General features: G+C 71.8%; 39 protein-coding genes and 3 pseudogenes (2 of these 42 cut by a window edge). 18 read left to right on the top strand and 24 right to left on the bottom strand.

Features of this window, described 5'->3' with window-relative positions; genetic code table 11:
- The 9 genes from ACZ4UX_RS06770 to ACZ4UX_RS06730 form a co-directional block, all read right to left on the bottom strand.
- Positions 1 to 992, bottom strand: the 5' portion of a protein-coding gene (locus tag ACZ4UX_RS06770) for a preATP grasp domain-containing protein (RefSeq protein WP_465705864.1). Its footprint begins 376 nt before the window's first position; 992 of the gene's 1,368 nt are visible here — the first part of the coding sequence; its start codon is at positions 990 to 992; the stop codon falls past the left edge of the window.
- Positions 989 to 1,948 (bottom strand): 3-oxoacyl-[acyl-carrier-protein] synthase III C-terminal domain-containing protein, encoded by a 960-nt coding sequence (locus ACZ4UX_RS06765; RefSeq protein WP_465705863.1) that lies wholly within the window; start codon positions 1,946 to 1,948, stop codon positions 989 to 991. Before ACZ4UX_RS06765 ends, ACZ4UX_RS06770 begins: the two co-directional genes overlap by 4 nt.
- Before the next feature lie 73 nt (positions 1,949 to 2,021).
- Positions 2,022 to 2,849 (bottom strand): class I SAM-dependent methyltransferase, encoded by an 828-nt coding sequence (locus ACZ4UX_RS06760; protein ID WP_465705862.1) that lies wholly within the window; start codon positions 2,847 to 2,849, stop codon positions 2,022 to 2,024.
- Between the two features lie 12 nt (positions 2,850 to 2,861).
- A complete protein-coding gene (locus ACZ4UX_RS06755; protein WP_329485905.1) occupies positions 2,862 to 3,110 on the bottom strand; it encodes a phosphopantetheine-binding protein in 249 nt (82 codons plus the stop codon).
- A 170-nt stretch (positions 3,111 to 3,280) separates the two neighbouring features.
- Positions 3,281 to 4,141, bottom strand: coding sequence for a class-II aminoacyl-tRNA synthetase family protein (locus tag ACZ4UX_RS06750; protein ID WP_465705861.1), 861 nt, complete (start codon positions 4,139 to 4,141; stop codon positions 3,281 to 3,283).
- On the bottom strand, positions 4,141 to 5,007 hold the full coding sequence (locus ACZ4UX_RS06745; RefSeq protein ID WP_465705860.1) for a diiron oxygenase: 867 nt from the start codon (positions 5,005 to 5,007) through the stop codon (positions 4,141 to 4,143). The genes ACZ4UX_RS06750 and ACZ4UX_RS06745 overlap by 1 nt, the downstream gene beginning before the upstream one ends.
- A gap of 187 nt (positions 5,008 to 5,194) precedes the next feature.
- Complete coding sequence (locus ACZ4UX_RS06740; protein ID WP_329485908.1) at positions 5,195 to 6,193, bottom strand: LuxR C-terminal-related transcriptional regulator; 999 nt, start codon at positions 6,191 to 6,193, stop codon at positions 5,195 to 5,197.
- A complete protein-coding gene (locus ACZ4UX_RS06735) occupies positions 6,190 to 6,957 on the bottom strand; it encodes a thioesterase II family protein (protein ID WP_465705859.1) in 768 nt (255 codons plus the stop codon). Before ACZ4UX_RS06735 ends, ACZ4UX_RS06740 begins: the two co-directional genes overlap by 4 nt.
- 671 nt (positions 6,958 to 7,628) lie before the next feature.
- Positions 7,629 to 8,861: an MFS transporter gene (locus ACZ4UX_RS06730; protein ID WP_465705858.1), complete on the bottom strand. Its 1,233-nt coding sequence runs from the start codon at positions 8,859 to 8,861 to the stop codon at positions 7,629 to 7,631.
- A 322-nt stretch (positions 8,862 to 9,183) separates the two neighbouring features.
- On the opposite strand from ACZ4UX_RS06730, the gene ACZ4UX_RS06725 reads away from it, so the two are divergent.
- Positions 9,184 to 9,531 (top strand): ArsR/SmtB family transcription factor, encoded by a 348-nt coding sequence (locus tag ACZ4UX_RS06725; protein ID WP_465705857.1) that lies wholly within the window; start codon positions 9,184 to 9,186, stop codon positions 9,529 to 9,531.
- 87 nt (positions 9,532 to 9,618) lie between these two features.
- A complete protein-coding gene (locus ACZ4UX_RS06720) occupies positions 9,619 to 10,245 on the top strand; it encodes a pyridoxamine 5'-phosphate oxidase family protein (RefSeq protein WP_465705856.1) in 627 nt (208 codons plus the stop codon).
- 111 nt (positions 10,246 to 10,356) lie between these two features.
- Here the strand turns inward: ACZ4UX_RS06720 and ACZ4UX_RS06715 are convergent.
- Positions 10,357 to 10,437: pseudogene (locus ACZ4UX_RS06715) on the bottom strand (BBE domain-containing protein); the annotation flags it as partial.
- Between the two features lie 375 nt (positions 10,438 to 10,812).
- Between ACZ4UX_RS06715 and ACZ4UX_RS06710 the strand changes: the two are divergent.
- Both ACZ4UX_RS06710 and ACZ4UX_RS06705 read left to right on the top strand, forming a co-directional pair.
- Positions 10,813 to 12,357: a flavin-containing monooxygenase gene (locus ACZ4UX_RS06710; protein WP_465705855.1), complete on the top strand. Its 1,545-nt coding sequence runs from the start codon at positions 10,813 to 10,815 to the stop codon at positions 12,355 to 12,357.
- Between the two features lie 7 nt (positions 12,358 to 12,364).
- A pseudogene (locus ACZ4UX_RS06705) lies at positions 12,365 to 12,562 on the top strand (DUF6891 domain-containing protein); the annotation flags it as partial.
- A gap of 89 nt (positions 12,563 to 12,651) precedes the next feature.
- On the opposite strand, the gene ACZ4UX_RS06700 reads toward ACZ4UX_RS06705, so the two are convergent.
- Positions 12,652 to 13,032, bottom strand: a complete 381-nt coding sequence (locus ACZ4UX_RS06700) for a CBS domain-containing protein (protein WP_465705854.1) — start codon at positions 13,030 to 13,032, stop codon at positions 12,652 to 12,654.
- 596 nt (positions 13,033 to 13,628) lie between these two features.
- Complete coding sequence (locus ACZ4UX_RS06695) at positions 13,629 to 13,832, bottom strand: cold-shock protein (RefSeq protein ID WP_030918248.1); 204 nt, start codon at positions 13,830 to 13,832, stop codon at positions 13,629 to 13,631.
- A gap of 507 nt (positions 13,833 to 14,339) precedes the next feature.
- Between ACZ4UX_RS06695 and ACZ4UX_RS06690 the strand changes: the two genes are divergently transcribed.
- Positions 14,340 to 14,567: a hypothetical protein gene (locus ACZ4UX_RS06690; RefSeq protein ID WP_033824931.1), complete on the top strand. Its 228-nt coding sequence runs from the start codon at positions 14,340 to 14,342 to the stop codon at positions 14,565 to 14,567.
- Positions 14,568 to 14,773: 206 nt separating this feature from the next.
- Positions 14,774 to 15,178, top strand: a complete 405-nt coding sequence (locus ACZ4UX_RS06685) for a hypothetical protein (protein WP_465705853.1) — start codon at positions 14,774 to 14,776, stop codon at positions 15,176 to 15,178.
- Positions 15,179 to 15,783: 605 nt separating this feature from the next.
- On the opposite strand, the gene ACZ4UX_RS06680 is transcribed toward ACZ4UX_RS06685, so the two are convergent.
- Together ACZ4UX_RS06680 and ACZ4UX_RS06675 are read right to left on the bottom strand one after the other, a co-directional pair.
- Positions 15,784 to 16,584 carry a hypothetical protein gene (locus ACZ4UX_RS06680; RefSeq protein ID WP_465705852.1) on the bottom strand — a complete coding sequence of 267 codons (801 nt, stop codon included), beginning with the start codon at positions 16,582 to 16,584 and terminating at the stop codon, positions 15,784 to 15,786.
- An 809-nt stretch (positions 16,585 to 17,393) separates the two neighbouring features.
- The gene (locus tag ACZ4UX_RS06675; RefSeq protein ID WP_406193803.1) at positions 17,394 to 17,597 is read right to left on the bottom strand and encodes a cold-shock protein; all 204 of its coding nucleotides are present in this window, start codon (positions 17,595 to 17,597) and stop codon (positions 17,394 to 17,396) included.
- Between the two features lie 1,205 nt (positions 17,598 to 18,802).
- Here ACZ4UX_RS06675 and ACZ4UX_RS06670 point away from each other — a divergent pair.
- Entirely contained in the window at positions 18,803 to 20,293 is a 1,491-nt protein-coding gene (locus ACZ4UX_RS06670) for an MFS transporter (RefSeq protein WP_465705851.1), read from the top strand.
- A 75-nt stretch (positions 20,294 to 20,368) separates the two neighbouring features.
- The gene (locus tag ACZ4UX_RS06665; protein ID WP_465705850.1) at positions 20,369 to 21,019 is read left to right on the top strand and encodes a TetR/AcrR family transcriptional regulator; all 651 of its coding nucleotides are present in this window, start codon (positions 20,369 to 20,371) and stop codon (positions 21,017 to 21,019) included.
- 114 nt (positions 21,020 to 21,133) lie between these two features.
- Here ACZ4UX_RS06665 and ACZ4UX_RS06660 read toward each other — a convergent pair whose 3' ends face one another.
- The 5 genes from ACZ4UX_RS06660 to ACZ4UX_RS06640 all read right to left on the bottom strand — a co-directional run bounded on the left by ACZ4UX_RS06660 (position 21,134) and on the right by ACZ4UX_RS06640 (position 28,522).
- The gene (locus ACZ4UX_RS06660; RefSeq protein WP_465705849.1) at positions 21,134 to 21,406 is read right to left on the bottom strand and encodes a hypothetical protein; all 273 of its coding nucleotides are present in this window, start codon (positions 21,404 to 21,406) and stop codon (positions 21,134 to 21,136) included.
- A 173-nt stretch (positions 21,407 to 21,579) separates the two neighbouring features.
- Entirely contained in the window at positions 21,580 to 22,122 is a 543-nt protein-coding gene (locus tag ACZ4UX_RS06655) for a MarR family winged helix-turn-helix transcriptional regulator (protein WP_465705848.1), read from the bottom strand.
- Entirely contained in the window at positions 22,119 to 23,420 is a 1,302-nt protein-coding gene (locus ACZ4UX_RS06650; protein ID WP_465705847.1) for an FUSC family protein, read from the bottom strand. Before ACZ4UX_RS06650 ends, ACZ4UX_RS06655 begins: the two co-directional genes overlap by 4 nt.
- A gap of 626 nt (positions 23,421 to 24,046) precedes the next feature.
- Entirely contained in the window at positions 24,047 to 27,457 is a 3,411-nt protein-coding gene (locus tag ACZ4UX_RS06645) for a glycoside hydrolase family 2 protein (protein ID WP_465705977.1), read from the bottom strand.
- A 498-nt stretch (positions 27,458 to 27,955) separates the two neighbouring features.
- Positions 27,956 to 28,522, bottom strand: coding sequence for an ATP-binding cassette domain-containing protein (locus ACZ4UX_RS06640; RefSeq protein WP_465705846.1), 567 nt, complete (start codon positions 28,520 to 28,522; stop codon positions 27,956 to 27,958).
- Between the two features lie 952 nt (positions 28,523 to 29,474).
- On the opposite strand from ACZ4UX_RS06640, the gene ACZ4UX_RS06635 reads away from it, so the two are divergent.
- Positions 29,475 to 31,799 carry a ricin-type beta-trefoil lectin domain protein gene (locus ACZ4UX_RS06635; protein ID WP_465705845.1) on the top strand — a complete coding sequence of 775 codons (2,325 nt, stop codon included), beginning with the start codon at positions 29,475 to 29,477 and terminating at the stop codon, positions 31,797 to 31,799.
- Between the two features lie 64 nt (positions 31,800 to 31,863).
- On the opposite strand, the gene ACZ4UX_RS06630 is transcribed toward ACZ4UX_RS06635, so the two are convergent.
- Together ACZ4UX_RS06630 and ACZ4UX_RS06625 are read right to left on the bottom strand one after the other, a co-directional pair.
- Complete coding sequence (locus ACZ4UX_RS06630) at positions 31,864 to 35,016, bottom strand: ATP-binding protein (protein ID WP_465705844.1); 3,153 nt, start codon at positions 35,014 to 35,016, stop codon at positions 31,864 to 31,866.
- A 316-nt stretch (positions 35,017 to 35,332) separates the two neighbouring features.
- Positions 35,333 to 35,549 (bottom strand): annotated as a pseudogene (locus ACZ4UX_RS06625) (NUDIX hydrolase); the annotation flags it as partial.
- Positions 35,550 to 36,117: 568 nt separating this feature from the next.
- Between ACZ4UX_RS06625 and ACZ4UX_RS06620 the strand changes: the two are divergent.
- The 5 genes from ACZ4UX_RS06620 (at position 36,118) to ACZ4UX_RS06600 (ending at position 45,236) form a co-directional block, all read left to right on the top strand.
- A complete protein-coding gene (locus ACZ4UX_RS06620) occupies positions 36,118 to 36,402 on the top strand; it encodes a DUF5988 family protein (RefSeq protein ID WP_465705843.1) in 285 nt (94 codons plus the stop codon).
- Between the two features lie 28 nt (positions 36,403 to 36,430).
- Positions 36,431 to 41,752 (top strand): type I polyketide synthase, encoded by a 5,322-nt coding sequence (locus ACZ4UX_RS06615; protein ID WP_465705842.1) that lies wholly within the window; start codon positions 36,431 to 36,433, stop codon positions 41,750 to 41,752.
- A gap of 105 nt (positions 41,753 to 41,857) precedes the next feature.
- Positions 41,858 to 42,880, top strand: a complete 1,023-nt coding sequence (locus ACZ4UX_RS06610; RefSeq protein WP_465705841.1) for an SAM-dependent methyltransferase — start codon at positions 41,858 to 41,860, stop codon at positions 42,878 to 42,880.
- 149 nt (positions 42,881 to 43,029) lie between these two features.
- Entirely contained in the window at positions 43,030 to 43,908 is an 879-nt protein-coding gene (locus ACZ4UX_RS06605) for a spirocyclase AveC family protein (protein WP_465705840.1), read from the top strand.
- A gap of 47 nt (positions 43,909 to 43,955) precedes the next feature.
- A complete protein-coding gene (locus ACZ4UX_RS06600) occupies positions 43,956 to 45,236 on the top strand; it encodes an FAD-dependent oxidoreductase (protein WP_465705839.1) in 1,281 nt (426 codons plus the stop codon).
- A 161-nt stretch (positions 45,237 to 45,397) separates the two neighbouring features.
- Here ACZ4UX_RS06600 and ACZ4UX_RS06595 read toward each other — a convergent pair whose 3' ends face one another.
- A complete protein-coding gene (locus ACZ4UX_RS06595) occupies positions 45,398 to 46,987 on the bottom strand; it encodes an FAD-binding oxidoreductase (protein WP_465705838.1) in 1,590 nt (529 codons plus the stop codon).
- Between the two features lie 727 nt (positions 46,988 to 47,714).
- Here ACZ4UX_RS06595 and ACZ4UX_RS06590 point away from each other — a divergent pair.
- A complete protein-coding gene (locus tag ACZ4UX_RS06590) occupies positions 47,715 to 51,596 on the top strand; it encodes a Pls/PosA family non-ribosomal peptide synthetase (protein WP_465705837.1) in 3,882 nt (1,293 codons plus the stop codon).
- A 65-nt stretch (positions 51,597 to 51,661) separates the two neighbouring features.
- Positions 51,662 to 53,041, top strand: a complete 1,380-nt coding sequence (locus ACZ4UX_RS06585) for a M1 family metallopeptidase (RefSeq protein ID WP_465705836.1) — start codon at positions 51,662 to 51,664, stop codon at positions 53,039 to 53,041.
- Positions 53,042 to 53,097: 56 nt separating this feature from the next.
- Here the strand turns inward: ACZ4UX_RS06585 and ACZ4UX_RS06580 are convergent, their stop codons facing one another.
- Positions 53,098 to 54,768 (bottom strand): carbohydrate binding domain-containing protein, encoded by a 1,671-nt coding sequence (locus tag ACZ4UX_RS06580; protein WP_465705835.1) that lies wholly within the window; start codon positions 54,766 to 54,768, stop codon positions 53,098 to 53,100.
- A 555-nt stretch (positions 54,769 to 55,323) separates the two neighbouring features.
- Between ACZ4UX_RS06580 and ACZ4UX_RS06575 the strand changes: the two genes are divergently transcribed.
- Entirely contained in the window at positions 55,324 to 56,703 is a 1,380-nt protein-coding gene (locus ACZ4UX_RS06575; RefSeq protein WP_465705834.1) for a serine hydrolase domain-containing protein, read from the top strand.
- 85 nt (positions 56,704 to 56,788) lie between these two features.
- Here ACZ4UX_RS06575 and ACZ4UX_RS06570 read toward each other — a convergent pair whose 3' ends face one another.
- Positions 56,789 to 57,262 (bottom strand): hypothetical protein, encoded by a 474-nt coding sequence (locus ACZ4UX_RS06570; RefSeq protein ID WP_465705833.1) that lies wholly within the window; start codon positions 57,260 to 57,262, stop codon positions 56,789 to 56,791.
- Between the two features lie 376 nt (positions 57,263 to 57,638).
- On the opposite strand from ACZ4UX_RS06570, the gene ACZ4UX_RS06565 reads away from it, so the two are divergent.
- Positions 57,639 to 57,671, top strand: the start of a protein-coding gene (locus ACZ4UX_RS06565; protein ID WP_465705976.1) for a GNAT family N-acetyltransferase. Its footprint extends 816 nt past the window's final position; the window shows 33 of its 849 coding nt (coding positions 1–33); it begins with the start codon at positions 57,639 to 57,641; its stop codon lies off the right edge, out of view.

Raw genomic sequence — 57,671 nt, 5'->3', positions numbered from 1 at the left:
TGCCCGAGCAGCGCGTCCACGCCGACCACGCCGAAGAAGCCGTCCTCGAAGAGCCGGGCACCCAGCCGCTCGGCGGCGGCGACGAGGCCCTCGTACTGGACGGGAGAGAGCGCGGCGGGCATGACGTGCCCGAGGTGGACGCCGCCGGAGGTCAGGGCCTCCTTCGCGAAGTCGAACCTCACCCGCCCGTCCCGGGCGATGGTGAACTGGTAGTTGAGATCGAACCGCTTGGGCAGGAACCGCTCGACGACGACGTGGATCGCGTCGTCCCCGCTGCTTCGCGCGCGGCGGTCGACCATGCGCAGCAGCCGGTCGGCCTTCTTGCGGCTGTCGAGCACGATCAGGCCCTTGCCGGAGACGCCGTAGGCGTCCTTGACGATCACCGGTCCGCCGTCGCCCAGCGAGTCGTCGAGCGCCCGGTGGAGCTCGCCCACCGTCTCGCAGGTGAAGCCGGGGATCGCCCGCAGGCCGAGCTCCTCGGTCAACCGGCGGCTGTAGATCTTGCTGTTGACCCGCGCCGAGGTCTCCGGACCGGGCACCGCGGGGCGCAGCCCGGTCCGCCGGCAGATCTCCTGCTCCAGGGGGGAGTTGCCCATCGGCATCAGATAGGCGCCGCCGCCCGCGAGCACCCGCAGCCGGTCCAGCAGCTCCGGGGAGTCGAGGACGGCCCCGCTGGTACCGTCCTCGCCGGCCGGGGCCCGGGTGATCAGTTCGGTGGGCGCGCCGAGCCCGGTCTTCTCCGCGTACGCGCGGTAGCCGGGATCGAGCGGGCGGTCGAGCAGCAGGTGGTCGGTCGGCTCGGCGAGCAGGGCGCCGAGTTCCTCCATCCGCTGCACGGTCGCGGCGGTGGTGGTGATCCGCGCCGCCGGGAGCCCGGTGTGGCCGTGCGCCCACTGGTTCTCCACCTCGAAGTTGCAGAGCCAGACGAACCGCGCTTCGCGGTCGCCGGTCAGCGCCTCCTTGAGGTCCGCCGTGTAGGCGGTACCGGTCATCGGGTGCCTCCCTCGCGGTGGGTGATGACCATGGCGCCGAAGGTGGCGCCCAGGCCGACCGAGACCAGGACGTAGTGGCCGCCGTCGACCAGCCGGCCCCGCTCGCGCAGGGTGGTGTAGTTGAGGAACACGTCCGAGGCGAAGCAGTGGCTGTAGAGCGGGATGTTGTCCAGGAAGAAGCGGCCCGGGTCGGCGCCCATCCGCTGGATGGTGTGGCGCCAGGACACCGCGTTGACGTTGTGCGGGATGACCAGGTCGATCTCGTCGAAGCTCAGGCCGGCCCGGCGGACGGACTCCTCGATGACCTCGCCGAGCACGGTGACGTAGTCCTGGCCGAAGGCGCTGATCTCCTGCGGGGTCATCTCCAGGCCCGCCGCGTAGGCGCCGAGGGTGCGGGTCAGGTACGAGCGCACCTCGTCGCCGGGACCGCCGACGGTCAGCAGGCAGGCGGAGGCCGCGTCCGCCATCACCGCGCTGTTCGGGATCAGCTGGACCTTCGGGGAGTACGCCCGCTCCCCCGTGACCATCAGCGCGTACGCGCCCTCGGGCGCTTCGGCCCGCAGCAGCTCGCCGGCCAGGTCGATGGCGCCGAGGCTGCTGACGCACGCCTGCTGGGTGAGGGCGAAGGCCTCGGCGTCGTGCAGCCCCAGCTTCGCCCGGATGACCCGGGCGGCGTCGATGTGCGGCGGGGCGAGCGTCTGCATGGTGTGCGCGTAGATGACGTAGTCGACCCGCCGTCCTTCGGGCAGCGCCGCCAGGGCACGGCGGGCCGCGGGAAGCACCAGGTCGAAGAGGCCGGTGCCGGGATCGAACCGCAGCCGGTCGAGGCCGTAGATCTTCCGGAACACGCCCACCTCGGCGCGGCGCAGCCCCAGGCTCTCGGCGAGGTCGTCGATCCGCACGCTCCGTTCGGGGAGGAACGACTCGATCCGCTCCAGTGTGGTCACGCCACCCATCCGGGAACTCCTCTCATCCGCCCGCTCCTCATCCGCTCGCTCCTCCTCCGCTCCCTCCTCATCCGCCCGCTCCTCAGCGGCCGGCGAACTCGGCGCGGACCAGCCAGCTGCGCGCCACGCCCCGGCGGTCGCGGGGCTGCACCTCGTACGGCCAGCGCCCCTGGCCCGCGCCGGGCTCGCCGGGCTCGCGCAGCTCGCGGACCTTCCAGCCGGTACCGGCCAGGAACTCCTCCGGCTCGTCGGTGCCGAAGAGCCAGGGCGTGCCGTCCTCGCGCAGGCCGGCCAGGAAGGCCCTGGAGAAGGGGCTGCGCAGCAGCGCCCGGCTGGCGAAGTCGACGGCCAGCCGGCTGCCGGGGGCCGAGACCGAGCCGAGCACACCGAGCAGGCGGGAGGCCTGCTCCTCGGTGAGGAAGAACATCAGCCCTTCCGCGACCCAGAGCGTGGGCAGTTCCGGGTCGAAGCCGGCGCGGTGCAGTGCGGGCAGCCACTCCGTGGCGAGGTCGGCCGACACCTCGCGGCGCTCCACCGTGGGCTCGGCCCCGAGCGCGGCCAGCCGGGCACGCTTCTCGTCGATGAGGCCGCCGTGGTCGACCTCGTACACCGTGCTGCCGGGCGGCCAGGCCAGCCGGAACGCCCGGGTGTCCATCCCCGCGGCGACCAGGACCACCTGCCGGATGCCGCTGTCCGCCAGCAGCGCCTCGATGCTGTCGTCCAGGTACTTGGTGCGGATGGCGATGAACGGGATCAGGCCGCCGCCGCCGTACTTGTCGAGGAGTTCGAAGCCGCGCGGGGCCGCGAGATCGCGCGCGAACCTGTCCTGGAACATGGCGTCACCGGGGCGCTCGGACTCGACGGCGCGGGCCGCGGCGGTCCACTGGGCCGTGTACGAGACAGCTTCCATGGGGATGGCCTCCTACGGGAGTCGGGCCGGGGTGAAGAAGGCCTTCTCGATCGACGAGAGGGTCTGGAGGTCCTGCATGTCGATGCTGTCGAAGTCGATCTCGACGCCGCTGGCGCTCTCGATCGTGTAGACCAGCTCCACGAAGGAGAGCGAGTCGACGAGGCGGCTCTCGATGAGGTTCTCGTCGGGCTCGATGGATTCCCGGTCCGGGTGCCTGGCCAGGATCCACTCGCGGACCTGGTCGATTCCTGCCGAAGCCATTGCCACTCCTCGGGTGTTGGGGCGATAGGGCGATAGGGCGATCCGGGCATGCTCGGGCCGTGCCGGATGCGCTCGGGACGTACGGGATCCACGCGGCCCGTGCCGGATCCACTCGGGCCGGTGCGTGATCTACTCGGGCCAGTGCGGGATCTACGCGGAGGCTCCGCGGCTCAGGTGAGCTGCCGGGCCGCGGTCCGCACCGCGTCCAGGGCCTCGACCGCGTCGCCGTGGTGCAGGTCGACCAGGACGGAGAGCCACCGCTCCAGGCCGAACGCCACGCAGCTGGTGAAGACGAACTCGTTCTCCGGCCCGCGGATGTCGCAGCGCTCGCCGAAGAAGTTGCGGTGCGTGTTGACGGAGGAGACGGCCAGGTCGCCGACCTGGAACTCGTACTTGACCGGGCTGAGCTTCTGGAGCAGGGCGCGGGCGCCGTCGGCCCGGAAGAACGGGTCGAAGGCGGGCACCTTCTCCAGCCGCAGGGCCAGCGCGTCGGCGAACGCGGCGATCCGCTCGGCGAAGGACCCGAGGACCTGCTGCGTGTGCTCGTACGAGCCGAGTGCGACGACCTCGCGCATCTGGAAGCTGAGCAGCCGCCGCAGGCCCTCGTACCGCTCCTCGTTGCGGAAGCAGCGGTTGACCAGGGTGATCAGCGCGTCCGCCGCCACGACGGAGTTCTCGTAGTACAGGAAGGCGCTGTAGCAGGTCGCGTGGGGCAGGCCGACCTGTGCGCCGCGCAGTGCGGCGGGCGCGAACCGGCCGTCGACGGGCTTGTTCTCGCCGCTCTCCAGGTCGAGTCCGGCACCGACGAGGGCGAGGTGCGGGAAGTTGACGTAGACGTCGAACTTCTCCAGGTCCGACACCGGGTACAGCGGCGGCGGGAGGATCTCGCGGGCTCCGGCGGAGCGGCCCCAGCCGGCGAACGTCCGGTCGAGTTCGAGGAGCAGGTCGGTCTGGTCCGGGTCGAGGATGACCAGTCCGCCGGCCGGGCCGGTGGTTCGGGGGCCGGTGGTTCGGGGCGCGGTGCCGGCCATCAGATGAGCCCCGTCTTCTCGAGGTACTTGGCGGTCTTGCGGTACACGCTCTGCTCGAACTCGGCGCGCTGCGGGGATTCGAGGAGCTGCCGGCGCAGGCCGTGCGGGTCCTCGATGCCCGCGTCCCGGTACACCTGCGGGCTGTAGAGCGTCTCGAAGCTGTAGGTCATGTAGCGCCGGATGTAGCCGGCGATGTCCCGCATCTCCTCCTCGGTGGAGGTCTGCCGGACGTCGGCGGCCAGCGCGGTGACCAGTTCACGGCCGAAGGCGATGTGCCGCGACTCGTCCTGGTGGTGGATCCGGTTGATCCCGCGGATCGTCTCGTGCAGGCGGTCGTCCAGCGCCATCCGGGAGTTGAAGTGGTCCACCAGCTCCTCGAAGATCAGGATCCGGGCGAAGACCAGCAGGCTCTCCACGTTCGAGCGGGGGATCTCGACGTTCGCACCGGCCGGCTGCCGGTAGATCTTCCTGCCGTAGCGCAGGCAGAACTCGGCGAAGAACCACATGTGCTCGTTCTCCTCACCGATGAAGTGGTGGAAGAAGTCCGAGGGCGTCTCGAAGCCGGTGGTGTGAATCCGCCTGGTGACCTCGATGAGAAGTTCCCGGATTCCGTGCACATTGAGGCTGTAGAAGTTGATGCTCTCGTACCGCGACAGTGCGTGGAGCTCCTTTTCGGTGAGCCGCCGGGCGGCCTCGGTACCGTGGGTGGTGGTGAGTTCGGGGCTCATCCACCACATCTCCTCGGGCAGGCTGTCCGGCCATTCGAAGAGTTTGTAGGGGTTGTAGTAGTCATCGATCGACTTCGTGGTCAGACGGTCGAGTATTTCCAGGAACCGGCCGTCCTGGTCGATCAGTTTGCTGACCATGCTGGCGTTGACCTCCGAGTTTCCCCGGCCGCCTCGTGGTGGCCGGCGGCTCCAATGCCGTGCCGTTTTCCGGCACTCTTCGAAGGTAGGGAAGTCCCGGCGGGCGCCGCAATGACCTGATGTGGTGTGGCCACATACGGCCATATCGAAGCGGCGACGCCCTCCGGGACCGACGGCACCGGGCCGGTCAGCCGGCGGCGCCCCGGACCGGCAGGAGTCCGGCCTGGACGGCGGCCGCGCCCGCCTGGAACCGGCTCTCGGCGTTCAACTCGTCCATGATGGTGGCGAGGTGACGGCGGAAGGTCCGCGAGGACATGCCGATGCGCCGGGCCACCACCTCGTCCTTGAGCCCCGAGGCGAGCAGTTCCAGGATGGCGCAGCGGACCTCGTCCAGGGTCTCGCCGTACCTGACCACGTTCGAGTCGATGTCCGTCCCGGACGCCCAGGCGTGCTCGTAGGAGCGCACCAGCCGGGCGACGATGGCCTGCTCGTAGACGACGGTGACGCCCGCGTCGTCGCCCCCGGGGTCGGCCAGGAAGGCCACCTCGCCACCCACGATGACCAGGCGCTCGAAGGCCTGGGTCGAGGTGCGGACCCGCGCGCTCGCCTCGGCCAGCGTCCGCAGGCTGCCGCGCGAGGCCAGGCTGCTGCGGGCGGTGTGCGGGTACAGGACCTGAATCGGGACCCCGGGCGGCAGCGCCGACAGGCCCAGCACGTGCGAGTCCTGCCCCTGGACCGGGGCGAACGGCTCCATGACGAGGATCTCGGACGGGCGGTCGCGCAGGGCGTCCGCCATCCGCAACCCGGTCTGCTCCCGGTCCAGCCCGCTGAGCACCGGCTCCCTCCGCAGCCGGGTGCGCTGGAGGCTGCTGTAGGTGTCGGCGAACGAGCCCAGCGTGTCCTGGAAGTCCGTCAGTTCACGGCGCTTCTCGCGGATCGCCTGCTCCAGCGGCATGAGCAGTTCCAGTTGGGCGATCTCGGGGCTGCGCGCCACGAAGCGCCCCTGCTCCTGGCAGTACCTGACGAGCTTCAGGCAGCGCAGGGCGGAGAGCGCCTGTTCCGCCCGCTCGGCCGTGATGCCCAGGTCGGTGGCGAGCTCCGGGAGGGTCACCCCCTTGGCCACCAGCAGCCGCTCGTAGACCCGGACCGCCAGCTCCTCGTCGATCGAGCACAGTCCCCGCTTCACGCTCTGTCTCCGTCCGCTCGTCCGGTGGATCCGACACCCAGGTCCGCGGTGATCGTCGCGACCACCGCGGCCAACTGCTGATCGAGGAAGAAGTGGCCACCGGGGAAGGAGGTAAGCCGGAACTCCCCTGTGGTGTGGCCCTTCCAGCCGAGCGCCGCCGCCGGGTCGAGATACGGGTCGGCGTCCGCGAACAGGAAGGTGACCGGACAGGTCACGGTGGTGTCGGGCCGGGCGGTGTAACGGGAGTTGGCACGGTAGTCGTTGCGGATGACGGTCAGGATCGACTCGCGGTACTTCGGGCGCTCCAGCAGCCTCGCCGGGATCCCGCCCAGCTCCCGGAGTTCGTCCAGGACCTCGTCGTCGCCCCGGGGGATGTTCAGGCCGAGGCCGGCGGACGGCGAGCGGCGGCCGGAGACGAACAGCCGCACCGGCGCCCGCCCGGCCGCCTCCAGCCGGCGGGTCACCTCGAAGGCGACGACCGAGCCCATGCTGTGGCCCAGCACGGCCAACGGCAGGTCGTCGAAGCCGAGCAGTTCGGTGCCGATCCGGTCGGCCAGCGCGCCGATGTCGTCGATCCCGCGCTCCCCGGACCCGCCGCGCCGCCCGGGGTACTGGACCGACAGCGCCTCGACGCCGCCGGGAAGGGCGGCCGAGAGCCGGCGGTAGGTGCCCGCCGAGGCCCCGGCGTGCGGGCAACAGACCAGGCGCAGCCCGGCCTCCGGTGCGGGGTCGAATATCTGGATCCATCCCGTGTTATTGGTCAAGCCTTGTTCTTCCATCCCAGTTGTCCCGTCCTATCCGATCACTGGGCAGCGGAGACGCAAATGATTGACGCAGGCGTGGAAGTTCTTCGGTGAGGAGAGTCGGCAGAAGGCAGGTGCGGCGCTTTCCTCGGGCCGTGATCGCCGTCGGGGCGGAGTCGACGGCGGCAACTCGCGTTCTCCATGGTGAGGGCCGCAACACGGTTCGCGGCCACAGCAGTTGCCAGGACGTCAGCTTACCTTGCGCCACTTTCATGTCAACCAATCAGAGTCCGTGTGCGACGTGTTCCCCGTGGGACTGCTGGTGAGGATTGGAAGGCCATGAAGGAACACGCACCATCCTGCCCGGACGCACCCGGGAGGCGCCTCGACCACCTCTTTCGCGACCGCGCGCCCCCGGGATCGCGGTCCGTACCGCAACGAAGCGGTGGCGAAGGCCATTCACCTCTATGACAGAGATATCTCGACGGTGCACATCGCCTATATCCGCGGAACGGCCCCGCGAAAGTCCGCCCCTGCACCACCCGGAGGCCTTCACGGCCTTCTTCGGCGTCAAGCCCGCGTACTTCTTCGGTGACGAGGTCGCAAAGGAGGCCGATTCGACGCCGTGGCTCCGCCGGTCGGCACTGTCGTCAGCGGCGGCAGCGGCGGCCTCCCGCCGCTGCCCGGCGACCTCACTCCGCGGGCGAGGACACCGGCGCGGCAGGGGGCTCGGCGGGCGCCGTACGGCCGTCCGCCCGGCCCGAGATCCAGGCGAGGCCGGCCGCCGACACGGCGAAGGCCGCCGCGACCGGGAGCAGGTGCCCGGCGGAGCCGAAGGCCTTCAGGCCGATCGCCCCGAGGACGCTGGACAGCGAGACCGCCAGGTACAGCACGGCCGCGTTGAGCGAGACGACGAGGGACTCGGAGCCCGCCGGGGCGAGCGCGATGATCCGCTGCTGCTGCGGCGCGGTCAGCGACCAGGAGGCCACCCCGCAGAACGCCACCGACACCAGCGCGGCCGCGAACGAGCCCCGGCCCGCCAGCATCGCCAGGAAGACGGCCGCCAGCCCCAGGGTCGCGGTGATCACCACCTTGCGCGGCCCGTACCGGTCGGCGAGGTGCCCGGCCATCAGGTTCCCGGCGGTGCCGGCCACCCCGAAGACCAGCAGCAGCAGCGACACCCGCCCACCGTATCCCCCGACGGCCGGCGCGAAGACGGAGCTGATGTACGTGTAGGGGAGGTAGACGCCGACGAAGGCCAGCAGGGTGCAGGCGAGCACGCCGGCCACCCGCCGATCGGTGAGCGGGGACAGGCGCCGGCGCAGCCCGGCCGCGGTGCCGAGCCTGATCTCGGGCAGTCGCAACGCGATCACGGCGGCGACCGGGACGGCCAGGGCGGTGACGAACCACATCGTCGCCCGCCAGCCGATCGCGTCGCCGAGGGCGGTGCCCAGCGGAGCGCCGAGGGCGAGCGAGGCGGTCAGGCCCACGGTCACGATGGCGATCGCCCGGCCGCGGTGGCGCTCACCGGCGAGCGCCGCCGCCGTGGCGCCCGCGTTCGGGGTGAACATCGCCGCGCCGGCCGCCGCGATCACCCGCGAGGCCAGCACCAGCCCGTAGCCGGGGGCGACCGCCGTGACCACGTTGCCCACCCCGAACACCAGCAGCGCCGTGACCAGCACGGTACGCCGTGACCAGGTGCCGGTCAGCGCCGCCAGAACCGGGGAGAGCACCGCGTAGGCGAGGGCGAAGACACTGACCAGCTGGCCCGCCGCGGCGACATCGACGTGCAGTGAGCCGGCGATGTCGGGGAGCAGGCCCGCGATGACGAAGGCGTCGGTGCCCACGGCGAAGGTACCGAGGGCCAGGTGCGTCGCGGCGGGTCCCCAGGGGACCGCCGGGGACGCGTCGGCGGGGTCGGTCACGGTGCGACTCCCGGTTCGATGATCGGCGTCTGTTACGACCGGCATCGTAACGGCAGGGGCCTCCCCCACTGGTGCCGACAGCCCGGCCGACCGTCGGGTTCCGGCCAAATGCCCGTCGGAGAAGTTCCGTTGAGGCCTTCGACGGCCGACGACCACGCGGCGACGCCGGTCCCGCGCGACGGCCGAAAGACTTCGGGAAGGTCGATGTCCATCGGACAAGACGACTACTATCGAAGCACGGAGAGCCTCCTGCCGAGCGGCCCGGACGGATGGGTATCGTCGGCACCGGTGCACGGCCGCACCGACGAGCAGGGTGGAGCGGATGAACGCGATCGAGGAGACCTGGCTGCCACAGCCCGACCTGGCGGCGGTGGACATCGGCACCGTGCTCCAGGCGCTGGCCGATCCGGTGCGCCTGCAGATCCTCCGGGCGCTCGACGCCTCCGCCGAGGAGTCGTGCACGTCGCTGGACCTGCCCGTCAAGCGTTCGACCGTCTCGCACCACCTGCGCACCCTGCGCGAGGCCGGTGTCGTGGCGACCAGGCTGGTCGGCAACAGTCGGCTCAGCCGGCTGCGCCGGGACGACCTCGAATCCCGTTTCCCCGGACTCCTGACCTCGATCCTCACGGCCGCCCCGGCGACCGCCCCACCGGCCGACCCGACCGGCTGACCCGGCGGGCCCGGTGATCCGGACCGCCACCGCACCGCCGCGCCATCGCGTCCACCCAACCGCCCCACCGGCGAGAAGGAGCACAGCATGGGCCGCTACGCCCACCTGGCGTACACCGACGAGGTGCGCCTGGTCCAGAGGGAACAGGGAAGCGAGTTGTCGGCCATCCGCCAGCTCGCGCACGGCGACGAGCCCGAGGAGCTGACGGACGCCGAGACCGACTTCATCCAGTCCCGCGACGGGTTCTACCTGGCCAGCGTCAGCGAGACCGGCTGGCCGTACGTCCAGTTCCGCGGCGGCCCGCCCGGCTTCGCCCAGGTCGTCGACGAGCGGACGATCGCCTTCGCCGAGGTGCGCGGCAACCGCCAGTACATCAGCACCGGCAACATCCGCGCGGACGGCCGGGTGGCGCTGTTCTTCATGGACTACGCCCGCCAGGCCCGGCTGAAGCTCTTCGGCCGGGCCTCGGTGCAGGACCTGGAGCAGAATCCGGAGCTCGACCGGCGCCTGCTCGCCACCCGGACCGGGGGCCGGGTGGAACGCCTGATGACCATCCACGTCGAGGGCTTCAACTGGAACTGCCCCCAGCACATCACCCCGCGCTTCTCCGAGGCCGAACTCCGGCCCCACCTGGACCAGTTGCAGGACCGGCTGGCCGCATTGGAGGAGGAGAACCGCCTACTGCGGACGCAACTGGAGCAGCGGGCCGGGTAGACCCCGCCTGAGGGTGCGCGGACCTGAGAACGCCGCCCCTTCTTTACTCCGGCGCCTTTCACCTCCATCTCCTCTGCTGACCGGATGGCCGGCATGGCTCCGTGTGTGCGGTCAGGACGGCAAGGTGGCCGACTGGGCATGGTGGAAGACGTTCTTCCCGTCCCAGGTCTTCTTGGCCCTCTGCAGTCGGCCGTAGTTCTGCTCGTTGTCACGCGGTCGGCGTCTCCGCGCAGCTCAGGGGCGCGATCCATCATCCGGGGTCAGCAAAAGGTCAGCAAGACCCGGGGCCAGCCAGCATGGCAAGCACACGTCTCATCCGCGGCCACCCTCAAGAACCACCTCCTGCCGACCTTCGGCAGCCGCCGCATGGGCACCTTCGACCACAAAGTCGTGGAAGGGTTCCCCACCGGGGGCGGCCGCCGCTTGGAACTGGACCACTGTCTCCAAGCCCTCGTGCCCGGGGCCTTTCCCAGGGCGCACCCATGCGTGAGCGAAAACGTACCTCTGTGCCGTGCCGCTCGTTGGTCCTTCTGTAGCGGTCGCGAGCATGGGACGGGGAGACTGGCGATGGGTGACGTAGCGGCGCTGGACGGTCCACGGGAGGTGGAGACGGTGGTCATCGGCGCCGGCCTGTCGGGAGTGGCTGCCGCCATCACCGTCCTCCGGGCCGGCCTCGACGACGTCGTCGTACTGGAAAGTACCGACCGGCTCGGCGGCACCTGGCGAGACAACACCTACCCCGGATGCGGCTGCGACGTGCCGTCGTTGCTGTACGAGTACTCCTTCGCGCCCGGGCCCTGGACGCGCACCTTCGCCACCCAGCCGGAGATCCTCGCCTACCTCCGGACCACCGCGGCCGGACACGGCATCGACCATCTGATCCGCTACAAAACCGAAGTCAGAGGCGGCCATTGGGACGCCACGAAGGGACGCTGGCTGCTGGAGACCTCGGCGGGGACGTACGCCGCCCGGGCGGTCATCGTCGCTACCGGCTCCTGGAACCGGCCCCGCCACCCCGACCTGCCCGGACTCACGGCCTTTCCCGGTGACGTCTTCCACTCCGCCCGCTGGGACCACGACGTCCAGCTGGCCGGCCGCCGTGTGGCCGTCGTCGGCAACGCCGCCTCCACCGTGCAGTTCCTACCGGACCTTCAACGCCACGCGGCGAGCGTCGACATCTTCCAGAGCACCGCCCCGTGGGTGCTACCCAAACCGGACGTATCCCTGCCCGAAACCGTACGCCGCCTGCTCCAACGCAGCCCCGCTGCCCGGCGCTTCGCGCGCGCCGCGCACCTGGCGGCGCAGGAGACCATCGGCCTGGCCCTACGCCATCCGCACCTGCTGCCGCCGCTCGAAGCCGCAGCGCGCCTGCACCTGCGCCGCTCGGTGCCCGATCCCGACCTGCGCAGGTCCCTCGCCCCTGGCAACCGCCTCGGCGCACGACGCCTGCTCACCTCGGACACCTACTACAAGGCCGTCGCTCGGCCGCACGTGCGCCTGCACCCCACCAGGGCGTCGCACATCGAGGGCGACGAGATCGTCGGCGACGATGGGCGGAGGGCGGCTGCGGACGTCCTCGTCCTGGCCACCGGCTTCCACATCGGTGAACTGGCAATCGCCCCGAAGCTCTATGGCCCGCGCGGCCAGAGCCTGGCGGACACCTGGCGTGCGGGGCGCCATGCCTATCTGGGCACCACCGTCAGCGGCCACCCCAATCTCTTCCTGCTCCTAGGACCGAACCTGCTCAGCGGCACCACCGCCGTGCCCACCGTCCTCGAAGCGCAACTCCGGTATGTGACGGCCGCCCTCACCCATCTGCGCCGCAGCGGACAGGCAGCGATGGACGTGCGCCAGGAAGTCCAGGACGCGCACAACACGGCCCTGCAGGCAGCCCTCACCACGACCGTCTACGCCACCGATCCGACGGGCTACTACTTCACCCCGCCAGGTCTGAACACCTTCTGCTGGCCGTGGTCCACCCGCCGCCTGCGTCGCGCGCTCCATGCCTTCGACCCCTCCGTCTACACCTGGTACCCGCCCGGTCCGGCCGCACTGCCACTCCCGGCCCAGCGCACGACGAAGGTGCCCGCTCCGTATGTCGACCCGAGCTGACACACCAGCGGGCCAGGGCCTGATGCTGCTCTACGGCGGCTTCGACGGCTCGTCCGAGACCACCGCAACCATCGGCCACGAGGTCGTAGCCGCCCTCGAAGCGGTAGACCTCCCCGTCGAGTGGGACCTCCCCGTCGAGTGGGACCTCGCCCCCGCCCGGGCCGTCATCATCACGCCCCTGGCCTGGCGGCGCCGCCCGGTCGGACAGAGAACCTCGTCAGACCTTTCGACAGCACGTCAGAGAGCGGAGGCGAAGCGTCCCCAGGCGGCTGCGGCGACTGCCGGCGGGCGGGTTCAGAGGGTGAGCAAGCCGATGGCGTGGCCGTCGTGGTCGACGACCGGCCACACGGCCAGGCCTCGGGCGCGCATGGCGGCTGCCGCGGTGGCGGCGGACATGTCGGGGGTGGCGAACGGCGCGCGGTCGAGGACGATGTCGCGTACCGGGGTCCGCTCGGTGGTCCGGGAGCGGGCCTGGAACGGGGCGAGGTGCCGCCGGGTCAGGAGGCCGGCGCAGCGGCCGTCGTCGTCGCGGACCAGGAGGTGGTCGGCGCCGGAGCTGTGCAGGATGTGGATCGCCACGTCGAGCATGACGTCGTCGCTGATCTGGAGCTCCGGGTGGGTCATGAGGTCGCGGACCGTGGTGGTCGTGGCGGTGCGGTCCAGGGTGAGGGTCATCGGCGGACTCCTTTGGGGTCGTTTCCGCCGGGGCCGGCGGTGGTCGGGGCACTGACGACGGTGGGACGGCGGACGGGGGTCCGCCGGGGGGCGGGGCCGGACCGTGGGCACGGTCCGGGCCCGCGCTTGATTTCTGGGCGGCGAGGGCGACGCGGCGGGGTGCCCGGCGGCGGCCGGAGGAGCCCTGGCCGACCCGGCCCACGGCGGCCGTGCCGGTGGCGCCGCCGGCGTGGGCGGGGCGGCTGCGGCGGCCACGGCTGGTGGAGGTGCTGCGGCGGGGGCGTTCGGTGACGGGGTCGGCGATCACGGTGGGGATGCCGGTGCGGGGCGCCGACAGGAGATCTCGAGGGAACGGGCCGAAAGTGTGGTGCTCACCGCGGGGCGGGAGCGAAGAGAGACTCGAACCGTGAGCTGTCACGGTAGGGCGCCGATCCGGACGCGGCGCTGGGCGTCTCGCGTGGGGATGGCCGCCGATGGCGGGGCCAGGGGGCCTGAACGGCCGGGGATGCGCGTGTGGCGCAATGCCGAGGGGCCCGCACCGGGCATCAAGTACGCGGTGCGGGCCCCTCGCTACCAGGCGGGTGCCGTGGCAGAAACTACAGCGGACGAATGTTCTCGGCCTGCGGGCCCTTCTGGCCCTGCGTGACGTCGAACTCGACCTTCTGGCCCTCGAGCAGCTCGCGGAAGCCGTTGGCGTTGATGTTCGAGTAGTGGGCGAAGACGTCCGGGCCGCCACCCTCCTGCTCGATGAAGCCGAAGCCCTTTTCCGCGTTGAACCACTTCACAGTGCCATTAGCCATAAAGAAATCTCCTTCAAGGGGCTGTCCGAAGCACGCACCGTGCGTGCTTCGAGTCGCCGCGATGAGCACCCACCCGGGGAAGAGCCGGGAAACAAAAATGCGCCTGCGATACATCAGCAGGCGCACACAAAGTTCATGGGAACCACTACTGCAACTAAGGAGACTCTAGCAGGCCCGGGCCCGCCACGGGCGGACATTCCGCCCCCGGTTCTGCGGCGCCTCGCGCCGGACGCCGCCGACCACGAGGCCGCGGGGCCGTCAACACGCCTGATTGGCGGCCTGGTCGGGCGCCGGCTGCAGCGCCTTCGGAGCCCGCTGCCCGGCTTACCCGGACGGGCGGGTCGCGCAGGCCCTGAGCCGCCCGCCCTGCGACGCCGGCCCCGCACCGCGCCCACCGGCGCGACCGGTGATCATTGCGGGCGGCGTGCGCGAAATTCTTGCCGCAGCCGCGAAATCGAATACGCGGGAAAGGCCCGCTCCCGCGATTTTCGGCGCATACTGCAGGGGATGACGAAATCTGTAGCAGTTCGCCGCGTCCTGCCCACCAGCCCCTTCAAGGCCCGGATCGAGGCGCCGCGCAAGCATTTCGCCGTCGGCGACCGCGTCACCCACGACACGTACGGCCTCGGCCGGGCCGTCGGGGTCGAAGGCGACAGCGACATCGCGGTACTCGTCGACTTCGGATCCCGGCGGGAACGCATCACCCAGCCCTACACCGCGATGTTCAAACTCTGACCCAGGACGCACGCGGCTCCCACCCGGGAACACCGCAGCGCACAGGGTGCGTCCCCTGGACGGCGCGCCGTCCAGGGGACGCACCCTGCCGGGCCGAACGGCACTCACCGATCCGGCCCGGAGCCTCACCCGCAATGGCCGGAAAGACACGTGGCGAGCCGCCCTCGGCAGCCGACAGCGGGCTGGGCAGGCGATAAACTCCGCGCGTGGATGACAAACACCTGTTTGAGTCCGTCTGCGCAGTGCTCTCCCTCCGAGGGTTCGAGCCGGCACCGCACCAGGCCGCCGGGCTCTCCGCCCAGCAGCGTCCAGGCGCCGGACTGGTGCTGACCTGGAGTCCCGGCCAGGACCTGATCGGCCCCACCCTCCAGGCCTGTCCGCATCCCGGCGACGCCGTCGGGCGCACCGAGTTCCGCGGCATCCGCAACGCACTCGTGCTCGCCCTGTCGGAGATCCTCGGCGCCTCGGGCTTCACCGTCACCACCCTCGGAACCGACCTCCTCGTCACCGCCGGCCCACACGATCCAGGTGCTGCCCCGGCCCTCACGACCGCTCCCTTCTGCCCCGCACCGCGGCGCAGCCGACCGGCACGTCAGGGCGCCGCCGCGTAGCCCCCGGCCGCGCGGCCGACGCGAGGCCCGTGGCCACCACGGCCGCCACCCAAGCCCCACTTGGGCCATGGAGGCCGTGTCCTATTCTTTGGGGCGTGTCGAACTCTGACGGCTGCTCGTCGACATCCCCTCCCGCTTGGCCGTCGGGTTGGCCACCGGCGACCACCTGCCGACCGGGCTCGTCGCCGACTCCCTGCCCACCTCCTCCCACCAGCGGCACCCGAAGGGCCCGGTCATCTCGGCTGTAGGTCGGCCGCATCGGACCATGCCCTTGGCGAGCCCTTCTTCGCCGCCTTCAAAAGGGAGCCGGCCGACGACCGGATCGGCTCAGCCGGGCAGCGGCCGGACTGCGATCTTCGAGCGGATCAGGAGCTGGTAGGACGTACGAAGACTGCACAGCAGCCTCGGCGACGGCGGTCGCGCTGAGTGCGTGACCGTCCCCTCCACCCGGTCACCACAACGATGGTGTCCGTCCGAGCGGAACAAGCCCACTCCCCTCCCGGCCCATCAGGCCACCTCCGGCATCCGTCCGCAGCTCGGGGAACCTCACCCGGGAACGCGCGCTGATGTCTGTCGGTGTCCATCTCCGGGGTTGCGGCGACTGCTCAGGGTCTGGCCTCGACGCTCGTCTGTGTCGCGCGCGCGGTCCGGGGCGGTCGGCACAGAACGATCGCGGCGGTGTCGTGGGTCCTGCCTCGAAATGCCCCGGACGCGGTGCCGGTCTCGGCTTCGCGGGTCACGGCGATGATCCGGCCGGGTCCGGAGTCGGACAGCTCGGCCATGAAGCGCGGCCAACTCCAGCCGTACCGCTCCGGAAGACGGGCAGCACCCTCGGACAGGACGGCGAGCCGCTCGATCTGCGACAGCGGGATACTGGCCGTCAACGCCTGGTCGGCGGCCTCGGGTTTCGCACCTGCCACCCAGAACCCGTCGGCGGCAGCGCTGTTGCGGTGACCGCGTACGGCTTCCTCCGTATACGAGTCCAGATAGGCCGCCCGGTCGTCGACGATCACCTCGACCGCTCCGTTGGTCCGGTGCAGCGCCACGGGCGAGTGGCCGAGCACCAGGACGTCCAGGCTGCCGCCGCGCTCACGGACCACCGCGACGGTCGCAGAGGGGCTGTCCGCGTTCGTCATGTCGCAGGTCTGGTCGTGCTTCCCGACCAGCGCGGTCAGGGCGGCACGCAGGATCTCCCGCAGGCAGGCCTGGCCCTGTGTGAGCAGCTGCGCGCAGAGGAGGCCCGCCAACTGTTCGACGTACCAGGTGACATCGTGGGCGCAGCCAGTCGTGGCTCCGGTCTCGGTGGCGCCGTCCAGGACGAAGGCGAACGCCGGCCCGGTGACGACGGCGGCCTCGCTGACGCCGCCCGGCGTCGGGGCGGTCGCGTGCGTGATCTCGAACGGCATTGAACGTCCCTTGGTCGGGCGGATCGGGCTCCGGGAGGCGTGAGCGGCCGAGGTCGCACGGCCGGCCGTGCCGGGCGGGTACTGGCCGGCAGGTTCGGGCGGCCGGTGCCCTGCCGTGCGCGACTGCACGGCGAGAGAGGGAGAGACGCTGGTCCTTGCCTGCCTCAGAGCGGCTGGAGCACCCTGTCCGGCGGCGGCGTCAACGATGCGGTGCTTCTACGGCTCGGTGCCCGGCGGTCGATCGACATGCCGCCCACCACCAGGGCGAGCCGAAGCCGGAAGGCATAGGCGCGGCGGGTGAGCGCATGCGAGGCGCGCTGGGCAAACCCACAGGGTGGGCAGGATGATTGAGGCGGCATCGGCTGCAGGCGCGTCGTGGGGGTGCGGCCGGCGGGGGACCGTCCGGGAGTGCTTGCGGGCAGTGGCCCCGAGACGGCGACTTGGTGCGGGTAGCGGTCGGTAGTGGGAATGCGAAGAACCCTTCTCGGGCGGCACGTCTGGGGGAGTCTCCACGGCGCGGGACGCGGGAGATCGCAGGTGACGGGCCAGGAATGTGACAGACAGGTCGGTGGGAGGACTCGCGCGGCGCGGGAGTCGGCGTCCGGCGCGAGTGCAGTGGCTCGGAGCGCGGCGCCCACCGTGCCGGGGCCGGATGCGGACCGTGGCTGGGCAGACGTGCGCTCGGCGCGTATCCCGTCCGAGCCCGGGCCTGAGTGGCCCGGGGGAATGTGCCCTGGCAAGGGCGAGTGGCCCGCACCGGGCGTGTACGCGGTGCGGGCCACTCGCTGCCGGGCGGGCGCCCGGTGAAACTACAGCGGACGGATGTTCTCGGCCTGCGGGCCCTTCTGGCCCTGCGTGACGTCGAACTCGACCTTCTGGCCCTCGAGCAGCTCGCGGAAGCCGTTGGCGTTGATGTTCGAGTAGTGGGCGAAGACGTCCGGGCCGCCGCCGTCCTGCTCGATGAAGCCGAAGCCCTTTTCCGCGTTGAACCACTTCACGGTGCCATGAGCCATAAAGAAACTGTCTCCTTCAAGGGACTGATCCGGATCCCGCAGCGTGCGCAGATCCGAGTCGCGGCGATGACGGCCCACCCGGGGAAAGACCCGGAAAACGAAAATGCGCCCAGCCGTCACAAACCAGCAGGCGCATACCAACGTTCATGGGACCACAACTGCAACTCGCCAGACTGTACCAGGATCCGCATCCCGATGGCGGGGTGGAAGCCGGGCGTGTGGTGCATCGCGCCCTCGGAGCCGCTGCTCGCGGTGACGGTACGGCAGAAGTCTTGACGGTCGTGCGCCGTCAGGCGATCGCGGTGGGTCTGCGAGCTGAGGGCGGGACAGACTGCTCGGCGGCCGGTGTGCGCAATGATCACAAGTCACCGTGTGGCGCATGAAGAGGTCAAGGAGGGAGAAGCGTCGTACCCAGCCTGCCACTCCCGGCAGGGCGGGCCCCGATGGCACACCCGCAGGTGCGGACAACCCCGCGAAGCTGAAGGCCTCTCGGCCTGCATGAGAGCAACATGCCGGCACGCGCAGGGAAACCCCTCCCAGCCGCTCCCCGGCCCTCCGGCGAAGAAACCCGTCGACCGATCGGGCCCCCCGAGGCCTCCCCGGCAGACCAACGGGTGCCGGCGCCCGTGGCACCCGATCCCACCCCACAGGGATGGTGGAACGCCGCGAGGAGGAACAGCCCCATGGCAGGCGTCGCCAACGCCGTCCGCCGATGACGGGAGGTCCGGCGTCAGGTCGTCCTCCAGGCACGCGCGGACGGCCGCGGCGCGCCGCCCGGCGGCGCCGGGCTGACCAAGTCGCGCGCCGCCGACCAGGGCCATGGGGCAGCCCGGAACGTCCCTGCTGCGGCTCGACACCGTAGACATCGATGCCGAGGGGCTCGGCTTCCATAGCGACCAGCCGTGCCAAGGTGTCGAGGGCGGCCCTCGCGGTGCCGCGCGTGATCACCGCCACCCGGAAGCCGCGTGCGCTCAGCTCCCGTGCCATGGCAGCCCCGGTCCCCTCCCCGTCACGCGTCACCAGAGCCGTTCGCCTCCCTGCGACCGTCATCTCGATCTCCCGACCGTTGAGCCGGAACCATCCGTGCTTCCATCCTATCGGAGCGGAGCGCTCCGTTCCGATAGGATGGAAGCACCACCCAGGCGATCGCCCCGCTCCACGCGGCGGTGACGCCACTCCCCCCCACATGAACGGAGGCGTCGTCGATGGACGACACCAGAACTCGGCACCGCGCCACGGCCGTATCGAGGCCGAACGCGGTGCTTGCCGCGCTGCTCGCCACCGTGGGCGCCTACGCGCTGATGCAGACCATGGTCATTCCCGCGATGTCCGTGCTCGCGGAGCGCCTGCACGCCGACACCGCCATGGCTGGATGGCTGATCACCGCGTTCCTGCTCGGCGGGGCGGTCCTCACCCCGGTGCTGAGCCTGCTCGGCGACAAGTACGGGCACCGACGACTCCTTGTGATCGTCCTGCTCGTCTTCCTCGTGACCACCCTGGCCGCCGCCGCCTCCCCGAACATCGGCTTCCTCATCACGATGCGGGCCGTGCAGGGAGCCTCGATGGCCACGCTCCCCCTCGCCCTGGCGCTGGTCCGCGAGGCGATGCCCAAGGAGCGGATCGCCTCCAGCTTCGGCATCACCGCCGCCATGCTCGGCGGCGGCGCAGGCGTCGGAATGGTCGTCGGCGCGCTGATCATCCAGCACACATCATGGCGCTGGATGTTCGGCGCCGAAGCCGTGTTCATCGCCCTCGCGACGCTCATGGTCATCGCCTGGGTGCCGGAAAGCCCCGAGCGCCACCGCAAGCGGATCGACGTGCCCGGCGCACTGCTCCTTGCCGGGGGCCTCACCGCCCTGCTGCTCGCGATCACCGAAGGCACCAAGTGGGGCTGGGCCTCCGCCGGGGTGCTGTCGCTCTTCGCGGCCGCCGTGGCGCTCTTCGCCGTGCTCGGCGTGGTGTCGGCCCGTCGAACGGACCCCATCCTCGACCTCCGGCACGTTACCCACCTGCCGATGCTCGTCACGAACCTCGCAGCGCTGCTGATCGGCGTGGTTCCGTTCTTCTTCTACGTCCTGGTCCCCGAACTGCTACAACTGCCCACCGGGCTTCCGCCCGTGCTGCGCCCCATGGCCTCCTACGGAGCCGGCCTGAGCATCGTCCAGGCCGCGCTGCTGATGCTGCCGAGCTCGCTCTTCGTCGTCGTGGGCGGACGCACCGCGCACGCGCTGCGGGGACGTCTCGGCACCAGGGCGCCGCTCGCCGCGTGCATGACGCTGATGACGGCCGGAGCCGTGCTCACCGCGCTCTTCCACAGCTCCCCGGCGGAACTCGCGATCTGGTTCTGCCTGGTCGGCCTCGGCGCGGGCTACGGGTACGCGGCGCTCGCCGACCTGGTCGCGGCCCTGGTGCCGCGCCGTGAGATCGCCTCGGGCAACGGCCTGAACACCGTCATCCGGACCGTCGGCAGTGCCATCGGCAGCCAACTCGCCGTCGGCTTCCTGCAGACCTACACCGTGCACGGCACGCCGGTCCCCGCCGAGAAGGCCTTCACCGTGAGCTTCTGGGTCGCCTCCGCGCTCGGAGTCCTCGGTATCCTGCTGGTCGGCGCCCTGCGCATCCGCCCCTACCACCAGGAGCCCATGCCCGAGGCCAGGGTGGTGGCCATAGACCGGGCCGCCGCCGACCAGCATTAAGCGGTCACCCCCGCACCGCGCGGCGGGTCGGCGTCGCCCGCCCGCCGCGCGGCACCGAAGCGAAGGAGCACGAGCATGCGCGCCGCCCGCAGCGGACCGCCCAGCGGACGCCAGAAGGAAGCCGACCGCAACGATGCCCGGGTTCTCGCGGCGGCGCGCGAGGTCTTCACCGAGCTCGGCTGGAACGCTCCCGTCTCGGAGATCGCCCGCCGGGCCGGCGTTGGCATGGGCAGCCTCTACCGCCGCTACCCCGCCAAGGAGGACCTCGCCCAGGCGCTCCGCGTGCAGGGCATGGATGAGCTGACATCCCTGGCCCGCAACGCCATGGCCGCCCACACCGATCCCTGGACCGCACTCGCAGCCTTCCTGCGCGCAGCTCTCTCCGCACCCGACGCGGGTTCGCTCCTCCCCCTCATCGGCGGTCGCCTCCCCTCCACCGATGAGATCGAGGCCGCGTCCAACCGCCTCAAAGCGGCCCTCGACGACCTGGTCGAGGCCGCGCACCGCTCCGGCGCGCTGCGCGAGGACGTCAGCTCCGCAGACCTCCCGCTGCTGCTCAGCCACCTCAGCCCCCGCCTGCCCACAACCGCCGAACGCGCGGTCGAACTGCACCTGCGCTACCTGGACCTCGTCCTGAGTGGCCTTCAGAAATCCTCGACGCCGGACCAGCAGTCCGCCGGCCCGCCCGACTGGACAGAGCTGACCGACCTGTGGAACACCCCGTGACCCGCACGCACCCTCAACTCCACTGAAACCATTTGCCATCGGCCTCCCGCAGTGCGCACAGCCGGTAGCCGCACCCTGACAACGCGCCGCGCCGACACCCGGATGACCTCGCTCTCAGCGGCGCAGGTGTGTCAGGTAGTCGTCGCCGTAGTGTGCGGTGAGGTCGTCGAGGTCGATCATGGGCGGGATGTCGATCACCGGTTGGCGTTCGGCGAGGAAGGCCGCGGCCTCTTGGACGATCCGTGTCTCCTCGGCGCCCGGGACGTTCAGTTCGGCGAGGAAGGCCTCGGTTGCCAGGAAGCGAGTCTCGATCTCCGTCTCGCCGGCGGGGAAGCGGACGAGGTACTCGTGGTCGCCCAGGGGCTCGATCCGGATGTTCGCTGTCATGTGCTGCCTCTCACTTCCTCGGCCTGCCACGGCCCCTGCGTAGGGGGCTTCATTTTGTCGGGGCGGTCGCCCCCAGGCGGGTTCCGGAGCAGCCGGCCGCGTTTCCTGCCGGTCTGTCCTCCGCTGTTCCCGAGGTCTTCGATGCCCGGCGCCCACCGGCTGGCACGCGTTCCTCACCGCGCGGCGTCGAGGCGGCCCTCCAATTGCAGCAGCAGGGTGGCGAGGCCGTCGGCGAGCTCGGCCCGGGTGTCGGGGGCGAGGCCCGACAGCAGTGAGCGTTCGAGCTCCAGCTGGGCGGGCTGGGTGCGGTCGGTGAGCTCGCGTCCCTCCTCGGTGAGGGTGAGGCGGGAGACCCGCCCGTCGCGACTGTCGGCCTGCCGGCTGACCAGTCCCCGCTCCTCCAGGGCGCGCAGGCGCTTGGTGACGGCCGCACCCGAGGCGAAGGTCTCGCGGACGAGTTCGCCGGGGGTCAGCGAGCGGCCCGAGCGGCGCAGTGTGCCCAGCAGGTCGAACTCGGCGCGGGTGAGGCCCTCGGGGCGCAGCCGGGCGTCCGCTGCCTGCTGGAGCAGTGCGGCGCAGCGGTTGATCCGGCCGATCAGTGCCATGGTTTCGACGTCGATGCCGGGGTGGACCGCCTGCCACTGCCGCATGATCCCCGCGACGATGTCCTCACCGGGCTGTGGCGTCGGCTGCTGTGCCTTGTCGGCCGGGTTCATGTGCTGCGCTCCCCACTGTTCAGCAGGGCCAGCATCCGGTGGCCCTCGCGCTCCGTAGTGTGGACCTGCTCGACGGGTACCGGCCGCTGCCACCACTCGCCGGCATGTCCTTCAGCGGATTCTCGCAACTCGTGAAGCGACTCCGCCAACCGCTCCCGCACCCGCCGATGGGCTGCGTCGTCCGCGCCTTCGGCGAGATGCACGCGGGCCAGCTCCTGGGCCGCCGTGCTGTGGTGCAGTGCGGCTGCCAGGCGGTCACCGGCCCTGCGGTTGGTCACGACCAGTGCGCTCAGCACGCCCAGAGCCGCGCCGAGCAGGGTGTCCAGCCAGCGGTCCGTGACGAGGGCGGCGACCGGCCCCGGCGCGTTCAGCGAGACCAGCAGGAGCGCCAGCGGCGTGACGAAGACCTGGGCCGCCCAGTAGTTGCGGGTGATCGTCGCCTCCGCACTGAACATGCAGACGGCCATGACCAGCAGGGCGACCGGGACCGCGGAGCGCGTCAGCGGCACCAGTGCGGTGAAGAGCGCGAGGCCGAGCAGGCTGCCCGCGGTCCGCTGGAGCGCGCGCTGCCACGAGACGCTGGTGTTGGCCCGGTGCACGGCCGCGGCGGTCACCACTGCCCAGTAGGGGTGGCCGACGCCTGCCGCCATCGACGCCAGGCCGGCCAGCGCGCAGCTGAGGCCGACGCGCACGGCCAGCGGCAGCAGGGCCCGGGTGCCGCGCGGTGCGCGGGGCAGGGCCAGTGGGCGGGCCGGGCCGGGCGAGACCACCAGCGCGGGCGCGAGGCAGACCAGCCAGGCCACGGCCCCGCCGGCGAGCACCAGGCCGACGTGCGCCGGGATCTCGTCGAGCCGTTGCGGGACGAAGAGGGCGGAGGCGCTCACGAAGGTGAAGATGACGTTCCCCGGCGGGCCGATCCGGGTGGCGTCGCAGATCAGCTTGTGTACGGCTGCCATGAGCGAGGCCACCAGAACGAGGACAGCGGTGGAGCGCACCATCGACGCGGCGCCCAGCGCGACCGCCATGCTCGCTGCCATCCCGAGCACCACCCACACCATTGCGCGTGCCCGCTGCCGGTAGGGGAGCGCGTGCGTGAAGAGCGCGCACATCGTGCCGGCGGTGACGTAGAGCACGAGTTCGAGCCGTCCGAGCGCGAACAGCAGCCCGTTCGCCAGGAACATCGCCGTGGGGCCGCTGAGCGCGGGTCGGTGCCAGGGGCCGACGGCGGGCCGCAGTCGCAGCGTGCCGCGCAGCGGCAGTGAAGGGATCCGAGAGCGGGAGGGAGAGGTGGGGCTCACGGATAAACCTTAACAGGTATTACACTCGTAAAATACATCTACGGGAACCTACCGGCCGTCACACATGGCAAACGGCCAAGACCTCCTGTCAGAGGTCAGCGGCGGCTTGCCGCGGCGATTCCGGCGCGCTTCTAGGTGTGCAGCAGCACGGAGGTCTCCGCCCGGGTCACGCCGTCGAGGTCAGCGAACGCCTGCGAGGTGTACTCGTCCGCCTCCGCCAGGGAGCGACGGCTGGCGTGGCCGAGGATGTTGCCCGCGCCCGTGGCATCTGGCGCCGCGGGGCGGCGGCGCCCCCGGAGTCGGAGCCGCCACCACCCGTCCGCCAGCCACCCTGGCCCCCGCCGCCCCCACCGGCGCGCTGGGGATCAGGTGTGCCGGCTCCTTCCCGGCGTGCCAGCTGAGGTCGAGGACCGCGTCGCTGTAGTCACTGTCGTCGCCGTTCTCGCCGTTCTCGCCGTTCTCGCCGTTCTCGCCGTTCTCGCCGTTCTCGCCGTTCTCGCCGTTCTCGCCGACGATCACCACGCGGGCTGTCGAACGGCTCGCGCCCTTGGCCACGCACCCGCCGGACCGCGAGGTCACCACCCTGCTTCATAGGACCGCAGAAGGGACGGTCCTCATGAGCGCCTCTATGCCGGTGTGCCGTAGAGGATCACCTCGGCGATGCCGGCGATGGTTTGGGCGCCGCCGCCGCTGACCCCGGTGACGACGATGCGGATCTGGCTCACGTTCGTTGCGGTGAAGACTTCGGGAAGGGTGTACTGGCCGCTTCGGGTCAAGCCGGAGAATCCCGTGTGCCAGGTGGCTCCGTCAGCGGAGGTCTGCAGGTCGAAGGTGTACCAGCTACTGTCCTTGCCCCAGTGGATGCGCACACCGTTGAGGTTGTGGGCGGCGGTCAGCTCCGCGGTCAGCGTCTGGGGAACTACCGGGGAGGAGGCGCTCCACCCGGTGCCGAAGGTGATGTCCCCGTCAAAGGTTTTGGCGGGTTCGAAGCCGGCGGCGTAACTGGACGCGGTGACCGTCTTGATCCGGTCGCGGGCGATCCTCGGGCCGGGATCGACCGGGGGGACGCCGCCGTTGCCACCTGGCGGTACCACGCGGAACTCCCGGATGGACGGCCACCAGTCGCCGGCGGAGAGGATGTTGACGCGTACGAAACGCGCCTTGGTCTGCACCTGGTGGCTGGCGGTGGCGACCATGGCGGCGTTGTCCTCCGCGTTGACGACCGTGGTCCACGTGCTGGCGTCGTCGGAGGTCAGGATCTGGTACCTGTAGCTGGTCCGATCGGTCTCCCAGACGATCTGGAACTGTTCGATGTCGGCCGACGTGCCCAGATCGACCTGCCACCAGGCCGAGGCGGGGCCGTCCCCGACCCACTTGGTGTCCCCTGCGCCGTCCACCGCGTTGGCCGGCCCGTTGCCGGACTGCGAGGTGGAGGCGGTCGCCGGCTTGAACAGGGCCAGGTTCTGGGCGCCCTGGTTCTCCAGCGTGGAGATGTTCTTCCACGCGGGGTGAGTGCCGTCCGTGACGTGAGGACCGGCGTAGGGCGCGGTCTGCACGGTGTACTGGGCGCTCTGCAGTCCGGTCGCGGTCGCGGTGACGGTGACGGGACCGCTGGAGGTACTGGTGGCGATCAAGGCGTAGCCGATGCCGGCCTGGGCCTTCTGGGTCTGCACCGCGATGCGCGGGATGCTGTCGCCCACCAGGGTGCCCGCTCCGGTCACCTCAAGGGTGAGGGAGGCGGAGGAGTCGGCGACCAGCGTGCCGTGGGCGTCGACGACCTTGACGAACACCGGGATCAGGTCCGACCCGTCGGCGACGGGTTGGATGCGTTCGAGCAGCCGGGCGCACCCGCGCAGCACCTCGGCGACCTTGGCCGGCAGCGCCCGACCGCCGGCCTTGCCCGCCCGGTCGATGAGCGATTCCACTCCGCCGGGCTTCATCTGGTCCAGCAGTTGCTGCGCGGCCTCCTTCCCCTGTGCCGAGTTGTCGCCAAGCGCGGAGGCCAGCAGGTCGATCAGCAGGGCCCGTCCACCGGCGTCGTCGGCGACGATCTCCAGGTGGTGGGCGGCGCCGGGGGTGTTGACCAGGTGGGTCGCGGCGAGCCTGCCGCCCAGGTAGCCCTCGGCTTTGAGTTCTCCAGCGGCAAACGACGGCAGAGCGAACGTGTAGTAGGGGCTGCCGCCCTTGGCTGCTACGTGCGGCGCGGTCGTGGCGTTCTCCGTTCGGGTCTTCGTCCCGACGAGGCGGCCGTTCTGGTACAGCCGGACGCTGTCGGTGTTGCTGAAGACCATCACCTGCAGGCTGGAGGAAGCGGTGTAGGAGCTGGCGATGAAGACCATCGGGCCGCCGTGGTTCGGGTCGGTGGCCGGCTGCATGGCCTTGAGCCAGTGGTAGCAGTACTTCGGGTACCGGTCGATGTCGACTGCGCCGGACTTCTGGTAGACGTCATTGGTGCCGTAGTCCTCGAAAACCCACAGGAAGTAGCCGCCGATCCGGCTGTTGGCATCCAGGCCGCCCCAGTCCCAGTAGCCGGTGCCGTCGAGGTAGCGCTGGCGGGTGACGACCTGGTTGACCATCGCGCTTTCGCCGTCCTCCCGGCCGACCCGGCTCGGGCCCTCCCAGTCGCCCCACTCGCGAGTGAGGAACGGTTTGGTCGGCGCGGGATCCGAGCCGTCGGTGTTGACGACCTTGTAGTTGACGCCGTACTCACTGCCCCAGGTGCCGTAGTCCGCCGAGGTGAGCATCTGGTCGCCAGGCATTTCCGCATGCGCGACGGTGTTGGCCTCCTTCGCCCACCATTGCGGGTACCCGGTCTCGTTCAGCGAGATCTCCCACAGGATCACCGAGGGCCGGTTGCGGTCCCGCCGGATCATCGTGGCGATGTCACGGTAGGTGCGGCTGACAAAGGTCTGGTCGCCGTTCCAGTTCTGCCAGCCCGGCTGACAGGTCACAACGAGGAGTCCCAGCTCGTCACAGGCATCGAGGAAGGCCGGGTCATGCGGATAGTGCGCCGCCCGTACGGCGTTGAACCCGCCGAGCTTCAGCCGCAGCGCCTCGCGGTACTTCATCGACGCCGGCGCGGCGTCACCCACGTAGGCGTAGTTCTGGTGGCAGTTGGCGCCGCGGAGGTAGATCCGCTCGCCGTTGAGGTGGAACCCGTCCGCCTTGTACTCGATCCGCCGTATCCCGGTCGGTGTGGTCACCGTGTCGACCCGGCGGTTGTCGACGAAGACCTGACTGACCAGCCTGTACAGACAGGGGGAGTCGGGATGCCACAGGTTCGGCCGCGTCACACTCAGCTCCTGGGCGAACGCGTGACCGCCGTTCCCCGGGACCGACGCGGTGGTGTCGGCCCGCGCGACCGCTGTGCCCTGCGCGTCGTACAGGACCGTGGCCAGTCTGACCTGGGCGGCGGCGGCCGACCTGTTCACCACGTGCGTCTTGACCTGAGCTCTCGCTCTGGTCGCACTCGCCTGCGGGTAGGAGACGAAAACGCCGCCCCCGGCGACCAGATCCTCCTCCAGCGGGTCGGAGATGTGGACCGGGTCCGTCACCCGGAGGGTGACGTTGCGGTAGATACCGCCGTAGGTGAGGAATCCCAGCTGGTCCCGCGGCTTGCCGGGAGGGGTCATCGGGTCGTCGAGGTTCGAGACGCGGACCGCGAGGACGTTGTCGCGGTCGTGGTGGACCTTGTCGGTGATGTCCACGACGAAACCCATGTAGCCGCCGTAGTGCTCGGCGAGCTTCTCCCCGTTCAGGTAGACGACGCTGTCGGTCTGAACACCGTCGAACACCACGCTCAGCCGCCGCCCCCGGTCCTGCGGATCGACCCGGAAGTACCGCCGGTACCAGCCGATTCCCGCGAAGGTGTCGTACGCCGAGGGCCGCTTGCGCTCCAGTCGCATCGTGTGCGGCACCGATACCGCGGCCCACGCCGAGTCGTCGAATCCGGGCTGGTGGGCATCTGGGGCATCTTCACGCCAGAATGCCCAGTTGGTGTTGAGGTTCAGCACTCGGCGCCCGCCCTCGGCGGACATGTCGAGGGCTGACGCGGCAGCACCGGCCGGCGCGGCGCCGGCCCGTCCGGCAGGCACCAACGCGGCGCCCACACCGGCCAAGCCTGCGACAAGCACGCCCCGACGCTTCACACCACCTATGTTCTCGATCACGATTCCGCTCCTCTGATTCGTTGTCCGGCGACGACAGGGGAAAGTCGTCGCCAAAGGTCACACTGATCCGGTCGGCTGAGAGATTCCGGGTGGCTGCCGACCCAGCCGTCAGGACGGTCGCCCGTAAGGGCATAGCCGCTACGGTCCGGCCGAGCCCGTCCCGTGCTGTCCGGGCCGGCCCGGTGGGCAGGGCGGTTCGGCCCGTGCACCGGACGGACGAGTCCGGCCCGCTCGACATCCGCCGCCCCACGGGCTTGCTGGACCGAGCAGGAGCGGCCGGGAAGCCTGCCGGCCACTACAGGCGCACGCACTGCGTCACCTGCCTGCACGCCCGGTACTCGGTCGGTGACAACACCCTCTGGGGCGTCAACCCCCGTCGCAGGGGGGCTGCGAACAGCCTGGCCGCACTCGGCCGACTGCTGATCTCACCCGGAGCCGGCCGATCAGCTCGAAGAGCGCCTCGGCCTCGTGCTCGGAGAGGGAGGAGGTCGGCTCGTCGAAGGCGATCACGCGGGGTGGGCCTGTCGCCGGTGAGGCGCGGAGGATCTCGACCAACTGCCGCTCGGATGCGGTCAGTTGTGAGCCGATCAGGTCCGTCTCGATGACCCGGGCGAAGCCGAGCCGGTCGAGGTCGGCGGTGATCCGGCGACGCAGCTCGGCACGGTCGAGACGGCGCCCCGCCCGGCAGGGCAGGGCACCGGCGTAGACGTTCTCGGCGACCGACACGTGCGGGATGATCTCCGGTTCCTGCGGGATGATGCGGATTCCGGCGCGACGGGCGTCCATCGGCGAGCTCAGGGCGAGCTCGCGGCCGTCGAGCAGGATCCGGCCCCCGGTGGGGCGGTGGTCGCCGGTGAGGATCCGCAGCAGGGTGGACTTGCCGGCGCCGTTCTCGCCCATCAGGGCGGTGACCTGGCCGGGCGGGAAGTGCACGCTGACGTCCCGGCGGCCTGCCAGCTGGAGGCGTCGACCATCTGGGTGGGGCGAAGGCTTCGGCGGGCATCTCCTTGCCGTTCTTCAGGCGGTCGTACATGGTCCGGACGGCGAGCGCGCCGACGTCCCTGCCGTTGATGAAGAGGGCGCCCCGCATGCCGGAGGGCCTGCCGGACTTCCACTCCTTGCAGGCGAGGTAGGCGCCGAGGCCGACGCCGTCGATGTCCGCGGGGCTGACACCGGCGTTCTGCAGCGCTGTGACGCCGCCCTGGACGTTCTCGTCGTTGCAGGGGCAGCAGGACGCGGGTGAGTGCGGACGGACGACATGCGGAGGCTCCTGAGGATGGGCAGGCGAAGCAATCTGACGTAACACAACCGATCAGATATCACTATGTTCAAACGTGATGCATCACAGGTAAACCGGCCGTCCACCTTGCCGTCAAGGGGCTGAAAGCACTTCCCGGCTGGCTGATATGCCTTTGTTATCGCCCCGTCGCTCTGGCGGTTCGGACTACCTACGGCAAGGACTACCTGCTTAATTCGAATGCATTGATTGAGTACTGAGGACCAGGTCGGTGGCCAGGCGCGCATGATCGAGCGGACCTGTGCCCGGTGGCGCCGGGGTGAGCGAAGTCGGCCCGGCCCGAGAGAAACCGGGTGCCCGCAGTGGAACTTGTTTCCCGTCCCATTGACCGCTGAGCGGCGCCGCCTCTAATGTTCGATCCTTGTCGCATCTGTTTATTTCTGGGCTATTGCGATCCCCCTCAGCCCGCCGAGAGCGGCGTGCGGCACGCCGTCGCCGGCACCGTCCGAAAGGCACCCCATGCACAGGTCCCGAGCCCTGCCCGCGCCCGGACGCGCGGTCCGAGCGGTCGCCGTGGCCGCATCGCTCCTGCTGTCCGGCGCACTCGTCACCGGACAGACGGCCACTCCCGCCCACGCAGCCGCCACGGTGAGTACCACCATCACCGTCGACGGCACCAAGACCGGCCGAGTCTTCGACGGCATCGGAGCCGCCAGCGGCGGCGGCGGCAACTCCCGCCTGCTGATCGACTATCCGGAACCGCAGCGCAGCCAACTGCTCGACTACCTCTTCAAGCCCGGCTACGGCGCCTCGCTCCAGTCGCTGAAGATTGAGATCGGCGGTGACACCAACTCCACCGACGGCGCGGAAGCCAGCTACCAGCACACCAAGGGTGCGGTCGACTGCAACCAGGGCTACGAGTGGTGGCTGGCCGAGCAGGCCAAGGCCCGCAACCCGAACATCAAGCTCTACGGCCTCGCCTGGGGTGCCCCCGGCTGGATCGGCGTCAACGACCCCGCCAACCCCGCGCCCGGGCAGCCCTACTTCTGGTCCCAGGACATGATCGACTACATCGGCGGCTGGTTCGGCTGCGCCGCCCGGCACCACCTGGCGATCGACTACATCGGCGGCTGGAACGAGCGCGAGTACGACGCCGCCTGGTACAAGAACCTCAAGAGCGCGTTGCTCGCGGGCGGCCACGGCAGCACCAAGGTGGTCGCCGCGGACAGCTATGACTGGAACCTCGCCACAGCGATGACCAACGACCCCGCGCTGAACAGCGCGATCGACGTCCTCGGCATGCACTACCCGTGCGGCTACCTCGGCCCGATGACCACCTGTCCCAGCCCGCCGGCCGCCCAGGCCCTCGGCAAGCCCATCTGGGCCAGCGAGAGCGGCTCACAGGACTACAACACCGGCGCTGCTGCGGTAGCCCGCGCGATCAACCGCGACTACATCGACGGCCGGATGACCTCCTACCTGAACTGGCCGGTCGTCGCGGCGCTCTACCAGAACCTCTACTTCTCCACCGACGGTCTCTCGCTCGCGGCGCAGCCCTGGTCCGGCAGCTACTCCGTCGGCCGGACCACCTGGGTGACCGCACACACCACCCAGTTCACCCAGCTCGGTTGGAAGTACCTCGACCCGGCGGTCGGCTACCTCGGCGGCAACCGGGCGAACGGCAGCTACGTCACGCTGAAGTCATCCTCAAGCAACGACTACAGCACCGTCATCGAGACCATGGACGCCGCCGCCGCACAGACCGCCACCATCAAGGTCACCGGTGGCATCTCCACCGGCCAGGTCCACGTCTGGTCGACCGACCTGACCACCGCCGACAGCGCCGACGACTTCATCCACCAGCAGGACCTCAAGCCGGTCCGCGGCGCCTACACCCTCACCTTGCAGCCCGGCCACCTCTACACGGTGAGCACCACCACCGGCCAGGGCAAGGGCCGCACCACCCCGCCGCCCCCCGCGCCCCTGGGCCTGCCGTACTCGGACACCTTCGACGTTCCGGCTGCGTCCACTTCGCCGAAGTACTTCTCCGACATGAACGGCGCCTTCCAGACCGCCACTTGTGGTGGCGGCCGCACCGGCACCTGCCTGCACCAGATGGCCCCCACCGCGCCGATCCACTGGACCGACGAGCCGAACAAGGCGCCCTACACCATCGTCGGGGACACCAGCTGGGTCAACTACACGGCCGCCGCCGACGCCCTCTTCGACCAGCCCGGCTCCGTCGAGGTGCTCGGCCGTGTCAGCCAGCAGGGCCGCAACAACAACGGCCTCAACGCCTACCACCTGCGCCTGAGCGACACCGGCGCCTGGGCGATCCTCAAGAGCGACCTGGCCTGGAACTTCACCACCCTGGCCGCCGGCACCGTCACCGCGCCCGGCCTGAAGACCTGGCATCGCCTGGCGCTGACCATGCAGGGCTCGACCCTCACCGCAGCGGTCGACGGGCAGACCGTCGGCAGCGTGAGCGACCACTCCTTCACCTCCGGCATGGCCGGGCTGGCCCTGACCGGTTACCAGACCCAGCAGTTCGACAACCTGGCCCTCACCCCGGGCACCGGCGCCGACTCCTTCACCGGTCCGGTCACTTCCGGCGTGGCCGACAAGTGCCTCGACGCTGCCGGCAACTCCGCTGCCGACGGCACCGCGGCTGTCATCCGCAGCTGCGACGCCGCCGACCCGGCCCAGACCTGGACCTGGGACAACGGACGTCTGCTGCACGGCGGCAAGTGCCTGGACGTGGTCGGCCAGGGCACCACCGGCGGCACCCTCGTCGACCTGTGGACATGCAACGGCGGCACCAACCAGCAGTGGACCCCGCAGGCCGACGGCACGCTGAAGGGCGTCCAGTCCGGTCTCTGCCTCGACGACCCGGCCGCCAGCACCACCGACGGCACCCAAGTGATCGTCTGGACCTGCACCGGCGCGGCGAACCAGCGGTGGACCCTGCCGTAGTTCCGGCCGCTACCGTACCGGGGCCGGCCTCCCCAGCGGAGGCCGGCTCCATTCGGACGGAGTGTCAGCCGCCTTCCGGTCTTCCCGGGTAGACGTCGGCGATCTGCCTACGACTGGTGCCGAGCTTCTTCAGCACCTTGGCGACGTGATTCTCGGCCGTCCGCGGTGACAGGAGCAGCGCTTCGGCGATCCGCTGATTGCCAGCCCCCTCGACCAGCAGTGCGGCGACCTGGTGCTCGCGCGGCGAGAGCCCTCCGCCGTACCCCCGGCGGCCCGGTCCGCGCCGGGTGAGGCCCAGCTCGCGCATGACCCGATCGCAGCGCCCGGCGTCGGCGGTCGCGCCCAGTCCGGTGAAGAGATCGAGTGCCGTTGTGAGCGGTTCGGCCGCCGCTGCCGGGCCGGTCCGAAGCAGAGCGGCAACCTGCCGTTCGAGCGCGCGAGCGGTCTCGTACGGTCGACCGATCGCCTGCCAGCCGCGCGCCGCTGCCGTGAAGTGCGCTGCGGCCGCATCGGGTTCAGCCGCCAGAAGCAGGAGGCCGCGAACGGTCTCCAGGTCGGCGTCGGCCGCCGGCGTGTCGCGTCCGCACAATTCCCGCTCGGCCTCGACGGCCAGCCGCTCGGCAGCCTCGCACCGGCCGCAGGCCAGCGCGGCATCGACCGCGGCCGACAGCAGGTTGGCCGTCCGGGGCCAGGCGGCGGCGTGCCGCGCGGTGCCGACGGCCCGCTCGGCGACCGACCAGGCACGAACGGCGTCACCCCTACCCAGATGGACGGAGCTCAGACCGGCGGCGGCACGCAACTCGATGCCGACCAGCAGCTGGCCCGTGCCCACCTTCATGGCCTCACCGAACAGTTCGCGCGCTACGGTGAGCCGGCCCCTGGCTGCGGCCAGGATTCCGGCCAGCAGGGCCCGTTCCGCGCGCACACTACCGGCGGTGGGATACGCGTCGACCAGCGAATCGAGGCGTTCCTCCAGCCCGTCCCAGCGGCCGGCGAACGCGTCCAACCGCAGCAGGGTGCCACCGGACAGGAACGCGGTGATCGGGATTCCCGCGCGCGCGGCGACCTGACCGGCCTCGGTCGCCAATGCGGCGGCCCGCCGGTCGTGGCCCAGGTAGGCGGCGGTGTCGGCGACGTTCTGGAGGGCCCGCGCCGTGTGCCGGAGCAGCTCGGGATCATCGGTACGGCGCGGCAGCCGATCGGCCGACTCCCATACGGTCGGCTCTCCCTGACAGGCCATCAGAGTGAGGCGAGCGACCTGTACGGCGGCCTTCGTGGCCACGCTTTCGCAGTCGCGGACGACATCCTCGGCGCGCCCGAGCCAGCCGCCGGTGTACGCGGGGCCCGCAGCCTCCTTGAGAGCCAGCGCGACCATCCCCCGGACGGCCCGCTCGGGGCGGTGCGCCGCCAACTCGCCGACCGCCCGCTCGACCTCGTCGAACCCCGCCGGGTCGGCATTCTCGTTCAGCATGCCCAGGCCCAGCCCAAGGCGGATCTCCCCCCGGACCTCGTCCGCCAGCCCGGGGTCCTCGACGAGCCGACGAAGCAACTCGGCATCGGTACGGAACTCCACACTGGCGGCCGCGAGCCCGGCCAAGGCCAGCGCCGCCCGCGAACGGCCCTCGCCGACCAGCTCGGACCGGTCCAGCAGCCGGCGCAGCAGCATCGCGGCCGTGCCCGAGTCACGGACGGCGACCGCATGATCGGCGGCCTCCTGGGCCCGCAGCAACCAGCCGTCCCGGTCGCCGGCGGCGAGGGTGTGGTGGGCGATCTGCACCAGCGGAGCCGGCTCGCGGCTGCGGAGCTGCTCGATCGCGCGGAGGTGCAGCCGGGCCCTGGACGGGCCGGGAATCTGCCGATGGACGACCTGCTGGGCGAGCACGTGCCGGAACCCGTACTCACCCTGGTCCGTCTCGCGCAGAACGGACATCCGGAGCAGCTCGACCAGTGCCTCCGCACCCTGGCCCGCGCCCAACCCGGCAAGTGCTGTCAGAAGCTCCTCGCCGGCCGGGGCGGCGAGCACGGCTGCCGCCTCGGCGACCGCCACGGCGGCGGGCGACAGCAAGCCGAGGCGCTCGGTGACCGCCTCGCTCAGCCCGCGCGGCAGATCCGAGTCCTCCAGACGCTTCATCGTGCGGGCGTGGTCGTGGGATCCGCCGTGCTCGACGAGGGTGATCAGGTCCTCCTCGGCGACCAGTGGCAGGCCGGCACTGCGCCGGAAGAGGGCGCTGCCCAGTCCCGCGGTCACCTGCGGGCCGAGGGCTGCCGCAGCCAACGCCCGCACGTCCGCTTCGGACAGCGGACCGAGCTGGACCACCGAGCCGGCGGTGCCGGGCGGCTGTCGGAACGACACGCCGAGAGGGCTGCCTCCCGGCGGCAGGTCCTCCGCCCGATAGGTGAGAATCAGGCCGAGCCGGGGCGGCAGGTCGCGCGCCAACAGCAGGAGCAGGTCGCGGGTGGCGCCGTCCACCCAGTGCAGGTCCTCGACGACCAGCACGGCCGGCCCGAGCGTCGCGAGGAACGACCTCACTGCCTGCAGCAGCTGGAACCGCTGGCCACCGGCGTCCGGAGGCCGCGGCGGCGGGGGCGGAAGCCGATCGGCCAGGTCCGGCAGCAGCAGCGCCAGTGCGCCGGCGGTCGGCGGGAAGAGGGGGACCCCCTTCAGGTCCGCCTTGCGCAGCGCGTCCACCACGGGGCCGTAGGGGAAGGGCTCGCGCAGTGGCTGGCAGAAGCCGGTCAGCACCTGGTGCCCTTCCGCCCGCAGTTCGGCCGTGGCCTCCCTCAGCAGCCGGGACTTGCCGATGCCGGCCTCGCCCTCGATCAGCAGCACCGTCGGCGGCTGCCGCACCGCGGCCAGCAGTAGTCCGAGCTCACGCTGCCGGCCGACGAACCGGAACCTTCCGTCCCGGGTCGGCCCCTCGTCGGCTCCGTCCCGCATCACTCGATCACCGCCTGCGGTGCCACCCTCGCGGCCCTGGTCGTCGCCGCGCGGCCCGGCCCGATGCGGCCCTCCCGGCGGGAACGCGTGCGTCGCTGACATCGGCGAGCACCCGGGTCGGTCCGATCCACCACGTCCGTACCAAGGGGGTGCTGGTGGTCTCGGTGCTGGAAGCCGGGCCCACGCGCCCCCGAGATGCCCTCCATGCCCGGTGCCGACACCCCTGCGCCCTCCCTGGTCCTTGCTGCCCGGCCGCGGACGAACCGAAGCCTGCTCCACGGACTTGACCCTATCGCCCAGGCCCGACAGGGGGAGGCGTGTGGTCCTTCCGTAATCAATCTGGCCATGGATCCCACTGGGCCGTCGCCGGGGTCACCCTCAGGCCTGTGGCATCCCGGCGACAGCCGATGCGGGACACCGCGGGAAGAGCAGTCCGTGGTCGAGTGACGGGCCGTCTTCGCCAGGCACACTCCGACCCGCTTGATCACTGCCGCGCTCAAGCGCCTCAGCACCGCTGTCCGGCGGGTGTCGCGGGGCTCCGAGATCCCCGTAGCCCGCCTGGGCCGGGTCGAGATCCGGGGCGGCGGTGCGCCAGGAGTGAGACGCTCGGGCCGCCCTGGAGGTAGCCGAGCAGGGCCGTCTGAGTGGTGGACACGAACTCATGCGGGATGGAGTCGGCGGGCACCCACGCTACCTCGGAGTGCTTTCGGCTCCCCGTTGCTGAGGCTGCCTGACCAGGAGTGCGCGGCGAAGACCACGGTCAGGAAGCCGTTGGGGGCCTGGACGCCTCGGGCTCCGTGGATGACGTGCACCAAACGCAGATCATCGGCCGCCCCGACCAGTCCGACGTCAAGCACCGTTGCAGTACGCCGCGGCCGAAGTCACCGCTGGTACCTCCGGCTGCTTACAGGGTTGCGGCACCGGATGGGATTGGTCGATCACGTCTGGGCGGCAACTGATATGCACGTTCGACTTTAGAAAGCAAGGGCGCATAGGAGTATTGGAGGGGCGGCTAGTCGCGTGGTGGGGCGCGCGGAGTGGGCGCGCCCGACCGGCCTTGCGCCGGGCCTCTTGCACAATCCCTGTCCGTGCGGCTGGATGGTCCCCAATCACGCTCCTCGGTGGTGTCTCCATCGGGTCGCCGTTCCGGCCTTCGCGAAATCCCCTGTGCGTCAAGCTTGTTGACTGCAGGGAGTCTCGCCGCCGGTTCTCCGTAGCGGGTTTGGCGCCGCCGTTGCCGGCGGCCTCTGCCCCGGCCTTCCGGCCGTCTCCCGTACGGACCGCTGCCCGATCAGCGTGACCGGTTGCGTCGCGGCTCGCGACGCGGTGGTCGTCCGCGCGGTTCGCGGACGCGCAATTCGAGTGTCGAGTGGTGGTGTCATGTCTGCCCACACCATGTCCGATCCGCCGGAACCGTCCGATCCCTCGGTCCTGTCCGAACCGCCGCCCCTGCCGAATCCGGCAGGAATGGTGGTCCTCCGCGGCGGCCCTCCCGGATCTCCGCCGCTGCACCGGATCCCGGAAGCCCAGCCAGCCCCTTCCCGGGTCGTCATCACCTTCTACGGGCGGCACCAGCACTTCGAGCGCACCCGCAGCACCGAGTCCGTGCACGGCGTGCAGCTACCGGTCTTCCAGTGGACCTACAGCACAGCGGTCGCGGAGTAGCGCGGCCGCGGAACGGAGGGACTGAGTCATGTCGGCATCGAACGCGGAACCGATCGCGGTGATCGGAATGGGCTGCCGGTTTCCCGGCGGAGTCGAGACCCCCGGCGGGCTGTGGCAGCTCGCAGCCGAGGGCCGGGGGACGGCGGGGCCGGTCCCGCCGTCCCGGTGGGACGCCGGACGCCTGGCGGCCCAGCACGATCCGGGGCTCCGGGACCAGGCGGCCCTGGGCTGCTTCCTGGAAGGCGACGTCTGGGCGTGGGAGCCGGAGGCGCTCGCGGTGGCCCCGGCGGAACGCGCCTGGGTGGACCCGCAGTCGCGGGTCATGATGGAGGTCGCCCGGGAGTCGGTGGAGCACGCCGGCATCTCCTTGGACCGGGTACGCGGCTCGCGCACCGGTGTGTACATAGGCACCTATGCGCCGGACAACCTGTTCCGGGCGGCCCGCCCGGTGGAGGACGCGCCCAACAGCCCGTTCCTGTTCGGGAACTTCCCCGCTGGAACGGCCGGTCGGGTCGCCTTCTCGATGGACCTGCGTGGTCCGGTGATGGTGGTCAGCACGCACTGCTCGTCGGGCATGGTCGCGCTGGACACCGCCTGCGGCGCGCTGTCGTTGCGCGAGTGCGACCTCGCCCTGGCCGGTGGGGTGCTGCTGATGCTGTCACCGCTGACCCACTTGATGGAGGCACCGCTGCTGCTTTCTCCGAGCGGAGCCTGTCGGGCCTTCGACGGACGGGCGGACGGGTACGTGCGCGGCGAGGGAGCGGCAGCCGTCGTGTTGAAGCGCCTGGCGGACGCCCGCCGGGACGGCGACCGGGTGCTCGCGGTGATCCGCGCAAGCGCGGTCAACAACGACGGACAGGCCACCCGCCTGACCGCGCCGTCCAGCGAGATGCAGCAGGAGCTGTTCCGGACGGCCGTCGGGCTGGCGGGCGTCGACCCCGGGGAGGTTGGGCTGGTGGAGGCCCATGGACCCGGGACCTCCGTCGGCGACCCGGTCGAGTACTCCTCGATCCAGGCCGTGTACGGTCGCGACGGCCGGGGCCGGTGCGCGTTGGGCTCGGTGAAGACGAACATCGGGCACACCGAGCCGGTGTCCGGACTCGCCGGACTCATCAAGGCGGTGGAGTGCCTGCGGCGCGGCACGATCCCGCCGAACCGGGACTTCACCGGCTGGAATCCCAGCATCGACCGGGAGCAGCGATCCCGGCTCTTCGTGCCGACCGAGCTGACCCGCTGGCCCGTCCCCGGCAGGGGTCGGCTCGCCGCGGTGTGCTCCTACGGGGTCAGCGGCACCAACGGGCACGTCCTGCTGGAGGCCCCGCCCGCTCCCCGCCGGAGACCGGTCGCCACAGCGGCAGCCGAACCCGCCCCGGGCAAACGCCTGTTCCTCCTCTCCGCCGCCTCGCGGCCCGCGCTGCTGGGCTCGGCCCGACGCCTGGCCGACTGGGCCGAGGCGGAGGGCGCGTCGGTGCCGGCCGGTCACATCGCGCACACCTTGGCGCTGCGTCGCCGCCACGCGGAGTTCCGGCTGGGCATCGTCGCCGACGGAGTACGCCAAATGGCGGAACATGCAAGGCAGTTCGCCGACGGATCGGATGCGGCGGGAGTGGTGAGCGGCTCGCCGGTCCTGCCGCCCGGCCACCCCGGACCGGTGTTCGTGTTCACCGGCCAGGGCTCGCAGTACCCGGGCATGTGCCGGGGCCTGCTCACCGGCGAGCCGGCGTTCGCCGCCGCGATCGACGGGCTCGAACCGCTGGTGCGCGCCGAGTCCGGCCTCTCCCTGCGTGAACTCATCCTCCAACCGGAGCAGTTGAAAGGCGTGGACCGGATCCAGCCGGTGCTGTTCGGCGTGCAGGTGGCACTGGCCGCACTCTGGCGCTCCTGGGGCGTGGAACCCGCCGCGGTCATCGGGCAGTCGCTGGGTGAGGTGGCCGCCGCGGTGGTGGCCGGGGCGCTCACCCCGCGGGACGGCGTCAAGGTGATCTGCCGCCGCTCCCGGATCCTGGCCGGCATCGCCCACGGCGCGATGGCCTCCGTCATGCTCGGCACCGCCGACACCCGCGCCGCCATCGAGGCCGCCGGTGCCGACCGGGTCGACATCGGGGTCGTCACCGCTCCGCGCACCACGGTCGTCTCCGGCGACGCCGAGCAGGTCCTCGCCCTGGTGGCCGGGTGGAACGCGTCGGGCATCCTGGCCCGCCTGGTCGACGTGGACGTTGCCTCACACTCCTACCAGGTGGACCCGGTCGTGGACGAGCTGCGAAACGCCCTGGCCGATGTGGCGGGAACCCCGCCCACGACGATGCGCCTCTACTCCACCGTCAGCGACGAGCCGCGCGACCCCGGTCCGCTGGACGCCTCGTACTGGGTGCGCAACCAGCGCGACACCGTCCAGTTCCTGCGCGCGGTGCGCGCCGCGCTCGCCGACGGCTACCGCCTGTTCGTCGAGTGCACCGCCCACCCGCTCGCCACCCGGCCGATCATCGAGGCGTCCACCGAGGCCGGGATCGGCGACGTGGTCGCGGTCGGCTCGCTGCGCCGCCACGCTCCCGACGACGGCGAGGAGTTCCTGACCCACCTGGCCACCGCTCATGCCGCCGGCTACGACGGCATCGACTACGCCACCCGCTACGGCGACGGCCGGCTGGCCGATGTCCCCACCACCTGCTGGAACCGCTCCCGCCACGGCGACACCACCACGCCCTACACCCTGGTCGCCCCCGGGCTCCCTGCGGCCGCACAGCACCCACTGCTCGGCACCCATGTCCACGACCCGGACCAGCCCGGCAGACACCTCTGGCAGGCGCCGATCAGCCCGGCCCGGCTGCCCTGGCTCGGCGACCACCGGGTGGCCGGGACACCGGTCCTGCCCGGGACCGGCTTCGCCGAGATGCTGCTCGCCGCCGGCTGCGAAGTCCTGCGCAGCGACCGGATCGTGATGAAAGGCCTACGGATCGAGACACCACTGGTCCTCGACCCCGAGCCCGAGGTCGTCACCCGGCTCACCGAGCAGGACGGCGTCCTGTCCGGCCAGGTGCTCACCCGTTCTGCCGACGGCGTGGTGGTCCACGCCCGCGCCACCCTCCACCCGACACCCGGCTCCGGAGCCGGAGCCGAGTCCGGAGCCGGACGCGAAGGCGGCCACCCGCACGCACCCGAGGCCGAGGACGGCTCCCCGTCGCTGCCGGCCGGCGGACCCACCGACGAGTGGACGGACCTGACGCCGGACGAGTTGCACCGCCACTTTCGTGAACGTCACCAGGTCTTCCACGGCCCCGCCTTCACGGCCATCGACCGCATCCGGCTGAATCCTGATCACACCCGCGCCGTCGCCGCCCTGCGCACCGCCGACAGCGCCCGGGTCTCCGCCGCCGCGCTGCGGCTCCACCCGGCCCTCGCCGACGAGTTCGTCCAGACCGCGGTCGCCGCTTGGCTGGCCTACTGCGCCACCAGTCCGGGCCCCGTGGTGGTCGCCGGTTTCGAGGCCGTCCACCTGCACGGCCCCACCGGCCACGCCCGGTTCGCCGACGTCACGCTGACGCACGCGGACGACCTCGGCTGCACCGCCTCCGGCACACTCACCGACGCCGACGGCACAGTGGTCGCCACGATCACCGGCCTGCGGCTGGCCAACATCACCCCACGCGAACAGCGCTACGCCGACCGCCTCGCCCATCTCGCCTGGCAGCCCGAGCCCGCGCCACCGCTACCCGCCGCGACCGACCAGCAGTGGCTCGTCCTCTCTCCCGAGCGCGCCCTCTGGGGATCCCGCCTGGCCGCCATGCTCGACGAACGCGCGGGCGGCTGCCGACTGCTCCGGCAGCCCGCGGGCGCCCCGCCGGACCCCGGCGTGCTGGCGCACGCCCTCGACGGGGCCCGCGAGCCGGTCACTGACGTCCTCCTCGTGCTGGATGCCCCGGACACCGACTCCACGCCGGAGGCCGCCCTCCGTGCCGTCCGGCAGGCCCTCGCCGTCCTTCGGTCGCTCGCCGCCCGCACCGCACCGCCACACCTGTGGGTGGCCTGGCGCGGCGACGAACCGCTTGCCTGCGCGGGCCTGCGCGGCCTGCTGCGCGTGGCCGCCTTCGAGCACCCCGAACTGCGCCCCAGCAGTCTGCTGCTCTCGAACGACACCCCGCTGGACCACGTCCTCGCCGATCTGCTGGCCGACGCTCCCGTGGTCGAGGTCCTCTGGCGCCGGCACCACCGCTCCGTCGCGCGGATCCGCACCGGCCCCGACCCCGTCGCGACCACCCGCGCCGAGCGGCAGGTCATCCGCACCGACGGCAGCTACCTGGTCACCGGCGGGCTGGGCGGCCTCGGCCTGCTCACCGCGCGCCGCTTCGCCGAACGCGGTGCCCGCGGGCTGGTCCTGGTCGGACGCTCCGCGCCCAGCGCTGCCACCCGGCGCGCGCTCGACGCCCTGCGCGCGGCCGGTGACACCGTGATCGAGACGCTCAGGGGCGATGCCGCCGATCCGGGAACGATCCACCGGGCTGTTGAACTCGCCTACACGGCAGGCAAGTTGCGTGGAGTGGTGCACGCTGCCGGGGTGGTCGAGGACGCCGTCCTCGCCCGGATCGACGCCGCCCTCCTGGACCGCGTGTGGCGCGGCAAGGCCGAGGGCGCCTGGGCGCTGCACCGCCACCTGCGCGAGGTGGACCTGGACTTCTTCGCCGTCTACTCCTCAGTCGCCGCGCTGCTCGGATCCCCCGGCCAGGGCGCCTACGCGGCCGCCAACGCCTACGTGGACGCCCTCGTCGCCCACCGCCGAGCCCAGGGCCTGCCCGCCACAGGCATCCACTGGGGCGCCTGGTCAGAGGTCGGACGCGGACAGCACCTCGCGCGGCGCGGGTTCGTGATGATCAGTCCCCAGGACGGGATGGACGCGCTCGAACGCATCCTGGCCGAGGGCCACCACCAGGTCGCGTACTCCCCGATCGACCTGGCCCGGTGGACGGCCTCCTACCCCGCCGTACGCTCCTCCGCCCTCCTGGCCGACCTCCTCACCGGGGCGAGTGCCGACGAACCGGACGCCTCGCCCGTCCTCGACGAGCTCCGCTCGGCGGCCACCTCCTCCGGCCGCCACCGCATCCTCACCGACCTCGTCGTCCGCCAGGTCCACGAACTACTCGGCGCCACCGGCCGCCACATCGGCCCGCACACCAGTCTGGTGCTCCTCGGCCTCGACTCGCTGGGCGCAGTCCAGCTTCAACAGCGCCTCACCCGCACCCTGCACACCACGATCGCCCCCGGCGTCATCTGGACCAAGCCCACGGCGGCGTCCCTCGCCGATTGGCTGCTGGACGCCATGGCCCTCGACGACGCCCCGTCGGGCTCGACCACCTGACAGGGCCAACATCGGGGCGCACGGACGAACGCGCCCGGGCGCCCCTGAGGCCCGCCCCCGTCAGCCCGCCCGAATGCCCCACCGAACGACACAGGAAGAGTTCCCATGGCCTCACATCCCGAACGTCCACTGCCGGAGGGCTTCCTGACCCTCGAAGGGCAACAGCGCTTCCTCGACGTCTTCCTACCGGTCCGCAACCAGGTGCTCCGCGAGTTCTACCGCGGGCCCCGTACCGGCAACCGATCCCCTCGGACAGCAGCCCCCGCGTGGCGGGCGGCGATCCGCCTGCTGGGAACACGCACCGACGAGACCGTCCCCGAGCTGTACCGGCTGTACTACAACCGGCTCTTCGCCGCGATCTGGCTGGCGCTGAACTGGGGACCCTACACCCCCGCGATCCGTGAGCTCCCGGACCCGCTCCAGCGCATCCACCTCTCCCAGGTCAACTCCGTGGACACCTGCTGGCAGCCCGCCGTGGTGAGCGTTCCCCCCGGCGGCCTCCTGGTCGAGGTCGGCACCGGACTCAGCGACGGCTGGGCCCGGCTCGCCCTCCTGATGCCGCAGGTCCGGATCCTGTCGATCACCATCGAACGGGACCAGGCGGAGATCGGGCGCCGCATCGCCCGCGAACTCGGTCTCGACGACCGGGTCCGGTTCAGGGTGGGCGACATCTTCTCCCCCGGAACCACTGGGGACCTGGCCGGCGAGGCCGACGCCGTCACCGCCATGGGCGTCATCCCGCACTTCCCCCCGCCCCGCAAGGCGGAAGGCCTCCATGCGATGGCCGCCATGCTCAAGCCCGGCAGCCCGCTCCTGATCTTCGACGCCTACCGGACCCGGCCGTTCTCCCCCTTCATGCGGCGAGCGCTCATCAGCTCCCTCAGCTGGTACCCGAGCGGCGCGGACTTCCGCACCGCCCTCGACGAGGCCGGCCTCCGCCCGCTGCGCTTCGACGTCCACCCGCCGGCGCACTGCCTCCCCTTCGCGGACGACACCCGCGCGACGGCCGCCCTGCGCGAGGAGTTCGGCCCCCTCATCTCCTGGCTCTTCCCGAGGATCGTCAGCGGCTTCATGAAGGGCCTGCTCAAACCGCAGGAGTCGGTCTACCTCTCGGCCGTCCGGAAGTGAGCCGCCGCAGCGTCCCCACCGTCGTGCGCAACCACAGGAGGTGTCCGACCATGGACGGATCCCGATCGGCGGGTGCGGCCGACGGACGCACCCGGGAGTATGCCTCCGCCACCGGACGGCGGCGGTGTGCCCCGGTCACGGCGTGGGCCGTGACCGGGGCCGTGCTCCTGACCGCGGAAGCATGGGTGATGGGCCGTTGGGCCATCGGCAGTGCCCGGTGGATTCCTGCCGGCGCGTACGGGCTCGGCCCCGTCCGCGCCCGGATCCTGGACGCCTATCAGCTCCTCAGCATCGCGGGGGTGGTCGGCAGCACGGCCTGGTCCGCCTGGTACAGCCTGCGGCAACGGGCCCTCGCCGTCGAGACCATGGTGCTCATCGGATTCCTGTCGGCCTTCTGGCTGATGCCGGTCGTCAACTACCACGGCCAGGTGGCCGCCTACAGCAAGCACCTGATCGCGACCGACGACTGGGGCGCCTACCTCCCCGGATGGCACGGGCCCTCACCCGACAACCACCCCCAGCCGCTCTTCGTCGGATGGTTCGCCCTCGCCGAGGCCGTGATGTGGGCCCTCCCCACCCTCTGGGTCCTCGGTCGCGCCGAACGCCGCCGACCCGGGCTGTCCACAGCCCGGCTGACCCTGATCGCCTTCACCACGGCCATGGCCGTCGAAGTGGTGCTGGAACCCGTCATGGTCTTCAGCGGTGCGTACGTCTACGCCCAGGCCGTCCCCCAGCTGACCGTCTTCGCCGGGCACTGGTACCAGGTCCCCGTCTACGCGATGGTCATCGCGGCGACGGTCTACGGCGTCCTGCCCGCGCTGCTCTGCCACCACCACCGGCACCGACCCCGCGGAGCGTATGTCCTCCGCGGGCTGGCAGCACTGCCACCGCGGGCCCGCACCTGGACGGCGCTGCTGGCGGTAGTCGGCGTCACGCAGACCGCCTTCCTCGTACTGGCCGCCGGCTACGCCCTGATACCGGCACTCGCCGGTGCGGACGCGGTCGAGCTCCCCCCGCATCTCCGGTAGCCCCGGACGCCGAGGGTGAGGAGCCGAGGGTGAGGAGAGAAACGCCCATGAGAACCGCCTCAAGACACGCCGTCGTCATCGGGGGAGGCTTCGCCGGCCTCCTCGCCGCCCGGGCGCTCAGCGACACCTTCGCCCGGGTCACGGTGATCGAACGCGACCCGCAGCCACGCCCGGACGGGCACCGGCGGGGCGCACCCCAGACACCCCATCCCCACGGGCTGCTCCAGCGCGGGGCCACCACGATCGAGGCGCTCCTGCCCGGCATCGGCGACGAGCTCCGCGCCCGGGGAGCCGCGCTCTTCGACTTCGGGGAGGGCGCCCGCATCCTCTTCCCCGCCGGCTGGGCCCCCGTCGGGCCCACCGGTGTCGGGCATCTGGCCTGCAGCCGTGCCCTGCTCGAAGGCACGATCCGGGAGCGGGTGACCGGCCTGCCCGCCGTCGACCTGGTCGCCGCGACCGCCAGCGCCGTGCTGTGGACCGGGCACCGGGCAACCGGGGTGAGGGACAGCTCAGGACGAACCTTCCCGGCGGACCTGGTGGTCGACGCGTCCGGGCGCACCACGCGCCTGGCCGGATGGCTCGACCAGGGAGGCTTTCCCTCACCACCCGTCACCCGTGTCCTGGCCGGCCTCTCCTACGTCACCCGCCGGTTCCAGGGCGCCCCCGCCGCCGAGTGGCACATGTCCGCGGAAGCTACCTACGCACCGACGATCCGGCGGGGCGGCCTCGTCCAGGTCATCGAAGGGCAGCAGACCCTGGTCACCCTCATCGGCGCGGACGGTACCCGCCCGCCGCATGACCAGGACGGCTTCCGCGCCCACGCCGCCGCCCTGCGCAATCCCCACCTGCTGGAAGCCATCGACCGCGGAACACCACTCGGCAAGCCGCACCGCTACGGCGGACTGGACAACCGCTGGAACGGCTACCACCGCACGCCCCGGTGGCCGGACAACGTCATCGCCCTGGGCGACTCCGTCGCCGCCCTCAACCCGATCTACGGACACGGCCTGACCGTCTGCGCGCTCCAAGCCCTCGCCCTGCGCGACCTGCTGTGGCACGGCCCGCTACCGGGCTTCGCCCGGAACTTCCAGCGCGAGGCCGCCGGCATCGTCCGCGTGCCCTGGCTGCTGGCCGCCCTGTCGGACACCGCCTGGCACACAGAGCGGCGGCCCCTCGGCATGCACACCGCCACCCTGGCGCTGCGCCGGGTCCTCGACCTCGTCCCGAGCCACCCTGAGATCTATCGGGACCTCGTCGCCGTCCAGAACCTGCTGGCCCACCCCGTCATCCTGGCCCCCGCCGCCCTCACCCGTCGGCCCCGAACGTGACACGACATCCGACCGAAGCTAGCTTGCTCCCGGGAAGACCTCCCCGCCGACGGCAGGACGCCCGTCGGTAAAGGCCCGGGGCTTGCGTCTCCTCTGTGCTCGCACCTTTCACCCCGATCTCACCTACTTACCGGATGGTCGGCCTGTCTCTGCGTGTGCGGTCAGGACGGCAAGGTGATCGACTGGGCGTGGTGGAAGACGTTCCCGGCATCCCAGGTCTTCTTGGCCTTCTGCAGTCGGCCGTAGTTCTGCTTGTAGTAGAGCCGCTGGTAGGCCGGGTGTTTCTGGTCGGCCGTTCCGAGGTCGACGTCGGGGTAGTTCACATAGGCGCCGTCGGTGTCCGTGTCGATCTCCGGGATGCCGTTGGTGGCCTTGTAGACCGCTTGGTAGAGCCCGCCGAGGTAGGCCAGGTGCGCGGCGTCCTGCGCGGGGTCGGTCCAGTAGGTCTGGTACTGGAGCTTCATCACGGAGTCGCGCTGGGGGATCGCGGCTTCGGCGGGCTTGTGCTCGTTGATCCGGCAGCCGTAGGAGTCGATCTGGACCAGCGTCTGGGTGAGATCCACGCCGGGGACGGTTTTGGTCAGCCACTCCCAGAAGGCGTCGATGTGTGTGGGGGTGAAGTGCCGTCGGTGGTAGGCGGACTTGTACTTGCCGCGCTGATTGGCCCCGGAGGGGTTCAGCGTCATGGTGGCCTGGAACCACGGCATCTGTCGGCGCTTGTCCGGATACGGCAGGAGCACGCCCCCGGCGGCGTAGCTCTGGACCACGGCCCTGCTCGTCAGCCCGGCCTCCATCGCGGCCAGGAACTCCTCCAGCGGCGCCGGATCGTCCTCGTCCCACTGGCTGAGCAGGACGACGTTCCCGTTCGTCCGGTGGGTGAGTTTGAGGATCGCGAAGAGGCCCCGGTAGACCGACTCGTTCGGACCGCTGTGCTGGGCGAAGAAGGATCCGAAGTTCTCCACGAGGCGGCGGAAGTCCTCCGGGTGCTTGAGCAGGTCCGCCCAGGACCAGGCCACGCTGCTCAGCCAGACCCGTGGCGGCGGCTTGGGGAGGCGGGCGAAGTGGTAGCGCAGGACGACGCCGAAGTTTCCGCCGCCCCCACCGGTGTGCGCCCAGAAGAGGTCGATCTCCGGCGAGGTCGCGGGATCGTCCCGGTGGGCCGTGGTCAGCTCCACCGTGCCGCCGCGGACCGTGACCACGTCCACCTGGACGAGGTGGTCGACGGTCAGCCCGTCCCTTCGGGAGAGCAGCCCGTACCCGCCGCCGCTGACGTGGCCGCCCGCCCCGACCGAGTAGCACGACCCCGCGGGCAGCGTGACGCCGTACGTCCGGAACAGGCTGGTGTAGACGTCCCAGTTGGTCGCGCCGCCCTCGACGCAGTAGGTGGGGGCGCCGAACTTGTCCCGCGCCGCGCGGACACCGCGCAGGGTGCTGAGGTCGAGGATGGCGCCCCGGTCGTTGTCGACGAACCCCTCGTAGCAGTGGCCGCCGCCCCGGATCGTCGGCCGCAGCCCCTTGTCGAGCGCGGTCTTCAGCCCTGCCACCGCGTCCGCGTCGCTCCCCACCAGCCGGATGTAGGCCGGTCTGCTGGACCAGCGCTGGTTGAAGCCCTGACTGAGCGTCTGGTACCGCGGATCGCCCGGGAGCACCGACTGCCCGCCCAGGACGCCGGGAGCGCCGGCCGACTCGGCCGCGGCCGGGCCGGCCGCGCCGACCCCCAACGAAACGGCGGAAACCCCGGCGGCAGCCATTCCGGCACTGCCCAGGAACCCGCGGCGAGAGAATTCTTGACTCATGTCCGGACCCACTTTCTCCATTCTGAGAAGCTGGCGTCCGCACGCTAGCACGGGCATTCGCCCATGTGAATACCTGTACGAATTAGTGTGACTGTACGTCCTTTTTCGGCCCTGCGAAATAATGAAGCCCATATGATGAATGCGCCTCGCGCGGGCGAATTCCCTGCGCTCGGAAACTCGACGATGAGGGCGCGGACGGCGGTGCGGGCCGCGTTCTCACGCGGGACGGCTCGCGCGCCCCCGGGAGTCCGGAGGCGCACCCAGGGCGCCTTCCGAACGGGGCTGGAAGGCGCCCTGGGCCCGCCGGGAACCGGCCCCCGACCCCTGTGGGAGGCGCCCGCGACGCCCCCGGAACAGCCCTCGTCACCCGGAGGGAGCACGATCCGTGTGGCGTGGCTCACCATCGGAATTACGACCTGACGATCCGTCAAAGTCACTGACAGGTCGTCACATCCACCACGAGTAGGCTCACTTGCGAGCTGATGTAACGTCAGATTCATTCAGTTCAAGGCCAGTTGAGCAGAGTGTCGGGCAGTACGCCGTTCATCACACGGGGCTACCATCGGTGAGGTTGTCCGCTCCGGCCCCGGAGTGGGGTCACCCGATAGACTGAGTGGTCCCACCGCCCCAAGGGCCGGACACGGTCGGAACCAGGGGCGAGGACGAGGAGCGCACGGCAGCCATGACCGCTGAACCGAGCCACACAGAACAGACCGCGCGGGCCCCGCAGGCCCTCTTCCCCGGTCGCCCGGCTCCGGCCCCGCGCACCCTGGTCGACATCCTGGACGCCGCCGTCCGCACCCACCCCAACGAGCCGGCCCTGGACGACGGGCACACCGTCCTCGGCTACCGGGCACTCGCCGCCGAGGTCGAGCAGCTGCGCCTCCGGCTGAACGGCGCCGGAATCGGCCCCGGTGACCGGGTCGGCGTCCGCGTCCCCTCCGGCACCAACGACCTCTACATCGCCATCCTCGCCGTACTGGCCGCGGGCGCCGCCTACGTCCCGGTGGACGCCGAGGACCCGGACGAGCGCGCCCAGCTCGTCTTCGAGGAGGCCGCCGTGGCCGGCGTGCTCGGGGCGGAGCGCGTCCTGACCCTCACCGGCGACCCGCGGCCCGCCGTCCCCGCGGACACCCGGCCGACCCCCGCCGACGACGCCTGGATCATCTTCACCTCCGGCTCGACCGGCCGGCCGAAGGGCGTCGCCGTCACCCACCGCAACGCCGCCGCGTTCGTCGACGCCGAGGCCGCCCTGTTCCTCCAGGAGGAGCCGATCGGCCCGGGCGACCGCGTGATGGCCGGCCTCTCCGTCGCCTTCGACGCCTCCTGCGAGGAGATGTGGCTGGCCTGGCGCTACGGCGCCTGCCTGGTGCCCGTCCCCCGCTCGCAGGTGCGCAGCGGCGCCGATCTCGGCCCGTGGCTCGCCGAGCAGGAGATCACCGTCGTCTCCACCGTCCCGACGCTGGCCGCGCTCTGGCCCGCCGAGGCGCTGAACGAGGTCCGGCTGCTGATCTTCGGCGGCGAGGCCTGCCCGCCCGAGCTGGTGCAGCGCCTGGTCACCGAGGGCCGCGAGGTGTGGAACACCTACGGCCCGACCGAGGCGACCGTGGTGGCCTGCGCCGCGCTGCTCACCGGCGACGGTCCGGTCCGGATCGGCCTGCCGCTGGACGGCTGGGACCTCGCCGTGGTCGACGAGGCCGGCGAGCCGGTCGCCGCGGGCGGCACCGGCCAGCTGGTGATCGGCGGCGTCGGTCTGGCCCGTTACCTGGACCCGGTGAAGGACGCCGAGAAGTACGCGCCGCTGCCCTCGCTCGGCTGGGACCGCGCCTACCGCAGCGGCGACCTCGTCGAGGCCGACCCCGAGGGCCTGCTCTTCCTCGGCCGCACCGACGAGCAGATCAAGCTCGGCGGCCGCCGGATCGAGCTCGGCGAGGTCGACGCCGCGCTGCAGGCGCTGCCGGGCGTCGCCGGTGCGGCCGCCGCCGTGCGGACCGCTCGCGGCGGCAACCAGCTGCTGGTCGGCTACCTGGTCACCAAGGACGGCTGGGACCGGGAGGCCTCGGTCGAGCGGCTGCGCGCCGAGCTGCCCGCGGCCCTGGTGCCCCTGCTGGCCTCCGTGGAGTCCCTGCCCACCCGCACGTCCGGCAAGGTCGACCGCAACGCGCTGCCCTGGCCGCTGCCCGACCTGGAGACCGCCGGGCCCACCGAGCAGCTCTACGGCACCGAGGCCTGGCTGGCCGAGCAGTGGACCGAGATCCTCGGCGTGCCGGTCGGCGGCCCGCGCGAGGACTTCTTCGCCATCGGCGGCGGCAGCCTGGCCGCCGCCCGGCTCACCACCCTGCTGCGCGCCCGCTACCCGAGCGCCGCCGTGCTGGACATCTACCAGCAGCCGACGCTGCGCAAGCTCGCCCGCCATCTGGAGCGGTCGGTGGCGGACAGCGGCGAGACCCGCACCGTCGCCCTGGTACCGACCAGGGCCAAGCTGCTCCAGCTGCTCCTGCTGATCCCGCTCTTCACCGTGGTCGGCCTGCGCTGGACGGTCGCCCTGCTCACCCTCGGCAATGTGCTCGCCTGGTTCGGCGACTACCCCTGGGCACCGACCGCCTCGTGGTGGGTGGTCGGCGCGGGCGCGCTGGCGCTGTTCTCCCCGGCCGGCCGGCTCGCCATCGCGGCCGGCGGCGCCCGGCTGCTGCTGCGCGGCCTGCGGCCCGGCCGCTACCCGCGCGGCGGCAGCGCCCATCTACGGCTCTGGACCGCCGAGCGGCTGGCCGAGGTCAGTGGCGCGACCTCGCTCTCCGGAGCCTGGCTTACCCGCTACGCGCGGGCGCTCGGCGCCAAGGTCGGCCCGGAGGTGGACCTGCACTCGATGCCGCCGGTCACCGGGATGCTCAAGCTGGGCCGGGGCTGCGCCGTCGAGGCCGAGGTCGACCTCTGCGGCTACTGGCTGGACGGCGACCGGCTGGAGGTCGGCCAGGTCAAGGTCGGTTCGGGGGCCGTGGTCGGCACCCGCTCGACCCTGCTGCCCGGCGCCCGGGTCGGCAAGCGGTCGCACGTGGTGGCCGGTTCCAGCGTCACCGGGCACGTGCCGACCGGCCAGCGCTGGGGCGGCGCGCCCGCCGCCAAGCTGGGCCGGGCCGAGCGGACCTGGCCGAAGGACCGGCCGGCCCGCCAGGCGCGCTGGGCGGCGCTCTTCGGCGCCAGCGGCACAGCGCTCAGCCTGTTGCCGGTGCTGCCCGCCCTCGCCGGGCTCGTGGTGCTCTCCCGCTTCGTCCAGCCCGGCCAGGACCTCGGTGCCGCGCTCGGGGGCGCCCTGCTCGGCCTCCTCCCGGCCACCCTGGCCTACGGCCTGGTGTACGCGGCGCAGCTGGTCGCGGCCGTGCGGCTGCTGAGCATCGGGCTGGCCCCGGGCGTGCACCCGCTGCACGGCCGGATCGGCTGGCAGGCCTGGACGGTCACCCAGCTGATGGACCAGGCCCGCGAGATCCTGTTCCCGCTGTACGCGGGTCTGGTCACGCCGCTGTGGCTGCGGGCGCTGGGGATGAAGGTCGGCCGGGGCGCCGAGGTGTCCACCGTGCTGGCGCTGCCGAGCCTGACCACGGTCGGGGACGGCGCGTTCCTGGCGGACGACACCCTGATCGCCCCGTACGAGCTGGGCGGCGGGTGGCTGCGGCTCGGTGAGGCGAAGGTCGGTGAGCGGGCGTTCCTCGGCAACTCGGGGATGACCGCTCCCGGGCGGGCCGTCCCGGCGCGCGGGCTGGTGGGTGTGCTGTCGGCGACGCCGAAGAAGGCCAAGAAGGGCAGCTCCTACCTGGGCATGCCGCCGATGCGGCTGCCGCGCTCGGCCGACCAGGCCGACCAGAGCCTCACCTACGAGCCGCCGGCCCGGCTGCTCTGGGCCCGCGGGCTGGTGGAGGTGGCCCGGCTGCTGCCGGTGCTGGCCTCCGGCGCGCTCGGTGCGCTGACCCTCGCGTCGCTCTCCTGGCTGTCGGCGAACTGGTCCCCGGTGGCGGCGGCGCTGCTCTCCGGGCTGGTGCTGCTCGCGGCGGGCGGGGCGGCCTGCGTGGTCGCGGTGGCCGCGAAGTGGCTGCTGGTCGGGCGGTTCCGGGCGGTGGAGCACCCGCTCTGGAGCGGCTTCGTCTGGCGCAACGAGCTCGCGGACACCTTCGTCGAGGTCCTGGCGGTGCCGTGGCTGGTGGGCGCGGTCCCGGGCACGCCGGTCCTGAACGTCTGGCTGCGGGCGCTCGGCGCGCGGGTCGGGCGGGGTGTCTGGTGCGAGAGCTACTGGCTGCCGGAGGCAGACCTGGTCACCCTCGGTGACGGGGTGACCATCAACCGGGGCTGCGTGGTGCAGACCCACCTCTTCCACGACCGGATCATGCGGATGGATACTGTCATCCTCCGCGAGGGCGCCACCCTGGGCCCGGGCGGCATCGTGCTGCCCGGCAGTACGGTGGGCGCACGCAGCACCCTGGGCCCGGCCTCGCTGGTGATGCGCGCCGAGTCCGTCCCCGCCGACACGCGGTGGCTGGGCAACCCGATCGAGGTGTGGCAGGCCACCTCGTGACCGCCGCCCCCTCCGACCCGCCCGCCACCTCCACGTCCCCCAGTTCGCAGGGAGCGCACGACCCGGTGAAACCCCGCCCGGTGAACCACCAGCACGCCTCGGCGGCCCGCGCCGCCGCCCCGGACCCGTACTTCCCGAACAGCGGGGACACCCGCTACCGGGTGCACCGCTACGAGCTCGCCCTGGACTACCGCCCCGGGCCCAACCGGCTGGGCGGCACCGCACGGCTCAGCGCGGTCGCCGGGACGGCGCTGCCCGAGTTCGCGCTCGACCTCGCCGAGTTCCGGATCGGTCGGGTCCTGGTGGACGGCAAGGCCGCCCGGTACACCCACCGGGCCGGCAAGCTGCGGGTGCGGCCGGTCAAGGCGCTCGCGGCCGGCGCCGCGTTCACGGTCGAGGTGCACTACACCGGGAACCCGCGGCCCGTGCGCAGCCCGTGGGGCGGTCTCGGCTGGGAGGAGCTGACCGACGGCGCGCTGGTCGCCAGCCAGCCCGTCGGGGCCCCGTCCTGGTTCCCGTGCAACGACCGGCCCGCCGACAAGGCGACCTACCAGATAGCGGTGACCACGCCGTCCGCGTACACCGTGGTGGTCGGCGGCCGGCTGCTCACCCGCACCACGCACGCCTCCAGCACGACCTGGGTGTACGAGCAGAGCGCACCGACCTCGACGTACCTGGTGACGGTCTCGATCGGCCAGTACCGGCCGGTCGTGCTCGCCGAGCGCCCGGCCGTCCGGCAGACCGGGTACGTGCCCGAGCGGGTGGCCGGCGACTTCGCGGTGGACTTCGGGCGGCAGCCCCGGATGACCGCGTACTTCGAGGAGATCTTCGGCCCCTACCCGTTCGGCGAGTACACGGTGGTCGTCGCCGACGAGGAGCTGGATGTCCCGGTGGAGGCGCAGGGCGTCGCCACCTTCGGCACCAACCACCTCGGCGGGGGCTGGGAGCGGGAGCGGCTGATCGCCCACGAGCTGGCCCACCAGTGGTTCGGCAACAGCGTGTCGATCACCGACTGGAGCCACATCTGGCTCAACGAGGGCTTCGCCAAGTACGCGGAGTGGCTCTGGTCCGAGCGGGCCGGCGGCCCGTCGGCCACCACGCACGCGGCGGCCGCGCACGCCCTGCTGGCCGGCCTCCCCCAGGACCTCAGGCTGGCCGACCCGGGCCGGAAGCTGATGTTCGACGACCGGCTCTACCAGCGCGGCGGCCTGACCGTCCACGCGCTCCGGCTCACCCTCGGCGACGCCGCGTTCTTCCCGATGCTCCGGGAGTGGGCCACCGCCCACCGGCACGGCGTCGTCGGCACCGCCGACCTGCGCGCCCACGCGGGGCGCTACGCCGATCACTCGCTGGAGCCCCTGTTCACCGCGTGGCTGGACCGCCCGGAGCTCCCGCCGCTGCGGGGGCTGAGCGGGCCGACCGGCCCGCCGCGACCGGGCTACTGACGGTCCGGCCCGGACCCCTCGCGGTGAGGGGTCCGGGCCGGACCGCCGGCCGGGTGTCAGCCCGTGAAGCCGGCCGTGATGGAGGTGAACTGCCAGTCGTTCTGGGCGATGCCGGAGCAGGTCTCCTGCAGGCCGCCGCCCGCGCAGCCGCGGTCGCGGTTCACCGACCAGAAGGCCAGCCGGGCGATGTGGTGGCTGTTGGCCCAGTCGCGGATCGCGGTCCAGTTCTGGACGGTGGTGACCTCGTTGTTGTCGCTGAGGCCGTTCATGCCGGAGATGCCGACGTGCGCGTAGGCGGTGGCGTCGTCCCAGCCGAAGGTGGACTTGAGCTTGGCCTTCAGGCCGTCCGCCGCACTCACGGTGGCGGCGTACATGTCGGTGGAGGCGTTGCCGAAGTCGAACGGCATGATGGTGAAGACGTCGATGTCCGCGCCGAGCGCCTTGGCCTGCTCGATCAGCCGGTTCCCGTAGGAGGTCGGGCCGGTGGTGCCGGTACCGAAGGTCAGGATGGTGCGCAGGCCGGGGTTGTTCTGCTTGACGATCTTGAGCGCGCCGAGGATGCGGTCCTGGACGACGGTGTTCTCGAACTCGTCGGTGTTCTCGATGTCGACGTCGATCGCCTTCAGACCGTAGGCGTCGATCACCTTCTGGTAGGCGCCGGCGAGATCGGCGGTGGTGGCGCAGTTGGGACCGAGCTTGTTGCCGCTCCACCCGCCGATGGACGGGACGACGTCGCCGCCGGCCGCGCGGACGGCCTTGATGGTGGCCTGGTCGACCCCGTTCAGCAGCGGCCGCTGGCTGTCCCAGGTGGGGTTGCAGCCGTTCTGGGCGAGGACGAAGGCCAGGGTGAACCACTTCACGCCGGTGGCGTTCATGACGGTCGTGGGGGCCGGCGGGTTGCCCCAGCCGTTGTAGAGGTAGGGCGCGGCCTGCTTGAACCCGGTCGGGGTGCCGCCGCCCGGGTCGGTGGTGACCACGAGGGCGGCGGAGGAGCCGGAGGTGTTGCCGGCCGCGTCACGGGCCTTGACGGTGAAGCTGTACGCGGTGGCGGCGGTCAGCCCGTCGACGGTCGCGCCGGTGCCGGCCGTGGTGGCGACCTTGGTGGCGCCCTGGTAGACGTCGTAGCCGGTCACGCCGACGTTGTCGGTGGCGGCGTCCCACGCGAGGGTGACGCCGGTGGCGGACTTGCCGGTGCTGCGCAGGTTGCCTGGGGACGTGGGTGCCTGGGTGTCGCCCGGGGTGCCGCCGCCCGGGCCGTCCAGGCTCAGGTCGTCGGCGTAGTAGGTGCCCTGGCCGTACCAGCCGTTGACATAGACCTCCGCGCTGGTCTGGGTGGCGCCGGTGGTGAAGGAGACGCTCAGCCGGGTGTAGTCGGCGGCCGAGGTCCAGGCGGAGCCGGCGCCGGTGACACCGAGGTAGACATAGCTGCCGCGGACCCAGCCGGACAGCGAGTACGTGGTGTTGGGCTGGACGGCGACGGTCTGCGTGCACTTGGCGTTGTCGCTCGCGGAGGCGGCGCCCGCCAGCGCCTTGCCGCCGCCGTGCACGGGGGTGGAGACCACCGAGCCGAGTCCGCCGGTGCAGGACCAGCCGGACAGGGTGCCGGTCTCGAAGCCGGGGTTGCCGAGTTGGTTCGCCGCATGGGCGGCGGTGGGGGCGGTGAACGCGGCGGCGGCCGCGAGCAGGGCTGCCGCGCCGACGGCGGACAGTCGGGTGCGCTTGAGCACCGGGGACCTCCAGTGGGGGTGTGGGGGTGGAGGTGCGGGGAGGAGCCCAAAATGGACTGGACCAATTCATGCTGTCAAGTACCGTCCGGCGAGCGGACGGTGAGCGACGGGTGAACGGGGCCGAGAGCGGGCCGGAGTGCGGGGAGGGCCAGGAGGGCGAGGGCCACGAGGGCAGCCGCAGAGCCTGCCCGTAGCCAGGCTCTCCTCAGGTATCCCATCGCCGGAGGCCGGCTGTCCCAGGCCGGCCCCGGAGGCGGTCGTGCCGTGCGAGCCGGCTTGTCATGGTCGAGCCGAGGCTACTCCGCGTCGACCGGTAACCGACTGATCGTCACCACCGCCGCGTGTTGGCGGATCCGGCCCGGGGCGGGCCGCCGCGAGCGGCGCGGCGGGCCCTCGGCGGGACTCCCCCCGCCGGCCCGGAAAGGAGGTGGAGGACCGTGGACGACCGACGTAGGTTGAAGGAGCCGTCCGGCCCCGCCGACGGCATCCGGCCACGGTCGACCCCCGGCCCCGGTCCGCGTTCCAACCGCTGCACCGAATGATTCAGAGGATCAGATGACCGACCAGTACGACGAGCTCCTCCCGACGACCCGCCGCGCGCTGCTGCACCGGATCGCGGTCGCACAGGCCGAGGGCCGCACGCCCTCCCTGGTCGCCGCGGTGGTCCGGGACGGCAGACTGGTCTGGAGCGGAGCGCGCAGCATGATCGACGGTCATGCGCCCACCGTCGACGTGCAGTACCGGATCGGCTCGCTCACCAAGACCTTCGTCGCCGTCCTGGTGCTCCGGCTGCGCGACGAGGGCCTGCTCGACCTGGCCGACCCGCTGGAGCGCCACCTGCCCGGCACCCCGGCCGACGGCGCCACCGTCGCCCAACTGCTCGCCCACTCGGCCGGCCTCGCCTCCGAGACCCCGACGCCCTGGTGGGAGCGGACCGACGGCACGCTGCGCCCCGAGCTCGCCGACCTCCTGGAGGGCGAGAACCCGCGCAAGCACCCGGCGGGGCGGCTCCACCACTACTCCAACCCCGGCTACGCCCTGCTCGGCGCGCTGGTCGAGCGCCTGCGCGGCGAGCCGTGGCACGAGGTGCTGCACCGCGAGGTCCTGGCGCCGCTCGGGATGGACCGCACCACCCTGCTGCCCGAGCACCCGCACGCCGGCGGCTTCGCCGTCCACCCCTGGGCCGACGTCATGCTGCCCGAACCGCTGACCGAGACCGGGCTGATGGCACCGGCCGGGCAGCTCTGGTCGACCGTCGCCGACCTGGCCCGCTGGGCCGCCTTCCTGACCGCCGGCGACCCGAAGGTGCTGACCGCCGAGAGCCTCGCCGAGATGCGCGTACCCGCCGTCGGCCCGGGCGGCGAGAACTGGTCCGGCGGGTACGGGCTCGGGCTGCAACTGCTGCGCCACCAGGACCGTGTGCTCTACGGCCACACCGGTTCGATGCCGGGCTTCACCGCCGGCCTCTGGATCAGCGAGGCGGACGGTCTGGCGGCGATCGCGGTCGCCAACGCGACCAGCGGCGGCGACACCCCGCGGGTCGCGGCGGAGCTGATCTCCCTCACCGCCCAGCACGAACCCCGGCTGCCCGAGCCCTGGCGCCCGCTGTCCTCCCTCGACGAGGACCTGCTCGCGCTCACCGGCCCCTGGTACTGGGGCGCCGCCGGCCACACCCTGCGGCTGAAGGCCGACCGTGTCCTGGAACTGGCCCCGCTCACCGGCGGCACCCGCAGCTCCCGGTTCCGCGCCGAGCCGGACGGCACCTGGACGGGGCTGGACCACTACTACGCGGGCGAGACGCTGCGGGTCGTCCGCGCCGCCGACGGCTCGGTCAGCCACCTGGACGTCGGCTCCTTCGTCTTCACCCGCCGGCCCTACGGTCCGGCCGAGGCCGTGCCCGGCGGGGTCGACCCGGCCGGCTGGCAGGCCTTCTGAGGCGTCGGGGCTCCCCCGGCCCGGGTGTGTCGCCGCCGCGGGGCTCCGGTCCGCCGTGACGGGCGCCCGGTGCGGCGCGGCGGGCCTACGCCGCGCCGCCGCGGGGCTCCGGCGCTTCGGCGTCGGGGGCCCGCGCTCCGGCCGGGGAACCAGGCCGACGGGCCAGGCGCAGGAGGTGGGCCGTGCGCAGCGCGTGCGACGCGAGCAGCGTGCCGACGACCGTGCACGGCGCCAGCGCGGCGTCCGTCGCGCCGCTCTCCCACCCGAGGAAGGCGCCGACCGCCAGGAACGGGACGACCCCCGTCACGGGGGCGACCACCATCGCGAAGGCGAGGGTGCTCCGCCTGCGGTCCTCCTCCCAGCACCGGTCGGAGGTGATCTGCAGGGCGCCGGCCATCGCCACCACCAGCATCCACCAGGGCGAGGTGGCCAGTCCGACCAGCCTGGCGAGCAGGTGGAGGAGGAGCAGTACGACCGCGAGCTGGGCCTGCACCCGCAGGATGTCCCGCAGCTCCGCGGCGATCTCCCGCCGCCGCGCCGAGCCCGGTTTCCACCCCATGGAGCGGAGCATACGGTGGCGCCCGCACACCGAACAGGTGTCCGGCAGACAGTGAGTGGCCCCATTCAGCAGGTGCACATCCAAGCTCTGCCGAACGGCAACGTGGACGCCAGCCGACACGGAGAAACATACGGATACCGGTTCGCACGCCCCACGACCGAGAGTGCGGGCCGGTGCCACGGCGATCCGTGGCCGCCGTCGTCCGTGCCGCCCTGGAGGGTCTGCCATGACCACCGTCCCCGCGTACGCTCCGCCCACCGTCACCCCCGGCCACACCTCGGTACTCCCCATCCCGCTGCCGGCGCAGCAGACCGTCGTCCAGCCGGTCACCGTCCGTCCGGTCCCCGCCCCGGCCGTACCCGCACCGGTCGCTCCCGTGCCCGCCCTCGCGGCCCCGGCCCTCTCCGCG

The sequence above is a fragment of the Kitasatospora sp. NPDC028961 genome, assembly GCF_055564815.1.
Note: the sequence above shows the minus strand (reverse complement) of the source record. Positions and strands in the feature narration are given on the sequence as shown.

What these genes read in the sequence shown, in the direction of transcription:
- ACZ4UX_RS06765 (WP_465705863.1), bottom strand. Translation starts at nt 1,948, where the DNA reads ATGGGTGGCGTGACCACACTGGAGCGGATCGAGTCGTTCCTCCCCGAA.
- ACZ4UX_RS06760 (WP_465705862.1), bottom strand. Translation starts at nt 2,849, where the DNA reads ATGGAAGCTGTCTCGTACACGGCCCAGTGGACCGCCGCGGCCCGCGCC.
- ACZ4UX_RS06755 (WP_329485905.1), bottom strand. Translation starts at nt 3,110, where the DNA reads ATGGCTTCGGCAGGAATCGACCAGGTCCGCGAGTGGATCCTGGCCAGG.
- ACZ4UX_RS06750 (WP_465705861.1), bottom strand. Translation starts at nt 4,141, where the DNA reads ATGGCCGGCACCGCGCCCCGAACCACCGGCCCCCGAACCACCGGCCCG.
- ACZ4UX_RS06745 (WP_465705860.1), bottom strand. Translation starts at nt 5,007, where the DNA reads ATGGTCAGCAAACTGATCGACCAGGACGGCCGGTTCCTGGAAATACTC.
- ACZ4UX_RS06725 (WP_465705857.1), top strand. Translation starts at nt 9,184, where the DNA reads ATGAACGCGATCGAGGAGACCTGGCTGCCACAGCCCGACCTGGCGGCG.
- ACZ4UX_RS06720 (WP_465705856.1), top strand. Translation starts at nt 9,619, where the DNA reads ATGGGCCGCTACGCCCACCTGGCGTACACCGACGAGGTGCGCCTGGTC.
- ACZ4UX_RS06710 (WP_465705855.1), top strand. Translation starts at nt 10,813, where the DNA reads ATGGGTGACGTAGCGGCGCTGGACGGTCCACGGGAGGTGGAGACGGTG.
- ACZ4UX_RS06700 (WP_465705854.1), bottom strand. Translation starts at nt 13,032, where the DNA reads ATGACCCTCACCCTGGACCGCACCGCCACGACCACCACGGTCCGCGAC.
- ACZ4UX_RS06695 (WP_030918248.1), bottom strand. Translation starts at nt 13,832, where the DNA reads ATGGCTAATGGCACTGTGAAGTGGTTCAACGCGGAAAAGGGCTTCGGC.
- ACZ4UX_RS06690 (WP_033824931.1), top strand. Translation starts at nt 14,340, where the DNA reads ATGACGAAATCTGTAGCAGTTCGCCGCGTCCTGCCCACCAGCCCCTTC.
- ACZ4UX_RS06680 (WP_465705852.1), bottom strand. Translation starts at nt 16,584, where the DNA reads ATGCCGTTCGAGATCACGCACGCGACCGCCCCGACGCCGGGCGGCGTC.
- ACZ4UX_RS06675 (WP_406193803.1), bottom strand. Translation starts at nt 17,597, where the DNA reads ATGGCTCATGGCACCGTGAAGTGGTTCAACGCGGAAAAGGGCTTCGGC.
- ACZ4UX_RS06670 (WP_465705851.1), top strand. Translation starts at nt 18,803, where the DNA reads ATGGACGACACCAGAACTCGGCACCGCGCCACGGCCGTATCGAGGCCG.
- ACZ4UX_RS06665 (WP_465705850.1), top strand. Translation starts at nt 20,369, where the DNA reads ATGCGCGCCGCCCGCAGCGGACCGCCCAGCGGACGCCAGAAGGAAGCC.
- ACZ4UX_RS06660 (WP_465705849.1), bottom strand. Translation starts at nt 21,406, where the DNA reads ATGACAGCGAACATCCGGATCGAGCCCCTGGGCGACCACGAGTACCTC.
- ACZ4UX_RS06655 (WP_465705848.1), bottom strand. Translation starts at nt 22,122, where the DNA reads ATGAACCCGGCCGACAAGGCACAGCAGCCGACGCCACAGCCCGGTGAG.
- ACZ4UX_RS06645 (WP_465705977.1), bottom strand. Translation starts at nt 27,457, where the DNA reads ATGTCCGCCGAGGGCGGGCGCCGAGTGCTGAACCTCAACACCAACTGG.
- ACZ4UX_RS06620 (WP_465705843.1), top strand. Translation starts at nt 36,118, where the DNA reads ATGTCTGCCCACACCATGTCCGATCCGCCGGAACCGTCCGATCCCTCG.
- ACZ4UX_RS06615 (WP_465705842.1), top strand. Translation starts at nt 36,431, where the DNA reads ATGTCGGCATCGAACGCGGAACCGATCGCGGTGATCGGAATGGGCTGC.
- ACZ4UX_RS06610 (WP_465705841.1), top strand. Translation starts at nt 41,858, where the DNA reads ATGGCCTCACATCCCGAACGTCCACTGCCGGAGGGCTTCCTGACCCTC.
- ACZ4UX_RS06600 (WP_465705839.1), top strand. Translation starts at nt 43,956, where the DNA reads ATGAGAACCGCCTCAAGACACGCCGTCGTCATCGGGGGAGGCTTCGCC.
- ACZ4UX_RS06595 (WP_465705838.1), bottom strand. Translation starts at nt 46,987, where the DNA reads ATGGCTGCCGCCGGGGTTTCCGCCGTTTCGTTGGGGGTCGGCGCGGCC.
- ACZ4UX_RS06590 (WP_465705837.1), top strand. Translation starts at nt 47,715, where the DNA reads ATGACCGCTGAACCGAGCCACACAGAACAGACCGCGCGGGCCCCGCAG.
- ACZ4UX_RS06575 (WP_465705834.1), top strand. Translation starts at nt 55,324, where the DNA reads ATGACCGACCAGTACGACGAGCTCCTCCCGACGACCCGCCGCGCGCTG.
- ACZ4UX_RS06570 (WP_465705833.1), bottom strand. Translation starts at nt 57,262, where the DNA reads ATGGGGTGGAAACCGGGCTCGGCGCGGCGGCGGGAGATCGCCGCGGAG.